Genomic DNA, 48041 nt, shown 5'->3' with positions numbered 1-48041 from the left:
TGAAGAGGAAGTTGCCGCCGCTGCACCTCAATCCGCCGTAGCGTCTTTCCGTGTAGCGAGCCGCCCATCATAGCCGACTTTCCTGCTTCGTCAACACCCAATTTCTGGAGGTTTTCGAACCCGTTCGGCTCTGGTTCCGCGTTTGCGGGTCCGTTGCGTCGGGGGAGGCGAACTATATGCTCAAGACGACTATTTGGGAAGAGGTTTGTGAAAAAATTTTCACGATCTTTGCTTTGCGTGCGGCGGTATCCCGTCGTAGCTGACTGCAGCAAGCCGCTGATCGTACATAGAGGTACTACGGGCTCTTATATCTGTCGTCGCAAAGCCGGGGTTGCCGCCATGCAGCACCCCCTTCGCCAGCTCAGCCGCCGACCAGCGCCACACGGGCGAAATTACGCTTGCCTACCTGGATGACACCTTCAAAGCCTGGTCCGAATTGGCGCGCGAGGTCTTCGACCACCTCGCCGTCGATCTTGACCGCTCGCTCCTTGAGCTTGCGCGTCGCTTCGGAATTACTCGGCGTCAGGCCAGCAGCGGTGAGTAGACTGGCGATACGTAGCCCCTCGGCAGGCACGACAACTTCTTGCAGCGGCAACAGGCTGGTGTCGCCCTGCCCTGTCACCACGGCATGCCAGCCGGCGATGGCTTGCTCGGCAGCAGCGGCATCGTGGAAGCGTGTGGTGAGTTCGCGAGCAAGGCGCAGCTTGACCTCACGCGGATGCAGTTCACCGGAAGCGACCTGCTCCTTCAGACGTGCTGCCTCGGCAACGCTGATATCAAAGGAGAGCAGATCGATCCAGCGCCAGGTCAGCTCGTCGCCGATCTTCATGGTCTTGGTGACGATGTCGATGGCCGGCTCGTTGATGCCGATGTAGTTGCCCAGCGACTTGGACATCTTGGCCACGCCGTCCAGGCCTTCCAGCAGCGGCATGGTCAGCACGACCTGCGGAGCCTGGCCGTAGTGCTCCTGCAGGCCACGGCCCATCAACAGGTTGAACTTCTGGTCGGTACCGCCCAGTTCGACGTCCGCCTTCAGGGCGACCGAGTCGTAGCCCTGGACCAACGGATACAGGAATTCGTGGATGGCGATCGGCTGCTGGCCAGTGAAGCGCTTGGCGAAGTCGTCGCGCTCGAGCATGCGCGCCACGGTCTGCTGGGCCGACAGCTTGATCATGTCCGCCGCTCTCATCTGGCCGAACCACTCGGAGTTGAAGCGCACTTCGGTACGCTCGCGGTCCAGGATCTTGAAGACCTGCTCCTCATAGGTACGCGCGTTGGCCAGCACGTCTTCGCGGCTGAGCGGCTTACGGGTGACGTTCTTGCCGCTGGGGTCGCCGATCATTCCGGTGAAGTCGCCGATCAGGAAGATCACCTGGTGCCCGAGCTGCTGGAACTGCCGCATCTTATTGAGCAGCACGGTGTGACCCAGATGCAGATCCGGCGCGGTGGGATCGAACCCGGCCTTGACCCGCAGGGGCACACCTGATTTCAGGCGTGCTTCGAGCTGATCGAGCTTGAGGATCTCCTCGGCGCCGCGACCGATGAGTGCGAGGGATTCTTCGATAGTGGCCAAACCACAGACTCCAGCGGCGTTTGCCGTCAACAACGTGAACGATGTTAAACGCGGGTTAATTCCGCGCCAAATGAAAATAAACGAACAGGCTCAATGGTTTGACGCGCTGTTACAGGCTGTCTATGGTACCGGCGATTGGGCTCGCACTTCGAGCCAGCGAGGAATTTGAACGATGCAGAACTCAGAGCAGGGCCGTGCACGCAAGCGGCGCTTTCACGAACGCCTCCACGTCCTCCACGACACTGCCCTGCATCGCAAGCTCAAGGCGCATCTCCCGGCGGCATTCAACGACCAATGGACACGCCGTCATTGGATCCATGCCAGCCTGTTCGCGACCATCGGTGCACTGGTGGCCACGATTGTGCCGGGCTTCTCCAACGCCATCGATACCCCGCTGTCCAGCCATTCCACGCTGGCCTTGCCGCTGCCGCCGTTGGTGCCGAGCCGCAAGCAGCTGGCGCCGAGCACCGATTGGGAAATTCTGCAGGTCAAATCCGGGCAGACGCTGAGCACCTTGTTCGGCGAGTTGGGAATCCCGACCGCGGTGATGTACCAGGTACTGGCGCATCCGGGCACCAAGGAGGCGCTGACCAAGCTGCGTCCGGGTGCCGAGATTGCCTTCGATATGCCGACGCCGGGCGAGTTGCGCGCATTGCGCTTCGACCGCGACGACAGCCACCGCGTGGAGCTGCGCCTGCTGGGCGACAGCGTGCGCGAAAACGTCACCGAGCGTGCAACGACCACGCGCACGGTGGTGGCAAGCGGGGAAATCAGCAGCTCGCTGTACGCCTCGGCCGGCAAGTCGGGCCTGTCGCCGGCGGCGGTGGCGATCATGACCGACGAGATCTTCAAGTACGACATCGACTTCGACAAGGATCTGCAACCGGGCGATCGCTTCAGCGTGGTGATGGATGAGACCTGGCGCGAGGGCGAGCGGATCAACACTGGCGACATCCTCGCGGCGACCTTTACCACCGGCGGCAAGACCTACACCGGCTTCCGCTTCGAGCGTGCCGGCAAGCCGGCCGAGTATTTCGACATCACCGGCCGGCCGTTGAAGAAGAGCTTCATCCGGATGCCGGTGGCTTACAGCCGCATCAGCTCGACCTTCGGCGCACGCAGGCATCCGGTGCTGGGCACGATGCGCATGCATAAAGGTGTGGATTACGCGGCAGCGTCGGGCACGCCGATCATGGCGGCCGGCGATGCGCGGGTGGTGTTTGTCGGTACCCAGCGCGGCTACGGCAATGTGGTGATCCTGGACCACGGCAGGAGTTTCAGCACGCTGTACGGGCACATGTCGCGCTTCGGCAAGGTCAAGGCGGGGCAGCGCATCAACCAGGGCACGGTGATCGGCTATGTCGGCATGACCGGTCTTGCGACCGGCCCGCATCTGCATTACGAATTCCGCGTGGCCGGGCAGCAGCGCAACCCGATGTCGGTGACCATGCCGCCGCCGGAACCGTTGCAGGGCGCTGAGCTGGCCGCATTCCGTGCACAGACGGCGCCGGCGCTGGCGCGTATCGAAGGCATGGAGAAGTTGATCTACGCCGACGCCGCCAAGCCTGCCAAGGGCAAGCCGCGCGGTTGAGTGGGTGCGGGGCAGGTTGACGGCCCCTGCCCGGCTGCACAAGCTGGGGGATCGCTACACAACTGGCTCTGGCATGTCTGCTCTGGAACACCTGGAATCCCCGCTTTACCTGGGCCTGATGTCGGGCACCAGTGCCGACGGCATCGATGCCGCGCTGGTGCGCTTCGAAGACGATAGCCACCGCCGCTGCGAACTGGTTGCCGGCACGACGGTGGCCTGGGAGCCGCAGCTGCGCGAGACGCTGGTGATGCTGGGCCAGGGCGCCGAAGTGATCGCCATCGATGCGCTTGGGCAGCTGGATGCGCAGGTGGGGCTGGCGTTTGCGGCCGCCGCCAATCAATTGATCCGCGAGAGCGGTATTGCGCGTGGGCGCATTCGGGCGATCGGCTCGCATGGGCAGACCATTCGGCATCGGCCCAAGGCCGATCCATCCTTCACCTGGCAGATTGGCGATGCCAGCCGGATTGCCGAGCACACCGGCATTACCACGGTGGCCGATTTCCGCCGTCGCGATGTGGCCGCTGGTGGTCAGGGCGCGCCGCTGATGCCGGCGTTTCATCTGGCCATGCTGGGCGCGGGCGACGAAGACCGTGCAGTGCTCAATCTGGGCGGCATCGGCAACCTGACATTGATCCCGCGCAATGGCGCGGTGCTGGGCTTCGATACCGGCCCGGCTAACGCGCTGCTGGATAGCTGGTGCCAGCAGCATCACGGCACGCCGTTCGATGCCGATGGGGTATTTGCTGCCAGTGGGCAGGTCGATGCTGCGCTGCTGCAGGCGTTGTTGGCCGACCCGTGGTTTGCGCTGGCGCCGCCCAAGAGCACCGGGCGCGAGCAGTTTCATCTGGCCTGGGCGCTGCAGGCGATGCAGTCCCTAGGCAACGTGGCGCTGTCTGCGGCCGATGTGCAGGCGACGCTGCTCGAACTCACTGCGGCCAGTGTGGCCGATGCGTTGTTGCGGCTGCAGCCCGACACCCGCCGGGTGCTGGTATGCGGTGGCGGGGTGCGCAATCCGGTGTTGATGGCGCGATTGGCGGCACGGTTGCCGGGCGTGGTGGTGGAATCCAGCGCGCGGCATGGGCTGGATCCGGATTATCTGGAGGCGATGGGGTTTGCGTGGTTGGCGGCGGAGCTGATCGCGGGGCGTGCGGCCAATCTACCGTCGGTGACCGGGGCGGCGGGGCCGCGATTGTTGGGGGCGATTTATCCGGCGTAAGCGGCCTGCATCGGCTCGATCCGGATGCCACCGGCCTCGCTTCTTGAAATGCCCTCCCTTGCATCTGGCGACTCTCACCAGCGCTCAACTAATCAGGTGTGGCGATGATGTGTGCGGTCTAGCCGGCGAGTGTGCCGTAGCCTCAGCCCTTATCAGCAATGTGCATGGCTTTTGACCGAGCCATCCGCAGTTGCACACCATCGTCGCGCCGGGTGGATTCGCACGCGAGGCAACGCTGGCTGAGCGTTGTACAGCGCTAGGGATGATTTCCCGCCGGCAGCGCCTTGAGCGCGGCGATCGCTTCGGCCAGGGCATCGACTTCCGGGTGTTGCAGGCCGCCGGTGACTTCGTATTCGCTGGCGAACAGGCCTTGTTCGAGCAGATGCATCACGGCCTGGTGCTGGGTCCAGCCGCGTGCAACGGAGATACGACGGATCCTGTCTACCAGCAATGGATCGATGTCACGCAATACCAGATCGGTCATGCATACTCCCTATTCGCAAGGTTTCCGGCGTGTTGGCGATCATCCCGCAGAGCTGCGGCCACCCGCGACCGTCAAGCAGCAGCAGTGTGCCGGCGCTGCTGCAGGATAAGCATCCCGCACAGGATCACAACGGGGATCGCAATCAGCGCTGTCCCGACGAAGAACAAGGCGTACCCCTCCAGCAGGGTTCGTCCCTGTGACAATGTCTGGACCGACCAGCCCGAGAAGCCTTTCAGAGCCTTCCCCGGCATGGCATAGAACGAACTCAGTAAAGCGTACTGGGTTGCGGTATAGCCAAAGCTGGTCAGGCTGGACATGTAGGCGATCAGCGCGGTTCCGGCAAAGCCGTTGGCGAAATTATCGATCGCCATCGCCACTGCAAATTTGGTCGTGTCCGGGCCGACATAGGCTAACCATGCAAATGCCAGATTCGAACATGGTCCCAACACTGCACCAACCATCAAGGTCGCAAGCACTCCCCAGCGCACGGAGACCAGACCGGCCGCTGCAATGCCGACGAACGTCGCAACCAGCCCCACCGAGCCGCGGATGGCGCCGACGGTATCTTCAGACAGGCCAAGGTCGACATAGAACGGATTAGCCATCGGCCCCATCACGAAATCCGCCATGCGATAGACGCTGATGGCTACCAGGATCAAGATTGCGCCGCTGCGATGCTCACGAATGAAGGCAAGAAACGGCCCGGCGATTGCGTCGAACAGCCCACGCGGGGTCCACAGCGAAGCGGCCTGCGTGTGCACGGCAATGATTTCGCGGGCCGGCTCACCTGCCATCGTCACGGCGATCACGCCCAGCATCATCAGCGCTGCCATGACCTCATAAGAGACTTGCCAGCCGACGCGTGCGGCGATGATCAGGATCAGCGCATCGGTCACTAACAAGGCCGAGCGATAGCCTAGTGCCGAGGCGGAGGTCAGCAGGCCGAGCTGCTCACTGTTGTCGGCACTTTCGATACGCCACGCGTCGATGACGATGTCCTGTGTGGCCGAGGCGAAGGCAACCACCACCGCCATCACGCCGAACACCACCAGGTGTTCCCAGGCAATGCCCATCACCAGTACCTGGCCGCCCTTGGGCTGGACCAGCGCCATGCCAACCAGACCTATCGCCACGACCGCCTGCGATAGCAGCATCCAGCCGCGGCGTCGCCCCAACCGGCCCAGCAACGGCACGTCCGTCTTGTCGACAATCGGTGCCCATAAGAACTTCATGGTGTAGGCCAGGCCAACCCAGGACAGGAAACCGATCGTGCTCAGATCGATGCCTTCCTTGCGCATCCAGAAGCCGAGCGTGTTGCCAACCAGGTACAACGGCAGGCCGGAACTGAAGCCCAGCAGCAGCATCGTCAGCACTTTGCGCTGGCGAAGGTTGGTCAGCACTTGCTGCCAGCGTCGACGTGGCTTGGTGACCCCGCTCACTCTGCGTAATCCACGATGTAAGGGGCGTGGTCGGAGAAGCGCTGTTCGCGGTAGATCGCGCAGCATTGCAGCTTGTCGCGCATCCAAGGGGTGACCAGCTGGTAGTCGATGCGCCACCCGACGTTGTTGGCGCGCGCGGCGCCGCGGTTGCTCCACCAGGTGTAGTCCTCGCCCTGTGGATGCAGCACGCGGTAGGTGTCGACCCAGCCGCGGCCGGTGGCGGCGTTGGCGTCTTCCAGCGCGTCGGCGCACAGGCCGTTGAGCCAGTCGCGCTCCGGTGGCAGGCAGCCGGAATTCTTCTGGTTGGACTTCCAGTTCTTGATGTCCAGCGCGGTGCGCACGATATTCCAATCGCCGCACAGCACGTACTGCCGGCCGCTGGCCAGCCACTCGTCCAGGATCGGCCGCAGCCATTCCATCACCTGGAACTTGTAGCCCTGGCGCAACTCGCCTGACGAACCGGACGGAATATAGAAGGACACCACGCTGAGGTTGCCGAAGCGCGCTTCGATATAGCGGCCTTCTTCGTCGAACTCGGGCCAGCCCAGCGCGGTGCGCACTTCGTCGGGCTCATGCCTGCTGTAGATCGCCACGCCGCTGTAGCCCTTCTTGGTGCTGGCATCGCGAAACCAGGCCTTGTAGCCGGTGGGCAGGAATTTCGGCCCGGCCAGCTGATGTTCCTGAGCCTTGGTCTCCTGCACGCATAGCACGTCGGCGTCCTGGGTGGCGAACCACTCGAAGAAGCCCTTGGTCGTGGCCGAGCGCAGGCCATTGGCGTTGAAACTGATGATGCGCATAGATGAAGAGCCGGGATTCGGGAATGGGGATTGGAGATTCGGGAAAGCGTACCGCATCAGCGGATGCCGCAAGGCGCGACCGGCTATGCTTTCCAATCCCGAATCCCCACTCCCCAATCTCGTCACCATGACCGACCACCGCACCCGTTTCCTGCAGCTGGCCCTGGGCGCCGATGCCCTACGCTTTGGCGAGTTCACGCTCAAGTCCGGACGGCTCAGCCCGTATTTCTTCAATGCCGGTCGCTTCGATTCGGGCGCCAAGACTGCGCAGCTGGCGCAGTGCTATGCCGATGCGATCGATGCGGCGGGGGTGGAATTCGATCTGTTGTTCGGGCCGGCCTACAAGGGCATCCCGTTGGCGACCGCGCTGGCCTGCGCCTATGCCGGGCGCGGGCGCGATCTGCCGATGGCGTTCAACCGCAAGGAAGCCAAGGCGCATGGCGAGGGCGGCAGCCTGATCGGTGCGCCGCTTGAGGGGCGCAAGGTCTTGATCGTCGACGATGTGATCACCGCCGGCACCGCGATCCGTGAGGCCTTGGGCATCATCCGCGGCGCGGGCGGCACTCCGTCTGGGATCGTGGTGGCGCTGGACCGGCAGGAGATCGCCTCCGAACAGGATCGCCGCTCGGCCGCACAGGCGGTGGCGGCCGAGGCCGGCATCCCGGTGATTGCGGTGGCCAACCTGGGCGACTTGCTTGCTTTTGCGGCAGGAAACGCCGACCTTGTGGGCTTCCGGGAACCGCTGCTGGCCTATCGTGGCCGCTACGGCACCGATACCACAGGCTGACGGCAGGCGACAGGGGGCTGCGATGATGCCGATACACACCCGTTTGGCGTTACTCGCCGCTGCGGCGGCAGCTGTCGTTGCGACAACGATCGCCGCCGCGCCCGCCAGTGCGCAGGACAAACCGGCCGCGAAAAAGCTGTATTGCTGGAACCAGAACGGCGCCCGCGTGTGCAGCGACACGCTGCCGCCGGAGGCGGTGAACCAGGCGCGCGACGAATTCAACGTCAAGAGCGGCATGCGCAGCGCCGAGGTGCAGCGCGCGATGAGCAGCGACGAGCGTGCCGCCGCCGCGGCCAGCGAGCAGCAACGCCAGGCCGATCTGGCCGCCGAGCAGATGCGCCAGCGTACCGACCAGGCGATGTTGATGTCCTACCAAAACGAGGACGACCTGCGCCGGGTGTTCAATGAGCGCATCGCCATCGTGGACAACAACATCCACACCGCGCGCTTCAATGTGACCAGCCTGCGCGAGGGGCTAGCCAGCATGCTGCGCACCGCCGGTGATCGTGAACTGGCCGGCCAGGCAGTTGCCGACAAGCTGGCCGGCGACATCCAGCAACGCCATCGCGAACTGATGGCGCAATTGCGGTTGCAGACCAGTTTCGAGCAGCAACGGGTGGCACTGGACGGCGAAATCGCCGACATCCTGCTGCGCTACCGGGCCATGAAGGAGCCGCACGCCGGCGCTTCGCCCACCGGCTGACTGGCTCAGCCGTCATTACCGCTCGCCCGCTGCACTGCGGCGGGCGGCATTTCCCGATCCGACGCCCTGCCCGCATAATGGCCGGTCTTACTCCTTGCCCACGAGGCTCTCCCGCATGGCCCGGATCATCGCCATTGCCAACCAGAAAGGCGGCGTCGGCAAGACCACGACGGCAGTCAATCTGGCGGCCGGCCTGGCGCGCGCGCCCAAGCGTGTGTTGCTGGTGGATCTGGACTCGCAGGGCAACGCCACCATGGGTAGCGGCATCGACAAGCGCGATGTGGCCGCCTCGACCTGCGACCTGCTGCTGGGCGAAAACACCGCTGCCGAGATCCGGGTGACCGCGCCGGAAGGCTTCGACCTGCTGCCGGGCAACATCGACCTGACCGCCGCCGAGATCCAGCTGATGGATCAGAGCGAGCGCGAACAGCGGCTCAAGCGCGCCCTGGCGCCGATCCGCGACGAGTACGACTTCATCCTGATCGACTGCCCGCCGGCGTTGTCGCTGCTCACGCTCAATGCGTTGACCGCGGCCGATTCGATCATCGTGCCGATGCAGTGCGAGTACTACGCGCTGGAAGGACTCACTGCCTTGCTGGAAACCATCGAGGCGCTGCGCGCCAACCTCAATCCGGCGCTGGAAATCGAAGGCGTGCTGCGCACGATGTTCGACATCCGCAACAACCTGGCCAATGCGGTGTCGGCCGAGTTGACCCAGCATTTCGGCGACAAGGTGTTCCGCACCATCGTGCCGCGCAACGTGCGCCTGGCCGAGGCGCCCAGCCATGGCCAGAGCATCCTCGGTTACGACCGCACCTCGCGCGGTGGCGTGGCGTACCTGGGGCTGGCCGGCGAGATCGTGCGCCGCCAGAACGATCGCAACAAGGCCTACCGGCCCGTGGAGACCGTTTGATGAGCAAGCCGATCCCCGCAAAGAAGCGTGGTCTGGGCCGCGGCCTGGAAGCGCTGTTGGGACCGAAGGGCGCGGCAGCCGCAGCGGCGCCGAGCGCAGCCAGCGAAGACGCCTTGCAGCCGGGCGACAGCTTGCGCCAGTTGCCGGTCACGCAGTTGCAGCCGGGCAAGTACCAGCCGCGTAAGGAGATGGACGAGGTCAAGCTGGCCGAGCTGGCTGAATCGATCAAGGCGCAGGGCGTGATCCAGCCGATCGTGGCGCGAGAGCTGGCGCCGGGGCAGTTCGAGATCGTGGCCGGCGAACGCCGCTGGCGCGCCTCGCAACTGGCCGGGCTGACCGAGGTGCCGGTGGTGGTGCGCGAGCTGGACGACCGCACTGTCATCGCGATGGCGCTGATCGAGAACATCCAGCGCGAAGACCTCAACCCGCTGGAAGAAGCGCAGGCGCTGCAGCGGCTGATAGACGAATTTTCGCTGACCCATGCCGAGGCCGCCGGTGCGGTAGGCCGCTCGCGTGCGTCGGTGTCCAACCTGCTGCGGTTGCTGGAATTGCCGGTGGCGATCCGGGTGCTGCTGGAAACCCGCCGTCTGGAAATGGGCCATGCGCGTGCGCTGCTCACCCTGGCGCCGGAACTGGCCAGCAAGCTGGCGCAGGAAGCGGCCGACCAGGGTTGGTCGGTGCGTGAGGTGGAACATCGCGCGCAGCAGTTCGCCGCCGGCAAGGTGCCCGGATCGTTGCGCAAAGGCAAACCCGCCGCCGCCGCACCGCAGGCCGACATCGCCTCGCTGGAAACCGAGCTGTCCGAGTCGCTGGGCACCAAGGTGGTGTTCAACCACGGCCGCGGCGGCAAGGGCAAGCTGGTGATTCATTACACCGACCTGGACACGCTGGATGGCGTGCTGGAACGTTTACGCGCCCAGCGCAGCTGAGTTCCCGCGCCGACGCAAGAGGATCATTCCGGCTATGCATCCCGCCAGGGTCGATCGCAATCATCTGCTGTGTCTGACCGACCTGCCGAACGTCGGGCCGGCCTGCGAAAAGGATCTGCGTCTGATCGGCATCCGTGTGCCCGCGCAGCTGCGCGGCCGCGATGCCTACGACATGTACGCGCAGCTATGCCTGCGCACCGGTGTGCTGCACGATCCGTGCGTGATCGATGTGTTCCTGTCGATCGTGTGTTTCATGGAAGGCGAGGCGCCGGGCCCGTGGTGGTCCTTCAGCGCCGAACGCAAAGCCAAACTGGCCAGCGAAGCACCGCTCAGCATGGGGTGAGTGCGATGGGTGAGCGAACATCGCCAGGAAACGCTTCGGAGTGGTCTAGCGTCGCCTTTCGCCTCCCTTTTGCCACTAAAAATTTCCAGGACAACTTCCATGACCATTCTCGTGACCGGCGCTGCCGGTTTCATCGGTGCCTACACCTGCCGCGCGCTGGCTGCGCGTGGTGAGACGGTGGTGGGCCTGGACAACTACAACAGCTACTACGACCCGCAGCTCAAGCGCGACCGGGTGGCAGCGCTGTGCCCGGACATCGACATCCGCACGCTGGATCTGACCGACCGTGATGGCCTGGCCGCGTTGTTCGATGAGATTCAGCCCACGCGCGTGGTGCATCTGGCCGCGCAGGCCGGGGTGCGTTACTCGCTGGAAAATCCATCCGCCTACGTCGACAGCAACCTGGTCGGTTTCGTCAACATGCTGGAGCTGTGCCGGCATCGGGACGTGCACCATCTGGTGTATGCCTCGAGCAGCTCGGTGTATGGCGACTCGGCCACCCCGCCGTTCTCCGAAGACCAGCGCGTGGACCAGCCACGCTCGCTGTATGCGGCGACCAAGGCCGCCAATGAGCTGATGGGCTACACCTACGCGCAGTTGTACGGCCTGCGCGCGACGGGCCTGCGCTTCTTCACCGTGTATGGGCCGTGGGGCCGGCCGGACATGGCGCCGCTGATCTTCAGCCGCGCGGTACTGGCCGGGCGGCCGATCGAGGTGTTCAACCACGGCAAGATGCAGCGCGATTTCACCTTCGTCGACGACATCGTGGCCGGCGTGCTGGGCGCGCTGGACACACCCAGCAGCGAGCCGGTGCCGCATCGGGTGTTCAACCTGGGCAACCACACCCCGGTGGAGCTGGAATACTTTATCGACGTGATCGCGCAGGCCGCCGGCCGCCCGGCCGAAAAGGTCTACCGGCCGATGCAGCCGGGCGACATGGTCCGCACCATGGCCGATACGCAGCGCGCGCAGGCCGCGTTCGGCTTTGAGCCGGCCACTCCGGTCGAACGTGGCTTGCCGCAGGTGGTGGACTGGTGCCGCCGCTATTTCGGCGTTCGCGCTTAGCATCCAACACGCTACAGGCCGCTTTCCATTCGCTCCACTGCGCGCAACGCACGCTCGCTTCATGCCTGACTCAGACAGTCAGGGCACAATGCGCGATCTTTTTCGCTCGGCCTTCATCTGGCCACCACGAATCCATGAGCCAACCTCAGCTTTCCGTTGTCGTCCCGGTGTTCAATGAGCGCGATAACGTCGCCGCGCTGGTTGGCGAAATCGTCGCTGCGTTGCGCGGGCTGGTGGCGTTCGAAATCGTCTATGTCGACGACCACTCGCGCGACGATACGCTGGCGGTGCTGCAAGGCCTGAAGACCACCACGCCGGAACTGCGCGTGCTGCATCACGTCACCCAGAGCGGCCAGAGCACGGCGGTGCGCAACGGCGTCAAGGCCGCGCGCGCGAGCTGGATCGCCACGCTCGATGGCGACGGCCAGAACGACCCGGCCGACATTCCCAAACTACTGACCGCGCGTGCCAGCGCCGAGATACAGGTGAAGCTGTTCGCCGGCTGGCGGGTCAATCGCCAGGATTCGGGGTCCAAGCGCTGGGCCAGCAAGTGGGCCAATGCGATCCGCTCGCGCATGCTGCACGACAACACCCCCGACACCGGCTGCGGCATCAAGCTGTTTGAGCGCGAGGCGTTTCTGGACCTGCCCTACTTCGACCATATGCACCGCTATCTGCCGGCGCTGATGCAACGCGCCGGCTGGCGCACGGTGAGCGTGCCGGTGCACCATCGCCATCGCACTGCGGGCGTGTCCAAGTACAACAACCTCAATCGCGCGCTGGTCGGCATCCGCGACCTGCGTGGCGTGGCCTGGTTGATCACCCGCAGCAAGCGCACCGTGGTGCAGGAACGCTGATGGAACTGCATTGGCTGGATCAACCGCTGACCTGGCTGTACTGGACCGGGCTGCATGTCACCGGTTGGAAGCTGATCGGCTATGTGGGCGCACTGATGTTCGGCGGCCGCTGGCTGGTGCAGTTCGTCGCCTCAAAACGCGCCGGCAAGCCGGTGATTCCGCGCATGTTCTGGTACATGAGCGTGGTCGGCAGCCTGATGACGCTGAGCTATTTCGTGTTCTCGGCCAAGCAGGATTCGGTGGGCGTGCTGCAGAACCTGTTTCCGGCGTTTACCGCGTTCTACAGCCTGTATCTGGATGTGAAGCATCGCGGCTGGAAGCGGGATCGGGCGGTGCATTGAGCGGGGATTGGGGAGTCGGGATTGGGGAGTCGCAAGTGCGGCATTGATGCTCCAAGTCTTCAGGCGTTTGAGGTGTTGCTGGCTGCGCAACTGAGCTGATGGAGCATGCTGCATCGGCTCTACTTTGCAGTGGATAACGCCAGGCGCGCGATCTCCGAGAGTTCGTACACCGCGCTGCGATGGTTACCGACCTGAGATGACGCGCATCACCGATGCCGCTTCGCTAACGCCATCGACATGCTGGGGTCATGTCCAGCGCCTTGCTTCATCGCCCCGTCTCCATGCCAGCGCCCACTGCGGCGCATTGGCATCTGCGTTTGCAGACGCATCAACACGTGCCGCTGTTTGCGGACTGGCGCTGCGCACGGGCGGCGGCAGCGAGCCTTGCGATGGCCGGTCATTGGCACGGTGCGCGCCTGCTGTGCTGGGTACTATTGCCGGATAGTTGGTGCGCCTTGTTGCAGGCACCGGGCAAGGCTGCGCTGCTGCAGATGGCTGTTGTCGCGCGACAGGCGGCTGGCGAGGCGGTCAATCGCGCGCGTGGCCGTGGCGGAACGGTGTGGCAGCCGCAGATGCAGGCGTCGGCACTTCCGTTGCAGGCCGATCACCGCCAGTTCGCGCGCTCGCTGGTCGCGCTGCCGTTGCGTGCGGGACTGGCCGAGCAGATCGGTGGGTATCCGTATTGGGACGCGATCTGGTTGTTGCACGACAACGCCGGGAACGACGCTGCCATTCTGGCGCCGGATGATCGCTTACGCATGGCAGGTTTAGGAGGCGCGTGATCGTGATCGCTTGGGTCTGCAGGGATCGAGCACGACGTACAAGTGATCCTCTACACCTGTCAGCGTCGAGCGCAACGGGATCGGCAACTGCTGCTCACGACCTGCTCTGCCGCCATGCCGGCAGAGCGGTCGCCGCTCACTCACCCGTGGCTCAAAACGCCAACGGATGCTCTGGCAGCAAGGCCTGCAGTTCGCTGCGGAACAACCCGCGGATCCGGTTCAATGCAGCCTCGGTGTCGGCTTCGAACCGCAGCACCAGAATCGGCGTGGTATTGGAGGCACGCACCAGGCCCCAGCCGTCGGCGAAGTCCGCCCGCAATCCGTCGATCGTGGAGAGCCGCGCCGATTCGAACGGCGATTCTTCGCTGGCCTGCGCACGTTCGACAAAGCGCGCCACCAGCGCATGCGCATCGCCGTCGACCGGCACCTTGATCTCCGGCGTGGACACGCTTTCGGGTAGCGCGTTCAGCACTTCGGACGGGGTTTCCTCGCGCTGGGCCAGGATTTCCAGCAGGCGCGCGGCGGCATAGATGCCGTCGTCGAAACCGTACCAGCGCTCCTTGAAAAAGAAGTGCCCGCTCATCTCGCCGGCCAGTTCGGCGTCGGTCTCGCGCATCTTGGACTTGATCAGCGAATGCCCGGTCTTCCACATCAACGGGCTGCCGCCATTGCGCAACACGTAGTCGGACAGCTTGCCGGTGCATTTGACGTCATAGATCACCAGCGCGCCGGGATTGCGCTGCAGCACGTCGGCGGCGAACAGCATCAGCAGGCGGTCGGGAAACACGATGGCGCCTTCCTTGGTGACCACGCCCAGACGGTCGGCATCGCCATCGAAGGCCACGCCGATATCCGCATCGAAGCGCTGCACCATGTTCACCAGATCGTCGAGATTGTGCGGCTCGCTCGGGTCGGGGTGATGATTGGGAAAGGTGCCATCGACATCGCAGTACAGCGGAATGACTTCGGCGCCGATCGCCTCCAGCAAGCGCGGTGCGATATCGCCGGCCACGCCATTGCCGGCATCCACCACCACCTTGATCGGGCGGTCCAGCTGCACGTCGTCGGCGATGCGCTGGATATAGGCATCGCTGATGTCGCGCTGTTCCAGTTCGCCAGGCGCCGCTGCGGTGTGCAGGCGGCCTTGGTTGATGCGCTGGTGCAGGTCTGTGATCGCCGCGCCCGACAGGGTCTCGCCGCCGATCACGATCTTGAAGCCGTTGTAGTCGGGCGGATTGTGGCTGCCGGTCACCGCCACGCAGCTGCCGGCGCGAAGCTCGTAGGCGCCGAAATACACCACTGGCGTCGGTGCCAGACCGATGTCGATCACGCTGCAGCCGGCACGGCGCAGGCCTTCGATCAGTCCGTTGGTAAGCTCCGGGCCCGACAGGCGCCCGTCGCGGCCGACCACCACCTCGCGCAGGCCCTGGGCCTGCATCATGCTGCCGATGGCCTGACCGATCAGCGCGGCAACGCCAGGATTTAAGTCCTTGCCGACCACGCCGCGGATGTCATAGGCGCGGAACATCTCGGTGGCGATCTGCACCGCCGGCACCAGGGCGGGCGGCGCGGATGCGGCGGCGTCCTGGTCCAGCGCGCGTGCCTGGCTGGCGACGCTGGCATCGTGCTGCAGGCTTTGACCGAAGGTAGGTTCGTCGGCAGTCGATTCGCTTGCCACGCGGCGGCGCGGCAAGGCGACGCGGCCACGGCTGGCGAGTACCAGCAGCACGGCGATGATAAGCAACAACGACGCCACGATCGCGCAGCCAACTGCGCCAAGACCCAACGGGCCGCTATCGCTCTGCCGTACGGCAGCGGCAACGCGCAGACCGCTGTCGCCCAGCGGCCTGGCCAGCGTTTCGGCGGCGTCGGCCAGCCCGGCATCGCCCTGCTCGGCGACGTTGTAGCTGCCCTGACGCAATGCCAGATAGGCGCTGCCGGGCACTAAGATCGCATCCAGCGGGCCGGTCAACCGCAACAGCGGCAGGCGCGCATACGCCACGGCCGGCTGCGTGCCCAAAGTCACCGCTGCCGCCACGCCGAGGCGGACCTGCTTGGCATCGCGCACCACATGCACCTGCGCACGTTTGCCGACCAGCGCCGACTCGAGCAGGCTCAGCCGCGCATAGCCGAAGTCCTTGGGATTTTCATAGGCGGCGGTCAGATCGCCAGACAGCACCTGCACATCTTCGGCGCCCTTGAAGCGCTCGCGGATGGCCGAAGCGGCGGCGAGCGCATCGCCATTGGCCAACGCGGCGATGACCTGCGGCTGCTTGAGCACGGCGTCGAGCTGGCTGGCCTGCTTGGCCATGGCCTGGCTGACGTCCTGCACGGCGCGGTCGCGCGCCTGCTCGAGGTCCTGCGTCATCGCATCTTCGCGCCACTGCGCGTAGCCGCTCCAGCCGAACCAGGCTGCCAGCAGCAACAACACGCCCCCCAACACCGGACCACTCGTGCGCATGCCGGACGCGGCCTGGCTGCGCTCGCTCGCTTTGCTCATATGACGCCCCCGTCAGCGCACGCCGGTGTGGCCGAATCCACCCGCTCCCCGCGCGCTGTCGACGAAAGTATCCACCACTTGCAAGCCCACGCGCACGATCGGCAGGATCACCAGCTGTGCGATGCGGTCGCCCGGCTCGATGGTGAAGGCGGCACGGCCGCGATTCCAGGTGCTGATCAGCAGCGGCCCCTGGTAATCGGCATCGATCAGGCCGGTGCCGTTGCCGAGCACGATGCCGTGGCGATGGCCCAGGCCCGAGCGCGGCAGGATCACCGCGCACAGCTGCGGGTCGGCCAGATGAATCGCGATGCCGCTGGGGATCAGCGCCGCATCGCCGGGCTCCAGCGTCATCGGCGCTTCCAGCGCAGCGCGCAGGTCCATGCCTGCGCTGGCTTCGGTGGCATAGGCCGGCAACGGCCACAGGTCGCCGAAGCGCGGGTCGAGCAACTTCACTTGCAAGGACTGGGTTGGGTGGCTCATGCCTGCAATCTCTCCGCGATCAGGGCCAGCAGTTGCTCGGCCAATTCGGTTTTGCTGCTGCTGGGGAAGGCGCGTTCGCCGCCCTGCCAATAGGCGATGGCAGCGTTGTTGTCGCTTTCGAAGCCGCCGCCTTCGATCCCCACCTGATTGGCGATGATCAGGTCCAGCCGTTTGGCGGCGAGCTTGCCACGCGCATAGTGCTCCACGTCGTGCGTTTCGGCGGCAAAACCGACCACCAGCTTCAGTGCGCCGGTCTGCGCGGCGACTTCGGCCAGGATGTCCGGGGTGCGCACCAGTTCCAGGGTCAGCGTTTCGCCGGTCTTCTTGATCTTCTGCGCGACCACCCGTTTGGGGGTGTAGTCGGCCACTGCGGCGGCACCGATGTAGATGTCGGCCGGGAACGCGCCCAGCACCGCATCGCGCATCTGCGCGGCCGAGCGCACGTCGATCCGTTGCACGCCGGCCGGAGTGGTCTGATGCACCGGGCCGCTGACCAGCACCACCTCGGCGCCCTGGTAGGCAGCCGCGGCGGCCAGGGCATAGCCCATCTTGCCACTGCTGCGGTTGCCGACGTAGCGCACCGGGTCCAGGTCCTCGAAGGTGGGGCCGGCACTGATCACGATGCGTAGACCTTCCAGTTGCGCGCTACCGGGCACGAAGGCCGGCGCAGCTGCGCTCCTGGAGGCCGCAGGCGCGGCGGTGCCGACCAGCGCAGCGATGATCGCCGCCGGCTCGGCCAGCCGGCCGGGGCCGGATTCGCCTTCGGCCAACGGGCCGTCGTCCGGGCCGACCACGCTCACGCCACGCGTGCGCAGGGTCGCCACGTTGGCCTGGGTGGCCGTATGCAGCCACATGCGGTGGTTCATCGCCGGAGCCACGGTCAGCGGCGCGGTGGTGGCCAGGCACAGCGTGGTGACCAGGTCGTCGGCCAGGCCATGCGCCAGACGCGCCAGCAGGTCGGCGGTGGCCGGGGCGACGATCACCTGATCGGCCCAACGCGCCAGTTCGATATGCCCCATCGCCTGCTCGGCGGCGCTGTCCCACAAGGTGGTGCGGGTGGGCTGCCCGGACAGCGCCTGGAAGCTGAGCGGGGTGACAAATTGTTGTGCGCCGCTGGTCATGGCGACCTGCACCTGCGCGCCGGCGTCGCGCAGGCGACGGACCAGTTCGAGCGATTTGTAAGCGGCAATGCCTCCGCCGACGCACAGCAGCAAGCGCTGTCCGTCCAGGGGGCGGGCCTGAGTGGAGCCGATCACGTCGGAGTCGTCCTACGGTTACAAGGACAACTAGATTAGCCGATGCCCCCGCCTGGCCTGATAGGCGTGAGCGATGAGCACCGGCAATCTCGCCATATGCACATTCACGACTGGCCCACCGACGAACGCCCGCGCGAGAAACTTCTGGCGCGCGGGGCGACTGCCTTATCCGATGCCGAGCTGCTGGCGATCTTTGTCGGTTCCGGTCTGCGCGGCCAGGACGCGGTGCGCACTGCGCGCGATCTGCTGCTCCGCCACGGCCCGCTGCGCGTGCTGCTGGATCGCCCGGCCCCGGCCCTGGCGCGCCTGCCCGGCCTTGGGCCCGCCTCGGCCTGCAAGCTCAACGCGGCGCTGGAACTGGCACATCGTCACCTGATGAGCGAGCTGGAGCGCGGCGAAGCGCTCAGCGACCCACCCAGCGTCGGCCGCTATTTTTCGCAGCGACTACGTGCAAAGGCGTACGAGGTGTTCGCGGTGCTGTACCTGGATACCAAACATCACGCCATCGCCTTCGAGGAATTGTTCACAGGCACGCTGGATGGCGCCGACATCCATACGCGCGAAGTGGTGCGACGGGCGCTACTGCACAATGCAGCAGCCGTGATCGTCGGGCACAACCATCCGTCCGGCAACCCGGAGCCCTCCGAGGCCGATCGCGCGGTTACCACACGTTTGCTGGAGGCACTGGATCTGGTGGAGATCCGCCTGCTCGACCACTTCGTGATCGGCGACGGCCGCCCGGTGTCGCTGGCCGAGCGCGGCTGGCTGGAATGACAACGCGGCGGTGACCTGAACCGTCTGCCGGACCCGGGGGCGCGCGGTCGGGTAAAATCGGTGGTTTCGTTCCAAGCAGATCCCACGTGAAAGCCCAACTCCGCGCACTGATCGGCCAAGGCATTGAAGCCTTGCGCGCCAACGGCACCCTGCCTGCCGACACCCTGCCGCCGGATTTTGTGGTCGAGCGGCCCAAGACGCGCGAACACGGCGAATTCGCCACCAATGCCGCGATGCTGCTGGCCAAGCCGGCGCGCAGCAACCCGCGCGCGCTGGCCCAGGCGCTGGTCGCCGCACTGCCGGCCAGCGACGATGTGGCCAAGGTGGAGATCGCCGGCCCGGGCTTCATCAACTTCCACCTGACGCCCTCCGCCTACCAGCGCGAAGTGGCGCATGTGATCAAGCAGGGCCCCGACTACGGCCGCGGGCTGGCCGGCAATGGCCGCTCGGTGGGCGTGGAGTACGTCTCGGCCAACCCGACCGGCCCGCTGCATGTCGGCCACGGCCGCGCGGCGGCGATCGGCGACAGCCTGGCGCGGGTGCTCGATGCCAACGGCTGGAACGTCAAGCGCGAGTTCTACTACAACGATGCCGGCGTGCAGATCGAAAACCTGGCCTTGTCGGTGCAGGCGCGCGCGCAAGGGCTCACCCCCGACAGCGATGGCTGGCCGGAGAACGGCTACCGCGGCGACTACATCGCCGATGTCGCCAATGCCTACCTGGCCGGCGACACCGTCGACCTGGAAGGCCATCTGGTCACCGGCGGCAAGGATCCTGCCGATTTCGACGCGATCCGCCGCTTCGCGGTGGCCTATCTGCGTAACGAGCAGAACCACGACCTGGCCGCGTTCCGCGTCGATTTCGATATCTATTTCCTGGAAAGCTCGCTGTACAAGGACGGCAAGGTCGAAGAAGCCGTGCAGAAGCTGATCGCTTCCGGCCACACCTACGAGGAGGGCGGCGCGTTGTGGCTGAAGTCCACCGACTTCGGCGACGACAAGGACCGGGTGATGCGCAAGTCCGACGGCACCTACACCTACTTCGTGCCGGACGTGGCCTATCACCTGACCAAGTGGCAGCGCGGCTACGAGCGCGCGATCACCGAGCTCGGCGCTGACCACCACGGCTCGCTGACGCGCGTGCGCGCCGGCCTGCAGGCCTTGGAATTGGGCATCCCGCAGGGCTGGCCGGAATACGTGCTGCACCAGATGGTCACGGTGATGCGCGGCGGCGAAGAGGTGAAGCTGTCCAAGCGTGCCGGCAGCTACGTCACCCTGCGCGATCTGATCGAAGAAACCAGCGCCGATGCGGTGCGCTGGTTCCTGATCGCGCGCAAGCCCGATTCGCAGCTCACCTTCGATATCGACCTGGCCCGTCAGCAGAGCAACGACAACCCGGTGTTCTATGTGCAGTACGCGCATGCCCGCGTCTGCAGCGTGCTGCGTCAGGCGCTGGAAAAAGGCTACAAGTACGAGCAGGCGCATGGGTTGGCCGAGCTGGCGCGTCTGGATGACGAGCATTCGCTCAACGTCATGGTCGAGCTGTCGCGCTATGCGGAAGTGGTCGAAATCGCCGGCCAGACGCTGGAGCCGTATCAGATTGCGCAGTATCTGCGTGAATTGGCACACGCCTTCCACACGTGGTATCACAACACCAAACTGCTGGTGGACGATGCCGCAGAGCGCAACGCCAAACTCACCCTCGCCGTCGCCACGCAACAGGTGCTCGCCAACGGCCTGGAACTGCTCGGCGTCAGCGCCCCAGAAAAGATGTAAGTCGGGCCGCATGGCCCGCAACGACGTGATTCGGAGAAGTGGTAGATGGCAGCACGACGCGGTAAGAGTCAGGCGCGACGCAACACCAGCAATGGCACCCCCGGTTGGGTGTGGTTGGTGGCAGGCGCTGCAATTGCGGCAGTGATCTTTCTGGCAGCGCCCAACCTGTTCAAGAAGGACGGCGACGGCTTCCTGCGCGTGGGCCCGCGCGCCAACCCCGATGCGCAGCCCGAGCCGGTGGCAGATGCCGACGTGGATACGCCGGCCGAACTGCCCAAGCCCAGCGCACAACCGCCCAAGCCGCAAGCCAAACCCGGCGATGCGCAGACGCAGTACGACTTCTACACCTTGCTGCCCGGCAAGGAAGTACAGATGTCCGATGCCGAACTGGCGGCCAGTGCGCGCGCCGAAGAAGCCGCGCGTGCGCGTGCGGCACTGGAAGGCAAGCCGGTCGCGCCGGCACCAGGTGCAGCAGCACGTGTTGCTGCAGCCACGCCGGCCGCCAGCGTGCCGGTACCGTTGAACGAAACCGCCTCCAGCGCGCCCAAGCCGTTGGCGGAAACTGCGCCTGCGCGTCCGGCGGCGACACCGGCACCGGCCAGCACCGCAGCGCTCACCACGCCGGCTGCCGCCGCACCTGCAACTGCAGCGCCGAAACCGGCCGCGACGACCGCAGCGGCAACGACGGCGGCTGCACCTGCAGTGACAGACAACACCCGCTACATCCTCCAGGCCGGTTCGTTCGGCGCCTCCGGCGATGCCGAATCGACCAAGGCCAAGCTGGCGATGATGGGCCTGGCCGCACGCGTGGAATCGGCCGAAATCAGCGGCAAAACCGTCTACCGCGTGCGCATGGGGCCGTATGGCAGCGCCGGCGAACTGGCCGAAGCCAAGCAGAAACTGACCGGCAGCGGATTGCCTGCCATCGCCATCAAGGCGCAGTAGCGACAGTGTCGGATCGCGCTTGCGGCCTGTTGCTACGACGTCGTTGCGCGCAAGCCGCTCGGTGCGGCCGGGCTGCACGCACGCCGTGCAGCGGCACGCGCATCCGGCACGGTCGCCACACCTGATTGCTTCGCCTGATCCCCCTTCGCAGGAGTTATCCCCATGTCCAAGACCGTTCTGATCACTGGCGCCACCTCCGGATTCGGCAGCGCCGCCGTGCGCCGTTTTGCTGCTGCCGGCTGGAAGATCATCGCCACCGGCCGGCGCGCCGAGCGCCTGGAGGCGCTGGCCGCCGAACTGCCCGCCGGCCAGGTGCACACCGCCGCGTTCGACATGCGCGATGCGCAGGCCTTGTCGGCAGCGATCGACGCATTGCCGGCTGACTTCGCCGACATCGATGTGCTGGTCAACAACGCCGGCCTGGCGCTGGGTACCGCGCCTGCACAGCAGGCGGACCTGACGCAGTGGCAGCAGATGATCGACACCAACGTCACCGCCCTGGTCACCCTCACCCACCGCCTGCTGCCGGCGCTGATCGCACGCCGCGGCGCGATCATCAACATCGCCTCGGTGGCGGCAACCTACCCGTACACCGGCGGTAACGTGTACGGCGGCACCAAGGCGTTTGTGCAGCAGTTTTCGCTGGGTCTGCGCGCAGACCTGCACGGCACCGGCGTGCGCGTGACCTCGATCGAACCGGGCATGGCCGAAACCGAATTCACCCTGGTGCGCACCGGCGGCAACCAGGCCGCCTCCGACACGCTGTACCGCGGCGCCACCCCGATGACCGCCGAGGACATCGCCGAGCAGATCTTCTATGTCGCCAGCCTGCCCGCGCATCTGAATATCAATCGGCTGGAAATCATGCCGGTCACGCAGTCGTTCGCCGGTTTCCAGGTGGCGCGCGACGCGCAGTAACGATGGCCTGCAACGCCAATGCCTCGGTCGCGCCGCGACCCGGTGATGTGTTGATTGGCGCGTGCGCAGATCGCGCAGCATCCAAGCTCGGTGCGGCGCTGGAACTGGCGCACTGCCAGAGATGACGACAACGCCGCGCATTGCGCGGCGTTTTGCGATGCCCGGTCAGCCGCGATCAGCGGCAGCCAACGGCCGCGGCCTGGCCGCAGCATCTTGTCGCGCAGCTGCAGGAACGGGCGCTCCACCGCGTAGTGCAAGACCGCACCGCCCAGCACGGCCATCAGGCCATACACCGCAAATGCCAGCACGCCACGTCCCTCCAGCGCCGGGCCGAACCAGCCCTGGGTGAGATGGAACACGGCCTTGTGGGTCAGATACAGGCTGTAGGAAATGCCCGCCAGCCATGCGGCGCCTGGCACGCGCAGGCCGCCAAGCACGCCGCGGGTGGCGGTGCCGGCGAGCACCAGCAAGGCGAGCCCCAACGACAATACCGGCCAGCCCAGCGCATTGCCGATCAGGCCGGTGCGCTCGCGAAACAGCCACAACGCCAGCGCCAGAATCGCCATGCCGGCACACAGCACCGCGTTGCCGCGCTGCTGCAGCCGTTGCCACAGCGTGGGGCGGAAGATCTTGAGCACCGCTAGCACGACACCGGCCAGCAGACCGTCCAGACGGTTCCAGGTCGGATAATAGATGTCTTCGATAAACCAGTTGCGCTGCAGGCAGGCACCGGCGCTGTCCAGGGCGGTGTTGTGCCACCAGATGCCGGCACGCAGCGCGATACCTGCAACCACCACCAGCACGCAGAGCACGACAAAGCGCGCGGCCGAGGGCCGACGCATCAACAGCGTCGCCAGCAACGGAAACACCAGATAGAAATGTTCTTCCACGCACAGCGACCAGGCGTGCGAGAAAGCGGCATCGCGGCCGTAATCGACGAACAGGTTCAGGGTGAAGCTGACGAACATCCACCACGGTGCCAACCCGGGCGACTCACGAAACTCCGGCCACGCCATGTAGATCGCCAGCACCACCAGAAACGCCGGCAGGATGCGGAACGCGCGGCGCAGATAGAACGCCTTGAAGTCCAGGCCTTGCCCGCGCGCCAGCGGCCGCAGTACCTGCGTGCCGATCAGAAAACCGCTCAACACGAAGAACAGGTCCACGCCCATCCAGCCGTAGCGGGACAACCACGCCCAGTCCGGCCCCAGGCCGCCGACCACGAAGGAATGGAACAGCATCACCCAGACGATGGCGATGCCACGCAGCAGATCGAGGGCGGGATAGCGCATGCGGACGATGCAAGGCGAGGGAGCCCGATTGTGCCGCATCACGCCGATGCAGCGATGCCGGCATCGACGTTGGCCGCAGCAACACGCCCGGCACCTCACCCGTGCCGCACTCAGAGACCTGCGGTAACGCCCAGCCGCATTGCCGCCGCCAATCCGCTATCGACGCTGTGGTTCCCCCACAGCGTCATCCATCACACGACGGCCTGTATCACGCGACGGCCTGCTGCTCGATCCGCTCGGTCGGCGCCACCGACACCGCCGGTTGCAGCAATCCCCATGCTTCCAGCTGATCTACCGCCCGGCTGATCCCGTCCTCCTCACGGATGCGCTGCCCCAGCACGCGTGCCGCTGCACGCATGCTCGGCGCGCTGGCCTGGCGGATGGCATCGGCCAAGGTTTCCGGCTGCAGTCCGGCCCGCACCAGCGCCGGGGGCGCGACGCCACGCTGGGCCAGGCAGTGCGCCCAGAACGGTTGGTCGTAACCAAACGGCACGACGACCGATGGAATCCCCGCCGCCAGCGCCGCACCGGTGGTGCCGGCGCCGCCGTGATGCACTGCGACCGACACCCGCGGGAACAGCCAATCGTGCGGCGCCTGTTCCAGCTGGAAGAAGCGCTCCGCATCGTCGGACATGTCTTCCCCGGCCGCCAGCCCGCCCCAACCGCTGGCCAGCAGCGCGCGTTGACCGGTCAGACGCACCGCCGCCTTGACGGTGGCGGTGAGCTGCGCCGCATCGCTACTGATCATGCTGCCGAAGCCGATATACAGCGGCGGCGGGCCGGCCTGCAGAAACGCTTCCAGCGCGGCCGGCGGCTGCCACTGCGGCTGCGGCAACTGCCAGAAACCGGCGACCTGGGCTCGGTCCGGCCAGTCCGGCGGACGCGGGCACAGATGCTCGCTATAGCCGTACACCACGCGCTGCGCGCTGCGATCGGGACCGCTCCACGGATACGCCGGCAACCCCAATGCCGGGCGCACGATGCCGTTGAGCGCCGGGCGCATCAGCTGCCAGCCGGCAAAGCGCACCGCGTGATGCAGCGCCACGCTCACCAGCCCGGGTAGACGCACGGTGGGCATCACCATCAACGGCACATGCCGCGAGGCGGTCAGCGGCTGCAGTTGCGTGAATACCACCGGCAGGCCGTAGGCCTGGCCCAGGCTATGTGCCAGCAAGCTCGCGCTGCCAACGCCGAGAATCAAACCGGCATCGGCACAGGCCGCGCGGCCCTGCTCGGCCCAGTCGCGCGCCCAGTCCATCAGTTGTGCGCGCAAGGTGCCCCAGATGCCGCGCCAGCCGCCGCGCATCTCGGCGACATTCGGATGGCCCTGCAACAGCTTCTGGTGGTCGCCGCTGAGCGGAAAGAAGTCCAGCCCATTGGCGCGGATCAGGGATTCGAAGTTGGCGCTGGTCAGCACCCGCACCGGATAACCGCGCTCCTGCAGGCCGCGGCCCAGCGCGATGATCGGGCGCACATCGCCATGCGTGCCCAGGGTGGCGGTCAGTACCGGGCGGTGACGTGCCGGCGTCTGCAGTGACTCAGGCATATTCGGCCACCCCGTCGCTGGCGGTGGCGATGCTGCCATCGCGTTGTGTGGCTTTCGCAGTGGCCGCGTGCAGCAACGCGCTGAGCGTGGCCGAATGCGTGGACGACAGCATCGAATGATGGTCGCTGTCCAAGGTATGCAGGTGCAGATTGCGCACGTACGGGCGCCAGGCCTGCGGCCGGTAATCCACCCACACCGTATCGTCGCCGCCGGAGGTCATGCGCACGCTTGCTTCGACGAACACCACATCCTGGTCCAGCGGCTTGGGCCGATGACGCCGCGCCAGCTGCAGGTGGTGCTGGGTCATACCGCCCATGTCGTCCAGCAGCGTGGGGCGTTGTTCGAGCAGCTGGCGCACTGCGGGCAAATCGTTCAACCCGTAGTGATCGCATAGCAGGCTGGCCAGTTCGGCCACCGTGGTCGGCATCGGCTGGCCGTGTGCCAGCGTCAGGCCCAGCGCATGCACCGATGCACGCACGTTTTCCGATTCCGGCAGCGATGCGGCCTGCTCCAGATGCGGGTAGCTGTCGAGTATTGCCAGCAACTCGACTTCTTCGCCAAGCGCATGCAACTCGGCAGTGATGGCATGGGCGATCAAGCCGCCCAGCGACCAGCCGATCAGCCGGTACGGCCCGTGCGGCTGCACGCTGCGCAGACGGGCCAGGTAATCGCGCGCGATCGCCTCGATGCTTTCCGGGCGATGCTGCGGGTCGCTCAACGCCGGCGACTGCAATGCATACACCGGCCACTGTGGATCGAGCTGACCGAGCAGGGTGAGATACGACCAGCCCAGACCGACCACCGGATGGATGCAGAACAGCGGCGTGGTGCCCGGCGTACCCGCACGCAACGGCAACAGCACGCCGAGCGGATCGTTCGGGGTCTGCGCGCTGCGTTTGATCACCTCGGCCAGGCCGGCAATCGTCGGCGCATGGAACAGCGTGCCCAGCGGCAGTTCGACGCCGAACATCTGCGGGAAACGCGCGGCCATTTCTGCCGCGCGCAGCGAGTCGCCGCCGAGCTCGAAGAAGTTGTCTTCCACACCGACCACTTCAATGCCCAGCACGTCCTGCAACATCGCTGCCAGTTGGTGTTCGAGCGCATCGCGTGGCGCCACATGCGCGCGCTGCGGCAATGCGCCCGGTGACGGCAATGCGCGGCGATCCAGCTTGCCGTTGGGTGTCAGCGGTAGTGCCTCCAGCGGCATCCACAGCGTGGGAATCATCGACGCAGGCAAGCGTTGCTGCAGATGCGCGCGCAGCAGCTCGGTCGCCGGCATGGTGCCGTGCTTGCCCACCACATAGGCCAGCAACTGCAACGCGTTGTTGTCGCCATCGCTATGGCCAACCACCACCGCCTGGGCCACCTGCGAATGCAGCAGCAAGGCGTTTTCGATTTCGGCCGGCTCCACGCGATGGCCGCGGATCTTCAATTGCGCGTCCGCACGACCAATGAACTCCAGCATGCCGTCGCGGCGCTGACGCACGCGGTCGCCGGTGCGGTACATGCTGCTGCCGTCGTCGGCAAACGGGTCGCGCACAAAGCGCTCGCTGGTCAGCTGGCGCTTGCCGCGATAGCCCTTGGCCACGCCTGCGCCGCCGATATACAGCTCGCCGATCGCACCGGTGGGCAGCGGCTGCCGCTGCGCATCCAGCACGTAGACGCGCGTATTGAGCAGCGGCCTGCCGATGGGTGGGGCTGCGGCGTCGGTCAGCTGCAACGGCATGATGGTCGACCAGATGGTGGTCTCGGTTGGCCCGTACAACTGGGTCAGGCGCCCTACCCGGCTCAGCAACTGCGTCGCCAACTCCGGCACCAGGGCCTCACCGCCCACCAGCGCGTGGATACGGTCCAGTGCCAGATCTTCATTGGCCAGCAGGATGCGCCACAACGACGGGGTGGCCTGCACCACGCTGATCTGCTCGTGTGCGATCAGGCGCGACAGGCTGCGTGGATCGTGGGTGATGCCGGCCGGTGCGATGACCACGCGTGCGCCCACCAGCAACGGCAGATACAACTCCAGCCCGGCGATGTCGAAGGTGATGGTGGTGACCGCCAGCACGCGGTCGCGCGGCCGCAATGCCAGTTCATGCTCCATCGCATGCAGGAAATTGAACAGATTGCGATGGCTGATTTCCACGCCCTTGGGCGCGCCGGTCGAGCCGGAGGTGTACAGCACGTAGGCGGTGCCGTCCGGCGTGGCCTGGGGTGCGATGGCCGCCGGCAAGACTGCCGGGCGCGGATCCAGCCAGACCATGCCACCGAGCAAATAGCGCTCGCACAACGCCGGCTCGCAGACCAGCGCGATGGCGCCGGAATCGTTGAGCATCTGCCGATTGCGCGCGGCCGGGCTTTCCGGGTCCAGCGGCAGATACGCCGCCCCGCTCCACATCACCGCCAGCAAGGCCACCAGCAATTGCTCGCTGCGCGGCAACGCGATGGCGACCACATCGCCCGGGCCCACGCCGTCGGCCACCCACTGCGCGGCGACGCGCGAGGCGAGCTCGCAGAGCGTGGCGTAATCCAGCGTGCGGTTGTCGTATTGCACCACCACCGCCGCCGGCATCAGCTCGGCACGCTGCAGCATGCCGTGCAACAGCGTGCTCGGCTCCGGCAGCGGCGCAGCGGTGTCGTTCCAGGTGTGCAGCAGCCGCTGGCGTTCGTCGTGACCCAGCACATCGATCAGGCCGAGTGCGCACTCCGGATCTGCCAGTACCGCATCGGCCAGGTGGGTCAGGCGGCGGCAATGTTCTGCCAGCTCGTCGCTGTCGTACAACGCCGGGTTGGCATCCAGATCGAAGCGCAACGCGGCGCCATCGCCACGCTCGTAGCAGAAGATGGTCAGATCGTCGGCCGGACCGTTGCAGAGGTTGTGCGGCACTGCATACGCCTCGCCGAAGCGCAGCGCATAATCGAAGGCCTCGATATTTACCGCCAGCCGCGCGAACTTCTGTTCGATGCCGAACACGCCCAGGTCGCGACGCACATCCTCGAAGCGGTATTGCTGGTGCCGCAAGGCATGCTTGACCACCGAGGACACCTGCGCGAACAAGTGATGGATCGGCTGCTGCGGATCCATCTTCAAACGCAGCGAAATCACGTTGGCCACCAGCCCGGCGGTTTGCCGGTAACGCGCATTGATGCGGCCGGTCACCGGCATTGCGATCACCAGATCCTCGGCACCGGTGCAGCGGTAGTAATACGCGGCAATCAGCGAGATCAGCATCTGCGGCAGGCTGGCGCCATAGTCCTTGCCCAGCGCACGCAAGCGCACCACCTGCTGCGGCGAAAACTGCCCGGTGCCACGCAACAAGCCGGTGGACAGCTGATTGCCCGGCCGCGCCAAGGTGGCCGGCGGCGGCAGATCGGCCAGCTGTTGCATCCAGTAGGTACGATCGCGCTGAAAGCGATCGGACTCGCGGTAGTGCTGCTCCAGTTCGTTCAACGACAGCGCACTGCCGTAATGCGCAGGTTCCGGCTCGCTATCGGTAGCGTAGGCGTTATAGAGCACCGCCATGCGCTGCATCATGATCGATGCGCAATAGCCATCCATCACCAGATGGCTCACGCACTGCACCCACATATGGTGATCTTCGCCAAGACGGAACACCGCGCAATGCCACAACGGCCCGTTTTGCAGATCTTCCGGCTTGCGGATTTGTTCGTCCACCCAATGCTCGGCGGCATTGCGTGGCGAGGGATCTTCGCTGAGATTGAAGTACGGAATGGCGGCCGTGTACTCGGGACGGATCACCTGGCCGGGCACGCCATCGTGTTCGACGATGCACAGCCGCAGCGTGTCGAACTCGCGCGTCAGCTGCATGCTGGCGCGTAGCAATAGCTGCGGATCGAGTGGGCCGAACATCTCCAACGCTTCGGACAACATCAAGGTGTTGTCGGTGTGCAACTTGCTGGCGACCCACAGGCCGCGTTGCGCTTTGGTCAGGGGAATCACGGGAGAGGCGTCAGCGTGCATTGCGTGCATCCTTCTTGTGTGGCGCGCAGTCGCCCAACGGGTCTTGCCCGCAATGCGGTCAACAAGACGCCGGATCAGCACTTGGCCTAAAAACGTTTAGGTAGAAAACACCATCGACCACCGGCAGAGGCCGGCGATACGCAGTTGGAACACTCGATAAAGACGCACAATGGAGACGTACAACGCAGTGGCACGCAGGTAACACCAAGACGTACAACTGCGTTTTTCTTGAAGCACTTGCTTCCCGGCAAGTTAATAAACACTAACAATCGGGCAACACAATGAACCGTGCAAAAATCACGAATTGCGCGTTTCCTGCAGATGTTTTTACAGAAGTGTGATTTCAATTAGTGTTCTGGATACATACGTCTGTTTGGGATTCGGCACTGCATGCAGCGCCACACACAAAACGCGACGCATGTCGCGTCGATACGGCAGGGGCGTGATTGCAGGCGAAATTGCAGGCGGATTTGCGTTCTCCGCATTGCATAAAGACCGCAATTCATAAGACCACTGCGCGCGGCAGTGTTGATATATCTGCGCTACCAGACAAATCACTGCACAACATGCGGCATCGCTTGCGACACATATAGCGCGTGCATTCGTTCGATCATGCGTCGGTCGTTTGGATGTCATACGACTGCGGCACTCTGTAGATCAACGGCGCGGGGTCGCGCGGGTCACAGTGCGCTGCGTTGTGTGGACTGCGCCGGTGCGCGTCTGCCCGGGGTCATGCGTGCGTGACTGAGCGGTGGCAAGCGGCCATCAAGGCACGCTGGCAGGGCGGTGCCCAACAGATTCATGCCAAGGCCGATCGCCGGCCGCGTCCGCTTTACGACTGCTCACTCGTCTATGCAGCTCTTTCTACACAGCTGCGGCGCCGCGGAATCAGTGCTGATCTTGCATCGGCACTGCCTGCGCGCCACGGCGTCTGCCGCAGCGCGCGTACTGCTTCAGCCCAACGGTTCGTCGGACAGATAGGTATAACCGGTCAGCCCGGCTTCCAAGGCGTCGTGCAATTCCTGCGCACACTCCGGCGACAGCTGTGCGGCGGCGATGCGCTCGGCATAGGTCGCACGCAGCGTGTCCAGCTGATAGCCCACGTAATCCAGCATCACATCGGTGGTATCGCCACGGCGCTGCTGCGCAATGCGATAGCCATCGCCGTCCACGGCCACTTCCACCGCATCGGTATCGCCGAACAGGTTATGGATATCGCCGAGGATTTCCTGGTAGGCGCCGACCAGGAAAAAGCCGATGCGATAGCTCTCGCCCGGGTTCAACGTATGCAGCGGCATCGAGCTGTCTAGGCTTTCGTTCTCGACGTAGGTCTTGACCATGCCGTCCGAATCGCAGGTCATGTCGGCGATGATGCCGCGCCGCTGCGGCGCTTCGTTCAAGCGTTCGATCGGCACGATCGGGAACACCTGGTCGATCGCCCACACGTCCGGGATCGATTCAAACACGCTAAAGTTGACGAAGTACTTGTCCACCAGCCTCTCGTTGAGCTCGTCCAGCACCGGGCGGTGGCTCTTTTCGTCGAAGCTCAGGCGTGCACGCACGCCATGGGCGATCGCGTAGAACAGATCGTCGATACGCGCGCGATGGGTCAGGTCGATCTGGCCCAATGCATACGCACTCAGGCCCTCGGCATGGAAGTGCTGCGCCTCCTGGAACAGTTCCACCGCCGGGCGCACGTCTAGCTCATCGTGGATCTCGCGCAGGTGGCGAATCGCTGCCGGTTCGTCGTCGTGCGCGTCGGGCACGCGACCTTCCGGCGCCTGCTCCACTTCGGACACGTTGGCGATCAGCACCGCGTGGTGGGCGGTCATCGCGCGGCCGCATTCGGTGACGATGCGCGGCGGGGTCAGGCCATGCTCTTCGCAGGCATTGGCCAGCGGCTGCACGATGTTGCTGGCGTAGGAATGCAGGCCGTAGTTGATCGAGCAATAGCTGCGCGAGCGCGTGCCTTCGTAATCGATACCCAGGCCTCCGCCGACATCGACATGGCTGATCTTGGCGCCCAGGCGCGAGAGCTCCACGAAATAGCGCGTGGCCTCGCGCATGCCGTTGGCGATGTCGCGCACGTTGGAAATCTGCGAGCCCATGTGGAAATGCAGCAACTGCAGGCAGTCGGCGTATTCGGTGTCGCGCAGCGTCTTCCACAGATCCAGCACCTGGCGCGGCGACAGCCCGAACTTGGCCTTGTCGCCACCGCTGTTCTGCCACTTGCCCGCGCCAAGCGAGGCCAGGCGCATGCGCACGCCCAGACCCGGTTTGACGTCCAGCGCGCGCGCCTCTTCCAGCACCAGCTTCAGCTCGGAGGGCTTTTCGATGACGATGAAGGTCTGCAGGCCGAGCTTGCGCCCGATCAGCGCCAGGCGGATGTATTCGCGGTCCTTGTAGCCGTTGCAGACGATCAGCCCGCCCGGGCGCGACAGTGCCAGCACCGCCATCAACTCGGGCTTGCTGCCCGCTTCCAGGCCAAAGCCCTCGCCGTGGTGGCTGGCCAGCGTGCCGGCCACGCCGCGATGCTGGTTGACCTTGATCGGATACACGGCCGTGTAGCCGCCGGCGTAATCCCATTCGGACTGCGCCTGCGCGAACGCGGCCTGCAGCTTGCCCAGGCGCTGGCCCAGGATGTCCGGGAAACGCACCAGCAGCGGCAGCTTGGCGCCGGCTGCGCGCGCGGCGTCCACCACCTCGGGCAACGACACCGACGGGCCGTCGACGGTGGGGGTGACCACCACGTGGCCGGCGGCGTTCACATCGAAATACCCGTCGGCCCAATGCGGGATCGAATAGGTCTTGCGGGCTTGGTCGAGGGACCAATCGCTCATTTCGCTGACTCGGCTGGGGCAAAAAGGGCGTGAAGTGTAACGCCTGGCACGCGCAGGGTCCGTTACAATCCGCGCCGACTTGATGCCCCGCTCCTGGTTGGAGTGGGGTTGGTGAGGTTCGGTATTGCCGTCAGCAGCTTGGTGCATGAGGCTGCGCCCGACCCTCATCCGGCGCTTTGCGCCACCTTCTCCTAAGTGGGAGAAGGAACAGCCCCCTTCTTTTTAGGATTTTGCATGAGCGCCAACGACAACTGGTACATCGAACACTTCCAGCCCACCGGCTCGGCGATCGGCTTCCGCATCAGCGGCAAGCTGGACGAGGTGCAGTCCCCGTTCCAGAAGATCGAGATCTACCAGACCACCGACTGGGGCAAGCTGATGCTCATCGATGGCGCGGTGATGCTCACCACCCGCGACAACTTCTTCTATCACGAGATGATCAGCCACCCGGCGCTGTTCACCCACCCCGCGCCCAAGCGCGTGGTGATCATCGGCGGCGGCGACTGCGGCACGCTGCGCGAGGTGCTCAAGCACCCGGGCGTGGAAAGCGCCACCCAGTGCGATATCGACGAGCAGGTCACGCGCATGTCGGAGAAGTATTTCCCCGAGTTGTGCGATTCCAACCACGATAAGCGTGCCGAGCTGCTGTTCGACGACGGCGTGGCCTATATGGCCAACTGCCCGGCCGGCAGCGTGGATATCGTGATCGTCGATTCCACCGACCCGGTCGGCCCGGCCGAAGGCCTATTCAACAAGGCATTCTACGACAGCTGCTTCAAGGCGCTGAAGGACGACGGCATCCTGGTGCAGCAATCCGAATCGCCGCTGGCGCTGTTGGAGCTGATCAAGGAAATGCGCACCGAAATGGGCAAGGCCGGCTTCCAGTCGTTCAAGACCCTGCCGTTCCCGCAGCCGTGCTACCCCACCGGCTGGTGGAGCGTGACCATGGCCAGCAAGCAGGCCAACGCCGATTTCGCGTTCCGCCAAAACGATGCGCAGGCCAAGGGTTTCGAGACGCTGTACTACACCGCGCATCTGCACACCGGCGTGCTAGTTGCGCCGCCGTTCGTGGCCAAGGCGCTGGGCGAGTAAGCATGTCATCCGGCTGGCGCCGCTTGCTGCGCGCCGGCCTGATTGAAAAGAACCGGCGCATCGTTCGCGTGCGCTGGTTCTGCAGATTGAGGGGGCGAAGACAGCACCGCTTACAAGCGTGCTGGCGATGCTCGCAGTGTCGCGCAGCATCGACAGGGCCATGTGTGCACTACGCTCCCCTGCTGCGGCACGCATCTACCTGAGGCTTGTGCGCGCAGTGCCGCCAGCCCAGTTCTTCGTTTGCCAGCCCTAGAGCCGCGCCAGCACTTCAGCCTTTTTGGCGTCGAACTCTTCCTGGGTGACCAACCCGGCATCCAGCAGCTGCTTGAGCTTGCTCAGCACCTGCATCGGATCATCCGCGCCGGCCACCGCAGTCGCTGGCACTGAAGGCGCCACGCCCTGCGCTGCAGGCGCATGCACCACCACACCGCCGGCCGACGCACGCAACTTGTCGAACTCCAGCTGCTGGCGTTTTTCGTGGGCCGATTCTTCCACCTGCTGGGCATAGGCGTAGACCCGCCGCGCCTGTTTCTTGGGCAGGCTGTCGATGGACAGGTAGCCGCCCTGCGTGGTGCGGCACATGATCGTCGCGCCCAGCATCTGCTCGCTCATATGCACGTCGAGCACCTCGCGCCAGGGGACATCGCGAAACGTCATCCCGAACAGCGTGGGATGCACCACGATGAATCTGCGATTGGTCAGCACCACCGCGGCCGGCGACAGGTTCACGACCATTTTCTTCTGCACCGCGATGTACTCGACCTGCTCGTCCCGTGTCAGCAGCTCGTTCACCTTGGGCAGGATCTTGCCCACGGCCACCGGGTCCTGCTCGTCGGTCAGGAATTGCGTAAAGACTTCCATACCTTCCTCGTCGTGATTGCTTGCGCCGCAGCGTTGTCTTGTATGACACCACATCCGCGCCTTCGTGGTGCCGATCAGAGCTCCGACCAAGCGTGCGCAGTACCGGATCACCGAGCGCTTCATACAGCCCAACGGCAACAAGGCGGATGTCGCCATCCGCCTTGCTGTGTGCACAACGCTGTTTTTCTATCGCCGGCTCAAAAGCGGACTTCGGCGCCGAAGCTCAGCACTTCGGCACGATTGATGGTGATGTCTTCGTAGTCGTCGTAGTACTCGTCGGCGTACAGGTAGTTCGTGTAGAGCGCGCTCAGACTGAAATGCTTGCCGATATCCACACCGAGGCCCGCACCCAGATATGCGCCGTAAACACGCTCGGTGTAGTCCTCGCCTTTTGCCTCGCCTCCCCAATAGCCCATGCGTACCAGAGCGAACACAGGGGTGTCGCCGAAGTTGAAGCGCGCCGTTCCACCGATGCTGCCGAAGTCCACTGTCGGAATGACGACAAAGCCATCCGCATCCTTCGAACCGTCGACCTTTCCGGTGGCCACTTCAATGCCGACCAGCGTGACCGGACCAGCACGCCAGCGGTAACCGACGTTGAAGCCCGCCATGTCCTGCTTGTTGCCCTCGAACACCTTGGCTTCACCGCCCTGCGCGCCCAAGAACATGCCGCTCTTGAGGCGCTGTTCTTGTTCGCGCGGCGCAGGCGCAACGTAGGCGGGCACCGGTGCGGGCGGTGCCGCCGCTGCGGGCGTCTGCGCCGTCACCGTGGTGAATCCGCCGGTCTCGCCGGCTGCGCTGTCTTGCACTGCCGTCTGTCCTGCGGCGGTACCGTCTTGCGAGGGGCCGGACGGTGGCGCTGCTGGTGCAGTGGCTCCCTGGGTGCCAGCCTGCTGTTTTTGCTGTTGCCGATAATTGTCCCAGCCACGCGACAACGACTGCGCGGCCGCGTCCGAAACGCAGCCCAGCGCCGTGCAGGCCAACAGCCATGTTGCGGTCCTTTTCATCGCATTCCCCAATGAGTCGTACTCCATCGTCCCCCGCATCCATGCGCACGCAGGCATGACCTGGCGGCGTCCGGAAGTGGCGCAGTTGCTGTCCAATTCGGGGGCTTCCCCAGCATCACAGGATCGTGCGCGTACTCGGCTTCAGGCATCGCCCGTGTGGGCGTGCCGGTACTGACGCGTGATGCAGCCCCCTGACCGCAGCCGGCACAGTGAATCGAGTCTCAGCACCTGTCAAGAAGGACTGTGATCGCTGCCTGTTGGCGTGCAGAGCGGCCAACCAGCGTTCCGGTGAGCGCTTGTGCCGACGGGCGCGGCACGCGATGCGCTAAATGCACGCTCGCTGCAAGCAGCGCGTCGCACGGAGATACCGACAACATTGATCGCAGCTGACTCTGCAAGCTGTTGATTCTTCGAGCCGTTCCACTCCCGGAACATTTCATTTTTTTAACAAATGTTTTCAATACTCGCAAGTTCTAAAATTCACCGGACCGATCCCCCTCGATCATCGTGAACCTGCCAGACGCGTGATTCCTCCGCGCCGCCAAGGTCCGGAGACTTGCCATGCACTACCAGCCGCTGGACACCTCCAGCCTGCAAATCGTCACGCCCGTGCTGCTCAAGCAGGGCACCCGGCTGCTCGAGCCCAACGTCTATCGCACGCATCTGGATGGGCAACTGGCGGTGGTCAAGGACTACAGCCGCTACCGCCGTACGCTGCTGGCGCCGATCGCGCGGCTGATGGTGCGGCACGAGTCCAAGATGCTGGCCCGCCTGCACGGCTGGCGGCATGCGCCGGCCCTGCTCGGCACGCTGGGCGGGCTGGCACTGGGCATGGAGTTCATTCCGGGCGACACCCTCAGCGCCAGCGCGGTGGTCGGCCAGGAGGTGTTCCAGCAGCTGCAGCAGGCGCTGCGCCGTCTGCACGCAGTCGGCATCACCCACAACGATCTGCACGGCACCAATGTGGTGATCAGTGCCGGCGTGCCGGTGCTGATCGATTTCACCTCGGCCTGGCGCTTCCCGCGCTGGTTGCGGCGCGGCACGCTGGCGCGTCAACTGCAGCGCAGTGACTTGGCCAATTTCCAGAAGATGCGCCAGCGCCTGGCCGGTATCGCGCCGACCGCCGACGAGGCCGCACGCAGCGCCGAGCCGCGTTGGGTACGCACCATGCGCGGCAGCTGGAAGCGGCTGTATCGGCACCTGAAGCGCGATGCGCAGCCGGTAGCGCCGAACGAAACCCGCTGACCGGCAAGTTGCCGTCACCTGCCGGCCAGGCGGCGCGCGGGGGCGCGGCACCTGGGCGGTGACGCGCAATCGCGCCATGCATCCAGCACCAGCGCAGGGCACAACGCATCTCGATCTGCGTGCCGCATGCTGATCCGGCGACGCGGGCCACGCCCACCGGGCTGCACGCCTGACCATCCCGATGACACGCCAACGGTGCGCCTATCCACCTGGCGAGCAATCGCCAGGTGGTGCGCAACGGCGCGGGGGGAACCGCAGTGGACAGGGGTACGCGTCGATGCCGCGCACCGGCGACGCCTGTCTAGTGGCTAGGCCGTCGTCCGGTCGCCGCCCAAGGTCGTCACTGCGCGTTTGCCGCTTCGGCTGCCGACTGCGCGCGGTAGGCGATCAGGCGCGGCGCGTCGGCGACGAAGCGGTCAAGCACGCCATCGGCGATCTTGACCGGGCCACCGAAGCGCGTGGCGCCGGGAATCGAGGGGATCGCTGCGGCTTCGGCGGCACTCTGCTTCGCATCGGTAAACGCAACTGCCGCCTGCGCATCACCGCGATTGGCGGCATCCAGGCCGGAAGCAGTCTGCTGCAGCGCGCGGCCCCAGCCTTGCATCGCCTCCAGCCAGGGGCGCGATTGTTCCGCAAAGCCCTTGTCGGCCACGCCTTCGCGAATGATCTGCGGCGCGGCAGCAATCTCGTCCGCCATGCGCGCCAGCTCGGCGATGGCCTGGCCGCGCGCTGCCGCATCGCCCAGCGCAATCGCCTCGCGCACATGATCGAGCACGGCCTTCAGGCGCGGCGCCTGTTCCTGCCAAGGCTGGCTACCGAAGGTCGGCGCCAGATGCTGGGTATCGAAGAAGGTCAGCAGCGCGGCGGTCACCTGCGCATCGCCCCCGGCCAAGTCGCGTGCGGCCGCATGCCAGGTGCGCTGCGCGTCGTAATCCTTGTCGTTCCACGCGAACGCGGTCAGCCCCATCACCGCGACGCGGCTGGGCACTTCCTGATTCATCGGGTTGGAGACGATGCCGGACAACTCCGCCGACAGGCCGGCCTCGCGCCGCGCATATGGCGCCATCAGCAAGCGCCCGGCCGAGGTTTCGAAATCGTTGACCGGGTAGTTGTCCCACAGCAGCGTCTTGCGACCGAATGCCTTGGTCGCCGCGCGTGCATCGGGAATGGAAATGGCCGGCGGCACCACGTCGGTGCCGGTCCACTGCACCACGATCTTCGGGTCCAGGTGCTTGCGCAGCGCTTCCTTGTACGGGCTTTCCTTGGCGTCGAAATACTCGGTCGGCACCATGATCAGCTCCGACGACGCATCGTGGCGGGCGACCAGATCGGCCTGCACCAGATTGAGCAGATGCGACTGCGCGATGCCGGCCGCCTGCGCGCCGGACGCGCCAAACGTGGTCTTGTCGCGCTCGCAATTCCACTTGGTGTATTCGATATCGTCCAGCGCCACATAAAAGCTGCGCACGCCCAGCGCGCGGAAGGCATCGAACTTGCGCAGCAGCGCCTTGGCGTCGGCTGGATCGGAGAAGCACACCGTCGGCCCCGGCGAGATCGCATAGACGAAGTCGACATGGTTGCGCTTGGCGGTGGCCGCCAGCTTGCCCAGCGCCTTCAGCGTCGCAGCCGGGTACGCGTCGCGCCAGCGATCACGCGCGTACGGGTCGTCCTTGGGGCTGTAGATGAAAGTGTTGGCCTTGCCGCGGGCGAGAAACTCGATGTGCTTGCTGCGGTCGGCCATCGACCATGGCGCGCCGTAGAAGCCTTCGATGGTGCCGCGGATCGGCATCGCCGGATGATCCTGGATCGCCAGGGTCGGAATGGCCGGACGCGCGACCAGTTGGCGCAGCGTCTGCGCGGCATGGAACAAGCCATCGTTATCGTGACCGGCCAGCGTGATCAGGCTGCCGGTGCCCAGGGCCACGCTGGCGAGCGTATAGCCCTCCTTGTGGGTGTCCTGCAGCGCCTTGCTGCGGGTCAGCGCATCGCGCACCACTGCCGTCTCGCCGGTGCCGAGCACGATGTGCGGGCGGTCGAGCGTGGCAGGCAAACGCGATGCGGTGGAGATCTTGGTCACGCCAGCGGTGCCGAGGATGCGGCGCACCAGCGCGACCGACGCCGGGTCCGCACCCGGCGCCACCACCAGCACGACCGACCGACCGAGCGTGACGGTGCCGCCCTCCAGCGCGATGGACGTCGGGGTCGGAAAGATCGCCGGCTGTGTGACCGGCTGCGCCAGCGCGGGGGCCGTCAGGCTTAGCGCCACCAGGACCGGAAGCAGGCGCAAGCCCGACTTGCCATCACGTCGCTTCATTCCGAACTCCGGTATTGAAATGGTATTACCCCTAGAGTAGGCAAGTCGTCGGGCCTGGACAAGTCAGGAGTGTTGCGATGTGCCACTGCTCATCAATGCCTGGACATCGACTGGCGAGCGCGAGGTTCATGCCGTGCTGTACGTCGGTACCGGGCCCGACCTGCGGTATTGAAATGGTATGAGCGGCCGTGTGGGCGCGTCGTCAAGTGAAGTACTCGGTAAACCACGGTCAAGCCGCTCAATCGGATGTGAGCCGACTTCAAACTCCACGCAGGCATCGGAGGACCGCATTGCAGCCACGCGGCACGCGGCACATGCGTACTGCCCGCAGCATTGCCAATCAGCAATGGCGGCGGCTGGCGTCTCGCTGACGCCTTACAACGCGTCGCTATCCAGCTCGCCAGTGCGGATGCGCACCACGGTGCCGAGGTCGTAGACGAACACCTTGCCGTCGCCGATCTTGCCGGTGCCGGCAGCAGCAACGATGGCTTCGACCACGCGCTCGGCCTGGTCGTCGGTCACCGCCACTTCGATCTTCACCTTGGGCAGGAAATCGACCACATACTCGGCGCCGCGATACAACTCGGTGTGGCCCTTCTGCCGGCCGAAGCCCTTGACCTCGGTCACCGTGATGCCCGCCACCCCGCAGCCGGCGAGCGCTTCGCGCACATCGTCGAGCTTGAACGGTTTGACGATGGCCATGATCATTTTCATCGGTGCAGATCCCAGGGCATGACGGTCGCGCAGCATACCGTGGACGGCCGCAACACTCATCTCATGTGCATCGCCCTCACCGCGACCGACAGCCGAATGGGACTATCCTTACCGCCTGCCGACTGCCTTGCCGATGTCCCGCGTGTTCCGGCCTGCACTAGGCTTCCTACGGACCTGCGGAGAACCCCATGATCGATTTCAATCAGCTCGACGACCTCGCCCGCCGCCTCAGCGACCTGGTGCCGCCGGGCCTGCGCCAATCGCGCGAAGAACTGCAGAGCACCTTCAAGGGCGCACTGCAGGCCGGCCTGGGCAAGCTGGACCTGGTCACCCGCGAAGAGTTCGACGTGCAGCGTGCGGTGTTGCTGCGCACCCGCGAAAAACTCGATGCCCTGGAACAGGCCATCGCCGCACTGGAAGCACGCGCGCCCGGCGCGCCGCCCGCAGCGCCACCCACCACTCCCTGACCTAAGGCCCTCCACCATGAGTCTGGCGCTGGTGCACAGCCGTGCCCGCGTGGGGGTGCATGCGCCTGAGGTTCGGGTGGAAGTGCATCTCTCCGGCGGTCTTCCCTCCACCCAGATCGTGGGCCTGCCCGAGGCGGCAGTGCGCGAATCACGCGAACGCGTGCGTGCCGCGCTGCTGTGCGCACAGTTCGAATTCCCGGCACGGCGCATCACCATCAACCTGGCCCCGGCCGACTTGCCAAAGGAAGGCGGCCGTTTCGACCTGCCGATCGCACTCGGCATCCTGGCCGCCAGTGGGCAGATCGACCGGCAGGCCTTGGCCGAGTACGAATTTCTCGGCGAACTCGCCCTGACCGGCGAATTGCGCGGTGTCGATGGCGTGCTGCCCGCCGCGCTGGCAGCCGCGCAGGCCGGCCGCCGCCTGATCGTGCCGCTGGCCAACGGTGCCGAGGCCGCCATCGCCGGCCACGTCGAAGCCTTCACCGCGCGCACGCTGATGGAAGTCTGTGCCACGCTCAATGGCACCCAAAAGGCGCCCGCCGCCGAAATGGCAGTGCAGGCGCTCGGCGCGCGCGCTCTGCCCGACATGGCCGACGTGCGCGGCCAACCGCATGCCCGCCGCGCGCTGGAAATTGCCGCAGCCGGCGGTCACCATTTATTGCTGGTCGGTAGCCCTGGCTGCGGCAAGACCTTGCTCGCCTCGCGCCTGCCCGGCCTGCTGCCGGAAGCCAGCGAGGCCGAGGCGCTGGAAACCGCCGCCATTACCTCCATCAGCGGTCGCGGACTGGATCTTGTGCGCTGGCGGCAACGCCCCTATCGGGCTCCGCACCACACCGCCAGCGCGGTCGCCTTGGTTGGCGGCGGCACACATCCACGCCCCGGCGAGATCTCGCTGGCCCACAACGGCGTGTTGTTTCTGGACGAGTTGCCCGAGTGGCAACGCCAAACGCTGGAAGTGCTGCGCGAGCCGCTGGAATCGGGCCTGGTCACCATCTCGCGCGCCGCGCGCAGCGTGGATTTCCCGGCAAGATTCCAACTGGTCGCTGCGATGAATCCCTGTCCGTGCGGGTGGGCCGGCGATAGCAGCGGGCGTTGCCGTTGCAGCAGCGACACCATCGGCCGTTATCGCAGCCGGATCTCCGGGCCGCTGCTGGACCGGATCGATCTGCATGTCGAGGTCCCGCGCCTGCCGCCGCAGGCCCTGCGCAGCGGCAACGTCGGCGAGGACAGTGCCAGCGTGCGCACCCGCGTGGTCGCGGCGCGCGCGCGGCAACTGGCACGTGCCGGCGTGCCCAACGCGCAACTGGACCAGGCACAAACCGATCATCACTGCCGCCTGCAAAATGATGATCAGCTGTTGCTGGAACGCGCCATCGAACACCTGCAGCTATCCGCGCGCTCGTTGCATCGCATCCTGCGCGTGGCACGCACCATCGCCGATCTCGACGACAACGCGGTCATTGCCACGCGCCATCTCACCGAAGCGATCGGCTACCGCAAACTGGATCGCGCGGTGGGCACGGCAAGCGCAGCCTAATAGCGGCGCTCCAGCGGCATCAGCATCCCAACACGTATTTCATGACGATGCACGTACAACATCTGCCATTCCACTACGCAGAGGCCGCCATGAGCCGACTTCCCGAACTCCTCACCGTCCCGTCCCTGGATCTGAATCGTTATCTGGGCACCTGGTACGAGATCGCGCGGCTGCCGATCCGCTTCGAGGATGCCGATTGCACCGATGTGTCGGCACACTATTCGCTGCAGGACGATGGCACGGTGCGTGTGCAGAACCGCTGCCTGACCGCCGAAGGCGAGCTGGAAGAAGCAGTCGGTGAGGCGCGCGCCATCGACGACAGCAACGCGCGCCTGGAAGTCACGTTCCTGCCCGAAGGCCTGCGCTGGATTCCCTTCACCAAAGGCGATTACTGGGTGATGCGCATCGATGCGGACTACACCGCCGCGCTGGTCGGTGGCCCCGACCGCAAGTATCTGTGGCTGTTGGCACGGCTGCCGCAGCTGGACGAGAACATCACCCAGGCATATCTGGCGCATGCGCGCGAGCAGGGCTTCGATCTGGCCCCGCTGATCCACACTCCGCATACCGGGCGGCTGACCGAGCAGCCGCTTTCCTGATCAGGGTTTAGGCTTTTTAACAAAGCCACCTATAACGTCCAGAGAGCACTGCACCCTCGACTAGCCAGGTTTTTGTCAGGTGTAGAGCGGTCGACCTGCAACTTAACTGCCGGGCCCTTGCCCGCCCACCATCGCGGGACACGCCGCAAGTACGTCCGTGTAGGCTCTTACGCGGCATCCATGCCGCGTAAGGTCCCGCAACGGTGGGCGGGCAAGGACCAGTCGAAATGGTCGGTGTGCATGGTTACAAGCAAGGCATGTCGCGCGTTGTTTGGATAACTGCGCGTTTGATCAGCTTCGCAACGCAACGCGATCAACAGGCAGGCTTTCAACAAAGCAACCGCCAACTTTCTGGTGCGGTGTCCTCGCCGATTGCGGGACCGTGTGGCGGCATGGATGCCGCCACCGAGCCCCCAGGGATGGGTTTACGGCGTGTCCCGTGAGCGGCGAGGGCACCGCGCCCTCGCCTACCCCGCACTCGACTAACTACCTCGGATCTAAAGCACGCCCTCAACCGTTGAGTGTGCTCAGATCCTTGGCCGCAGCCTGCGCACCTTCCAGGCTGTCGAAGGCCACGCCGGTGTCGCCGACCACGTACTTGGTGAGTTCGCCGTCGCGCGTGGTTTCCTGCATCTTGAAGATCGGCACGGCATCGGTGCCGCCGACACGTTCTTTCTGGGTTGTCATGAGTGATTCCTCCTCGGAAAGCGTCTTGCGTGGGACCGGATTGTCCCGCTGCTCCCAGACGGGAGGGCAGACCTTTCGACCCTAGCGTGCCATCGCGTGCAGGCGTGTGAACCTATTGACAAGCCCGCTTGCCACTCTGCGGTGCATGCGCATCGGCAGAAAATCACATCCGCTTCGCTCCGAGGACGCGCGCAATGCACGCGCGTGTCGTACATTCGCGACGTGCAGCCTCATCAGTCCATGTCTCCTGTCGTCACCATGCGCGCATCGGGCCTCCGTGTGCGCGGCGCATTCATTGTGCCAATGGCTCGGCAATGCACATCTGCCGCGCACTGTCCAGGGCGCACTGCGTGAGTTGGCCGCCATGCAGATGCGGGGGATGAGATGAAGCGACAACGCATCATCAGTGTGACCGTGTTGCTGGTGGTGCTGTGCGCAACCCTTCCGATCAGCCTGTCCTATTACCTGGCGTGGCGGCTGGCGCTGGATCGTGAGCAGAGCAGGCTCAGCCAGCTGGCGGCGCTGTCGATCCGGCGCACCGAAGCCGCCTTCGACGAAGCGCACGGCGCGCTGGTGAACATGGCTGGCTCGCAGCTGCCGCGCTGTTCTCCTGAGCATCTAGCGCAGATGCGCGCATTGGTGCTGACCAGTCATTACATCGTGGAGCTGGGGCATTTTCAGCAGCGCCGTTTGCGCTGTACCTCGTGGGGGCCGTTGCCAGAGGCCATTCCACAGTCCACCCCGGATTTCGTGGTCAAGCGCGGCATTGCGGTGACCACCCGCCTGCGTCCGCTGGCCAATCCGCAGCACCCGCTGATGGCGCTGCAGCTGGACGACTACAACGTGCTGATCAATCCAGCCACGTTGACCGACATCAACATCCCACCCGGCCTGCAGCTGGCGATCGGCACCCCGAACGGGCAGATCCTGAGCAGTACCGATACGGCGGCCGAGCACTTGTTGATCGAGCCCTCGACCGACGCATTCAGCGCCGACGCAACACAGCCCAAGGTTTTGTCCGGCCGCGACCGCCGTGGCGACTGGGCTGCGGTGGTCACCGAACCGGCCGCTTACCTGCGTGGCCCGCTGGCAGCGGCACGCCTGCAGACGGTGCCGGTCGGCATCGCATTGGCGCTGCTGCTGGTCAGCCTGGTGATCTGGGTTTCACGGCGGCGGCTGTCTCCCTTGGCACGGCTGGAAAGCGCGGTGCAGCGCGGCGAATTCATCGTGCACTACCAGCCGATCATCGCGCTCGATAGCGGCGCCTGCGTCGGTGCCGAGGCGCTGGTGCGCTGGCAGCAATCCGATGGCGTGCTGATCCCGCCCGACGCCTTCATCCCGCTGGCCGAAGAGAGCGGTCTGATCCTGCCGATCACCGACATGGTGGTGGCCGAAGTCATCCGCGAACTCGGCCCGACCCTGGCGGCGATTCCGTCGCTGCATGTGGCCATCAACGTCTCGGCCGGCGACATCAAGAGCGGCCGCGTGCAGACCGTGCTGGCGCAAGCACTGCGCGGCACCGGCGTGGACAGCGGACAGCTGTGGGTGGAGGCCACCGAGCGCAGCCTGATGGATATCGATGCGGCACGCGCCACCATCACCCATCTGCGCGGCGCCGGCCACACGGTGTCGATCGATGACTTCGGCACTGGCTACTCGAGCCTGCAGTACCTGCAAGGGCTGCCGCTGGATGCATTGAAGATCGACAAGTCGTTCGTGGACACCATTGGCACCCACTCGGCTACCAGTGCGGTGACCTCGCACATCATCGACATGGCCAAGACGCTGAAGTTGCGCACCATTGCCGAAGGCGTGGAGCGCCAGGAGCAACTGGATTATCTACGCGCACATGGCGTGGATCTGGCGCAGGGCTGGCTGTTCTCGCGCGCGCTGCCGGCCACTGGTTTCATCGCGTATCACGCCCTGATGCGCGGCGCCGCACACTGACCGGGGGCGGTGCGCCGCCACACCCTGATCTGAGCCGGCACTGCGCGCCGCCGACCCACCAGGCACAGCGCTGGCCGGTATGCGCAAACGGCAGGCTCGACTCGCAGCGCAGGCCTTCACCGCTGTCGCAAGGCACCGACCGCGCCAGCGCGATGATGCACAACGTCGTATGGCGACCACTTCGCTGACCCAACAAAAAGGGCCGCCAATGGCGACCCTTTTTGAACATGTTGATCAGGCGCTCTGCAAGGCGCTTTCGCGTTGGCGGCGCACCGGCTTGGGCCGGCTCGGGAAGGCGTGGCGCACGATCCGCCACATCACCTGGCCGAACTGACGCGGCAGCGAGCCGGTGTTGTAGTGCTGGCCGTAGCGCGCACAGACCTGCTTCACTTCCACCGCAATCTGCGCGTAGCGATTGGCCGGCAGGTCCGGGTAAAAGTGATGCTCGATCTGGTGGCTCAGGTTGCCCGACAGCACGTTCATCAGCTTGCCGCCGGTGAGGTTCGAGGAACCACGCAGCTGACGCAGATACCAATGGCCGCGCGACTCGTTGCGGATCGACTCCTTCGGGAACACTTCCGCATCGGCGGTGAAGTGGCCACAGAAGATGATCACGAAGGTCCAGATGCTGCGCAGCACGTTGGCGGCGAGATTGCCCAGCAGCACGGTCAGGAAGAACGGGCCGGCCAGCAGCGGGAACACAATGTAATCCTTGAGCATCTGGCGGCCCATCTTGCGGCCCACCGGAAGAAACGAAGCGCGCAGCTCTGCGGCTTTCATCTTGCCGGCAAACCAGCGGCCCAGACGCAGGTCCTGGATCGCCACGCCCCATTCGAACAACAGCGCGAAGAACACCGCCACGAACGGCTGCAGCAGGTAGAACGGGCGCCAGCGCTGCTCGGGGAAGATGCGCAGCAGGCCGTAGCCGATGTCGTCGTCCATGCCGCGCACATTGGTGTAGGTGTGGTGCTTGAAGTTGTGCGTCTTGCGCCAGTTGTCGCCGGTGGCAACGATGTCCCATTCGTAGGTGTTGCCGTTGAGCTGCGGGTCGCCCATCCAGTCGTACTGGCCGTGCATGACGTTATGGCCCAGCTCCATGTTCTCCAGGATCTTGGACAGGGTCAGCAGCACCACGCCGGCAATCCACGCCGGAATCAGCACGCTATGCACGAACGCACCTAAAAACAGCAGCGCACGACCGGCCACGCCGGTCCAGCGCACGGCGGCCACGATGCGGCGGATGTAACGCGCATCGGCAGCGCCGACCTGGCTCTGCACGCGGGCGCGGATGGCATCGAGTTCGTCGCCGAAAGACTGCAGTTCGGCAGCGGACAGGGCACGGTTGTGGACTCGGCTCATGAAGATTCCTTACAGATCCAGGATCAGGTCAGTGCTCGGGGCACTGATGCACAGGCGAACCTGTGCGGTGGGTTCGTTACTACGCTCACCGGTCAACAGGTGGCGCGTGGTGCCGGACTGGCGTGCGCAGGCGCAGCTATTGCAGATGCCCATGCGGCAGCCGTGTTTCGGCCGCAGGCCTTGCGCTTCCAGCCCTTCCAGCAGCGACTGGCCGCGCGGCAGGGTGAGCGTACGGCCGCTGCGTGACAGCTGCACCTGCACCTGACCGGCCTCGCCGTCTTCCAGCGTCGGCACGCTGAAGGCTTCTGCCTGGAACGCGGCTACGCGCCCCTGCAAACGCTCGCGCGCTGCCTGCACAAAACCGCCGGGGCCGCAGACCATGACATGACGGTTGGAAAGATCGGCGATCTGCTCCAACGGATAGGTATCCACGCGCGCAGCCGGCACTTCGTCTTCGCGGGTGGTCAGCAAACGCACGCGCAGGCGCGGATGCGCCGCCGCCAACGCTTCGAATTCTTCGACAAAGCAGGCCTCGTCACGTTGGCGCACCCAGTACAGCAGGTCCACATCCATCGGCATGCCCGCCTGCGCGGCGGCCTGCAGCAGCGCGCGCATCGGGGTGATGCCCGAGCCGGCGGCCAGCAGCAACAAGGGGGTGGGTATGGTCGGCAGCAGCATGTCCCCGAAAGCCGGATCAAGCGAGACCACCGTGCCGATGGCCGCATTGGTTGCCAGGTAGCGACTCACCAGACCGCCCTCGATCGCCTTGACGGTGATCGCCAGGCGGCCATCGGCAAGCACGGTCGGGCTGTAGCTGCGCAGCAGGCGACGGCCGTCGATCTCCACGCCCAGGCTCACGTGCTGGCCGGCCTGCAGGCCCTGCCAGTGGCCGTTGGGCTGCAGCACCAGGGTCACCGCATCACGGCTGGCTGCGGTGCGCGCAACCAGGCGGGCCATCGGCCGCTCCAGGGTCCACAAGGGATTGAGCCGGGTTGCCCAGAAGTCGAACAACTGCGGCGACACCAGCCGGCGCGCCAGGCGCGTCGGCAACGGGGACTTGGACTTGGGGTCAGATGCCAGGTTCATGGATCGCACTATACGCATGCATGCACAGACGTGTATACAGTTGTATATCGACCGAAGGGGCTATGATTCATCCCCACGACCGGCCGCAGCCTCATGACCTCCATCGCCCTGCCTTCCCACGACGCGCCGCCGTCACGCAAGCCGGCGATTTCACGCGAGGATCTGATCGCCGCAGCGCTGTCGCTGATCGGCCCGCACCGCAGCCTGTCCACGCTGAGTCTGCGCGAGGTGGCACGCGAAGCCGGCATCGCGCCCAACAGCTTCTATCGCCAGTTCCGCGACATGGACGAGCTCGCCGTGGCCTTGATCGATCTGGCCGGGCGCTCGCTGCGCACCATCATCGGCCAGGCCCGCCAACGCGCCACCTCCACCGACCGCAGCGTCATCCGCGTCTCGGTCGAGGCGTTCATGGAACAGCTGCGCGCAGACGACAAATTGCTGCATGTGCTGCTGCGCGAAGGTGCAGTGGGCTCGGATGCGTTCAAGCAGGCAGTGGAGCGCGAGCTCAGCTATTTCGAAGACGAGCTGCGCGTGGACCTGATCCGTCTGGCCGCAGCCGACAACGCCAAGCTGCACGCACCGGCACTGGTGTCCAAGGCGATCACCCGGCTGGTATTTGCGATGGGCGCAGTAGCGATGGATTCGCCGCCGGAAAAAGATCCCGAACTGGTCGAACAGATATCGCAGATGCTGCGCATGATCCTGACCGGCGCACGCACGCTGGGTACGCACGGCGGTTGAGTGTGCGTGTGCTTTCGCATCTAAGAACGACGCTGCGACTCGAAATCTGGGTTGTCTTGGAGTGGTTGGATGGCGCGGATAGATCAATTGTGGAGCGGTTGATCTTTCAGCTTTTCTGCAGGGCCCTTGCCGGCCTACCATCGCGGGACACGCCGCAAGTACGTCCGTGTAGCAACTGTGTTGATCAGGGCCTCAACCCGCGACCTTTGAGCGGTTTCCTTCAGGCGCGTTCATCGGTAGGTGCCGGCCGCTGGCCGGCACGC

39 protein-coding genes and 1 pseudogene are annotated in these 48041 nt (G+C 65.3%); 22 read left to right on the top strand and 18 right to left on the bottom strand.

What is annotated here, in order from left to right; all coding sequences use genetic code 11:
* Window positions 1-361 precede the first annotated feature (361 nt).
* A complete protein-coding gene (gene tyrS / locus ABS769_RS15260; RefSeq protein ID WP_317062183.1) occupies window positions 362-1573 on the bottom strand; it encodes a tyrosine--tRNA ligase in 1212 nt (403 codons plus the stop codon).
* Between the two features lie 172 nt (window positions 1574-1745).
* Here tyrS and ABS769_RS15255 point away from each other — a divergent pair, with 172 nt between their 5' ends.
* Together ABS769_RS15255 and ABS769_RS15250 are read left to right on the top strand one after the other, a co-directional pair.
* On the top strand, window positions 1746-3164 hold the full coding sequence (locus tag ABS769_RS15255; RefSeq protein ID WP_317062184.1) for a M23 family metallopeptidase: 1419 nt from the start codon (window positions 1746-1748) through the stop codon (window positions 3162-3164).
* 73 nt (window positions 3165-3237) lie between these two features.
* Window positions 3238-4380, top strand: coding sequence for an anhydro-N-acetylmuramic acid kinase (locus ABS769_RS15250; protein WP_350498197.1), 1143 nt, complete (start codon window positions 3238-3240; stop codon window positions 4378-4380).
* Window positions 4381-4636: 256 nt separating this feature from the next.
* On the opposite strand, the gene ABS769_RS15245 is transcribed toward ABS769_RS15250, so the two are convergent.
* The 3 genes from ABS769_RS15245 to ABS769_RS15235 form a co-directional block, all read right to left on the bottom strand.
* A complete protein-coding gene (locus ABS769_RS15245) occupies window positions 4637-4864 on the bottom strand; it encodes a hypothetical protein (RefSeq protein ID WP_023905456.1) in 228 nt (75 codons plus the stop codon).
* A gap of 71 nt (window positions 4865-4935) precedes the next feature.
* Window positions 4936-6303, bottom strand: coding sequence for an AmpG family muropeptide MFS transporter (locus tag ABS769_RS15240; protein WP_317062186.1), 1368 nt, complete (start codon window positions 6301-6303; stop codon window positions 4936-4938).
* On the bottom strand, window positions 6300-7100 hold the full coding sequence (locus tag ABS769_RS15235) for an exodeoxyribonuclease III (protein ID WP_317062187.1): 801 nt from the start codon (window positions 7098-7100) through the stop codon (window positions 6300-6302). The genes ABS769_RS15240 and ABS769_RS15235 overlap by 4 nt, the downstream gene beginning before the upstream one ends.
* 127 nt (window positions 7101-7227) lie before the next feature.
* On the opposite strand from ABS769_RS15235, the gene pyrE reads away from it, so the two are divergent.
* From pyrE to ABS769_RS15190, 9 genes are all read left to right on the top strand, one after another.
* Complete coding sequence (gene pyrE, locus ABS769_RS15230) at window positions 7228-7887, top strand: orotate phosphoribosyltransferase (protein ID WP_074056510.1); 660 nt, start codon at window positions 7228-7230, stop codon at window positions 7885-7887.
* A 22-nt stretch (window positions 7888-7909) separates the two neighbouring features.
* Window positions 7910-8590 carry a hypothetical protein gene (locus ABS769_RS15225; protein ID WP_317062188.1) on the top strand — a complete coding sequence of 227 codons (681 nt, stop codon included), beginning with the start codon at window positions 7910-7912 and terminating at the stop codon, window positions 8588-8590.
* A 115-nt stretch (window positions 8591-8705) separates the two neighbouring features.
* The gene (locus ABS769_RS15220) at window positions 8706-9503 is read left to right on the top strand and encodes a ParA family protein (RefSeq protein WP_023905461.1); all 798 of its coding nucleotides are present in this window, start codon (window positions 8706-8708) and stop codon (window positions 9501-9503) included.
* Window positions 9503-10432, top strand: coding sequence for a ParB/RepB/Spo0J family partition protein (locus tag ABS769_RS15215; protein WP_023905462.1), 930 nt, complete (start codon window positions 9503-9505; stop codon window positions 10430-10432). The genes ABS769_RS15220 and ABS769_RS15215 overlap by 1 nt, the downstream gene beginning before the upstream one ends.
* 34 nt (window positions 10433-10466) lie before the next feature.
* The gene (locus ABS769_RS15210; RefSeq protein WP_317062189.1) at window positions 10467-10775 is read left to right on the top strand and encodes a helix-hairpin-helix domain-containing protein; all 309 of its coding nucleotides are present in this window, start codon (window positions 10467-10469) and stop codon (window positions 10773-10775) included.
* A gap of 99 nt (window positions 10776-10874) precedes the next feature.
* Complete coding sequence (locus ABS769_RS15205; RefSeq protein ID WP_317062190.1) at window positions 10875-11840, top strand: SDR family NAD(P)-dependent oxidoreductase; 966 nt, start codon at window positions 10875-10877, stop codon at window positions 11838-11840.
* A gap of 134 nt (window positions 11841-11974) precedes the next feature.
* Window positions 11975-12697, top strand: a complete 723-nt coding sequence (locus ABS769_RS15200; protein WP_317062191.1) for a glycosyltransferase family 2 protein — start codon at window positions 11975-11977, stop codon at window positions 12695-12697.
* Window positions 12697-13038 (top strand): lipid-A-disaccharide synthase N-terminal domain-containing protein, encoded by a 342-nt coding sequence (locus tag ABS769_RS15195; RefSeq protein WP_039816706.1) that lies wholly within the window; start codon window positions 12697-12699, stop codon window positions 13036-13038. Before ABS769_RS15200 ends, ABS769_RS15195 begins: the two co-directional genes overlap by 1 nt.
* 248 nt (window positions 13039-13286) lie before the next feature.
* Window positions 13287-13820 carry a hypothetical protein gene (locus tag ABS769_RS15190; RefSeq protein ID WP_317062192.1) on the top strand — a complete coding sequence of 178 codons (534 nt, stop codon included), beginning with the start codon at window positions 13287-13289 and terminating at the stop codon, window positions 13818-13820.
* Between the two features lie 151 nt (window positions 13821-13971).
* Here the strand turns inward: ABS769_RS15190 and ABS769_RS15185 are convergent, their stop codons facing one another.
* The 3 genes from ABS769_RS15185 to coaBC are packed head-to-tail and all read right to left on the bottom strand — an operon-like array spanning window position 13972 to window position 18056.
* Window positions 13972-16320, bottom strand: a complete 2349-nt coding sequence (locus tag ABS769_RS15185; protein ID WP_317062193.1) for a phosphomannomutase/phosphoglucomutase — start codon at window positions 16318-16320, stop codon at window positions 13972-13974.
* Between the two features lie 12 nt (window positions 16321-16332).
* Window positions 16333-16800, bottom strand: a complete 468-nt coding sequence (gene dut / locus ABS769_RS15180; RefSeq protein WP_006448981.1) for a dUTP diphosphatase — start codon at window positions 16798-16800, stop codon at window positions 16333-16335.
* Complete coding sequence (gene coaBC / locus ABS769_RS15175) at window positions 16797-18056, bottom strand: bifunctional phosphopantothenoylcysteine decarboxylase/phosphopantothenate--cysteine ligase CoaBC (protein ID WP_317062194.1); 1260 nt, start codon at window positions 18054-18056, stop codon at window positions 16797-16799. The genes dut and coaBC overlap by 4 nt, the downstream gene beginning before the upstream one ends.
* A gap of 96 nt (window positions 18057-18152) precedes the next feature.
* On the opposite strand from coaBC, the gene radC reads away from it, so the two are divergent.
* The 4 genes from radC (at window position 18153) to ABS769_RS15155 (ending at window position 22468) form a co-directional block, all read left to right on the top strand.
* Window positions 18153-18830, top strand: coding sequence for a RadC family protein (radC, locus tag ABS769_RS15170; RefSeq protein ID WP_043889513.1), 678 nt, complete (start codon window positions 18153-18155; stop codon window positions 18828-18830).
* A gap of 86 nt (window positions 18831-18916) precedes the next feature.
* On the top strand, window positions 18917-20605 hold the full coding sequence (gene argS, locus ABS769_RS15165) for an arginine--tRNA ligase (RefSeq protein WP_317062195.1): 1689 nt from the start codon (window positions 18917-18919) through the stop codon (window positions 20603-20605).
* Between the two features lie 45 nt (window positions 20606-20650).
* On the top strand, window positions 20651-21550 hold the full coding sequence (locus ABS769_RS15160; RefSeq protein ID WP_317062196.1) for an SPOR domain-containing protein: 900 nt from the start codon (window positions 20651-20653) through the stop codon (window positions 21548-21550).
* Between the two features lie 162 nt (window positions 21551-21712).
* Entirely contained in the window at window positions 21713-22468 is a 756-nt protein-coding gene (locus tag ABS769_RS15155) for an SDR family NAD(P)-dependent oxidoreductase (RefSeq protein ID WP_104550220.1), read from the top strand.
* Window positions 22469-22671: 203 nt separating this feature from the next.
* On the opposite strand, the pseudogene ABS769_RS15150 reads toward ABS769_RS15155, so the two are convergent.
* The 4 genes and pseudogenes from ABS769_RS15150 to speA all read right to left on the bottom strand — a co-directional run.
* A pseudogene (locus ABS769_RS15150) lies at window positions 22672-23760 on the bottom strand (acyltransferase family protein); the annotation flags it as partial.
* A 208-nt stretch (window positions 23761-23968) separates the two neighbouring features.
* Window positions 23969-25306: a glycosyltransferase gene (locus ABS769_RS15145; protein WP_317062197.1), complete on the bottom strand. Its 1338-nt coding sequence runs from the start codon at window positions 25304-25306 to the stop codon at window positions 23969-23971.
* Window positions 25299-29282: an amino acid adenylation domain-containing protein gene (locus ABS769_RS15140; RefSeq protein ID WP_317062198.1), complete on the bottom strand. Its 3984-nt coding sequence runs from the start codon at window positions 29280-29282 to the stop codon at window positions 25299-25301. Before ABS769_RS15140 ends, ABS769_RS15145 begins: the two co-directional genes overlap by 8 nt.
* 953 nt (window positions 29283-30235) lie before the next feature.
* Complete coding sequence (gene speA, locus ABS769_RS15135; RefSeq protein ID WP_317062199.1) at window positions 30236-32122, bottom strand: arginine decarboxylase; 1887 nt, start codon at window positions 32120-32122, stop codon at window positions 30236-30238.
* A 234-nt stretch (window positions 32123-32356) separates the two neighbouring features.
* Here speA and speE point away from each other — a divergent pair, with 234 nt between their 5' ends.
* The gene (speE, locus tag ABS769_RS15130) at window positions 32357-33214 is read left to right on the top strand and encodes a polyamine aminopropyltransferase (protein ID WP_317062200.1); all 858 of its coding nucleotides are present in this window, start codon (window positions 32357-32359) and stop codon (window positions 33212-33214) included.
* Window positions 33215-33463: 249 nt separating this feature from the next.
* Here speE and ABS769_RS15125 read toward each other — a convergent pair whose 3' ends face one another.
* Both ABS769_RS15125 and ABS769_RS15120 read right to left on the bottom strand, forming a co-directional pair.
* A complete protein-coding gene (locus tag ABS769_RS15125) occupies window positions 33464-34075 on the bottom strand; it encodes a PH domain-containing protein (protein ID WP_317062201.1) in 612 nt (203 codons plus the stop codon).
* Between the two features lie 197 nt (window positions 34076-34272).
* Window positions 34273-35082 carry an outer membrane beta-barrel protein gene (locus tag ABS769_RS15120; protein WP_317062202.1) on the bottom strand — a complete coding sequence of 270 codons (810 nt, stop codon included), beginning with the start codon at window positions 35080-35082 and terminating at the stop codon, window positions 34273-34275.
* Window positions 35083-35643: 561 nt separating this feature from the next.
* On the opposite strand from ABS769_RS15120, the gene ABS769_RS15115 reads away from it, so the two are divergent.
* Complete coding sequence (locus ABS769_RS15115) at window positions 35644-36327, top strand: RIO1 family regulatory kinase/ATPase domain-containing protein (protein ID WP_317062203.1); 684 nt, start codon at window positions 35644-35646, stop codon at window positions 36325-36327.
* A gap of 340 nt (window positions 36328-36667) precedes the next feature.
* On the opposite strand, the gene ABS769_RS15110 is transcribed toward ABS769_RS15115, so the two are convergent.
* Together ABS769_RS15110 and ABS769_RS15105 are read right to left on the bottom strand one after the other, a co-directional pair.
* The gene (locus tag ABS769_RS15110; RefSeq protein WP_317062205.1) at window positions 36668-38641 is read right to left on the bottom strand and encodes a beta-N-acetylhexosaminidase family protein; all 1974 of its coding nucleotides are present in this window, start codon (window positions 38639-38641) and stop codon (window positions 36668-36670) included.
* A gap of 375 nt (window positions 38642-39016) precedes the next feature.
* Window positions 39017-39391, bottom strand: a complete 375-nt coding sequence (locus ABS769_RS15105; protein ID WP_303396510.1) for a P-II family nitrogen regulator — start codon at window positions 39389-39391, stop codon at window positions 39017-39019.
* Window positions 39392-39543: 152 nt separating this feature from the next.
* On the opposite strand from ABS769_RS15105, the gene ubiK reads away from it, so the two are divergent.
* From ubiK to ABS769_RS15090, 3 genes are all read left to right on the top strand, one after another.
* Window positions 39544-39822 carry a ubiquinone biosynthesis accessory factor UbiK gene (gene ubiK / locus ABS769_RS15100; RefSeq protein ID WP_317062207.1) on the top strand — a complete coding sequence of 93 codons (279 nt, stop codon included), beginning with the start codon at window positions 39544-39546 and terminating at the stop codon, window positions 39820-39822.
* A gap of 16 nt (window positions 39823-39838) precedes the next feature.
* Entirely contained in the window at window positions 39839-41359 is a 1521-nt protein-coding gene (locus tag ABS769_RS15095; protein ID WP_317062208.1) for a YifB family Mg chelatase-like AAA ATPase, read from the top strand.
* A gap of 89 nt (window positions 41360-41448) precedes the next feature.
* Complete coding sequence (locus ABS769_RS15090; RefSeq protein ID WP_104550241.1) at window positions 41449-41958, top strand: lipocalin family protein; 510 nt, start codon at window positions 41449-41451, stop codon at window positions 41956-41958.
* A 510-nt stretch (window positions 41959-42468) separates the two neighbouring features.
* Here the strand turns inward: ABS769_RS15090 and ABS769_RS15085 are convergent.
* Window positions 42469-42645, bottom strand: coding sequence for a hypothetical protein (locus ABS769_RS15085; protein ID WP_006449000.1), 177 nt, complete (start codon window positions 42643-42645; stop codon window positions 42469-42471).
* Window positions 42646-43029: 384 nt separating this feature from the next.
* Here ABS769_RS15085 and ABS769_RS15080 point away from each other — a divergent pair, with 384 nt between their 5' ends.
* Window positions 43030-44592 (top strand): EAL domain-containing protein, encoded by a 1563-nt coding sequence (locus tag ABS769_RS15080; RefSeq protein ID WP_317062209.1) that lies wholly within the window; start codon window positions 43030-43032, stop codon window positions 44590-44592.
* A gap of 234 nt (window positions 44593-44826) precedes the next feature.
* Here ABS769_RS15080 and ABS769_RS15075 read toward each other — a convergent pair whose 3' ends face one another.
* Both ABS769_RS15075 and ABS769_RS15070 read right to left on the bottom strand, forming a co-directional pair.
* Complete coding sequence (locus tag ABS769_RS15075) at window positions 44827-45951, bottom strand: fatty acid desaturase family protein (protein WP_317062210.1); 1125 nt, start codon at window positions 45949-45951, stop codon at window positions 44827-44829.
* 9 nt (window positions 45952-45960) lie between these two features.
* Entirely contained in the window at window positions 45961-47037 is a 1077-nt protein-coding gene (locus tag ABS769_RS15070) for a ferredoxin reductase (protein ID WP_317062211.1), read from the bottom strand.
* 93 nt (window positions 47038-47130) lie between these two features.
* On the opposite strand from ABS769_RS15070, the gene fabR reads away from it, so the two are divergent.
* Complete coding sequence (gene fabR, locus ABS769_RS15065; protein ID WP_006449004.1) at window positions 47131-47778, top strand: HTH-type transcriptional repressor FabR; 648 nt, start codon at window positions 47131-47133, stop codon at window positions 47776-47778.
* Window positions 47779-48041 lie beyond the last annotated feature (263 nt).

This window comes from Xanthomonas hortorum, assembly GCF_040279205.1.
GTDB lineage: Bacteria > Pseudomonadota > Gammaproteobacteria > Xanthomonadales > Xanthomonadaceae > Xanthomonas > Xanthomonas hortorum_F.
The sequence above is the reverse complement of the archived record's forward strand: the minus strand, read 5'-3'. Positions and strand labels throughout refer to the sequence as shown.

Bases quoted from the DNA above. Each gene is read 5' to 3' on its own strand.
- ABS769_RS15250 (WP_350498197.1), top strand. From the start codon at position 3,238: ATGTCTGCTCTGGAACACCTGGAATCCCCGCTTTACCTGGGCCTGATG.
- ABS769_RS15225 (WP_317062188.1), top strand. From the start codon at position 7,910: ATGATGCCGATACACACCCGTTTGGCGTTACTCGCCGCTGCGGCGGCA.
- ABS769_RS15145 (WP_317062197.1), bottom strand. From the start codon at position 25,306: ATGCCTGAGTCACTGCAGACGCCGGCACGTCACCGCCCGGTACTGACC.
- ubiK (WP_317062207.1), top strand. From the start codon at position 39,544: ATGATCGATTTCAATCAGCTCGACGACCTCGCCCGCCGCCTCAGCGAC.
- ABS769_RS15125 (WP_317062201.1), bottom strand. From the start codon at position 34,075: ATGGAAGTCTTTACGCAATTCCTGACCGACGAGCAGGACCCGGTGGCC.
- ABS769_RS15120 (WP_317062202.1), bottom strand. From the start codon at position 35,082: ATGAAAAGGACCGCAACATGGCTGTTGGCCTGCACGGCGCTGGGCTGC.
- ABS769_RS15215 (WP_023905462.1), top strand. From the start codon at position 9,503: ATGAGCAAGCCGATCCCCGCAAAGAAGCGTGGTCTGGGCCGCGGCCTG.
- ABS769_RS15115 (WP_317062203.1), top strand. From the start codon at position 35,644: ATGCACTACCAGCCGCTGGACACCTCCAGCCTGCAAATCGTCACGCCC.
- speE (WP_317062200.1), top strand. From the start codon at position 32,357: ATGAGCGCCAACGACAACTGGTACATCGAACACTTCCAGCCCACCGGC.
- dut (WP_006448981.1), bottom strand. From the start codon at position 16,800: ATGAGCCACCCAACCCAGTCCTTGCAAGTGAAGTTGCTCGACCCGCGC.
- ABS769_RS15095 (WP_317062208.1), top strand. From the start codon at position 39,839: ATGAGTCTGGCGCTGGTGCACAGCCGTGCCCGCGTGGGGGTGCATGCG.
- speA (WP_317062199.1), bottom strand. From the start codon at position 32,122: ATGAGCGATTGGTCCCTCGACCAAGCCCGCAAGACCTATTCGATCCCG.
- ABS769_RS15195 (WP_039816706.1), top strand. From the start codon at position 12,697: ATGGAACTGCATTGGCTGGATCAACCGCTGACCTGGCTGTACTGGACC.
- pyrE (WP_074056510.1), top strand. From the start codon at position 7,228: ATGACCGACCACCGCACCCGTTTCCTGCAGCTGGCCCTGGGCGCCGAT.
- ABS769_RS15235 (WP_317062187.1), bottom strand. From the start codon at position 7,100: ATGCGCATCATCAGTTTCAACGCCAATGGCCTGCGCTCGGCCACGACC.
- ABS769_RS15245 (WP_023905456.1), bottom strand. From the start codon at position 4,864: ATGACCGATCTGGTATTGCGTGACATCGATCCATTGCTGGTAGACAGG.
- ABS769_RS15160 (WP_317062196.1), top strand. From the start codon at position 20,651: ATGGCAGCACGACGCGGTAAGAGTCAGGCGCGACGCAACACCAGCAAT.
- fabR (WP_006449004.1), top strand. From the start codon at position 47,131: ATGACCTCCATCGCCCTGCCTTCCCACGACGCGCCGCCGTCACGCAAG.
- ABS769_RS15110 (WP_317062205.1), bottom strand. From the start codon at position 38,641: ATGAAGCGACGTGATGGCAAGTCGGGCTTGCGCCTGCTTCCGGTCCTG.
- ABS769_RS15210 (WP_317062189.1), top strand. From the start codon at position 10,467: ATGCATCCCGCCAGGGTCGATCGCAATCATCTGCTGTGTCTGACCGAC.
- ABS769_RS15140 (WP_317062198.1), bottom strand. From the start codon at position 29,282: ATGCACGCTGACGCCTCTCCCGTGATTCCCCTGACCAAAGCGCAACGC.
- ABS769_RS15255 (WP_317062184.1), top strand. From the start codon at position 1,746: ATGCAGAACTCAGAGCAGGGCCGTGCACGCAAGCGGCGCTTTCACGAA.
- ABS769_RS15190 (WP_317062192.1), top strand. From the start codon at position 13,287: ATGTCCAGCGCCTTGCTTCATCGCCCCGTCTCCATGCCAGCGCCCACT.
- ABS769_RS15185 (WP_317062193.1), bottom strand. From the start codon at position 16,320: ATGAGCAAAGCGAGCGAGCGCAGCCAGGCCGCGTCCGGCATGCGCACG.
- ABS769_RS15080 (WP_317062209.1), top strand. From the start codon at position 43,030: ATGAAGCGACAACGCATCATCAGTGTGACCGTGTTGCTGGTGGTGCTG.
- ABS769_RS15085 (WP_006449000.1), bottom strand. From the start codon at position 42,645: ATGACAACCCAGAAAGAACGTGTCGGCGGCACCGATGCCGTGCCGATC.
- ABS769_RS15075 (WP_317062210.1), bottom strand. From the start codon at position 45,951: ATGAGCCGAGTCCACAACCGTGCCCTGTCCGCTGCCGAACTGCAGTCT.
- ABS769_RS15105 (WP_303396510.1), bottom strand. From the start codon at position 39,391: ATGCTGCGCGACCGTCATGCCCTGGGATCTGCACCGATGAAAATGATC.
- ABS769_RS15200 (WP_317062191.1), top strand. From the start codon at position 11,975: ATGAGCCAACCTCAGCTTTCCGTTGTCGTCCCGGTGTTCAATGAGCGC.
- ABS769_RS15155 (WP_104550220.1), top strand. From the start codon at position 21,713: ATGTCCAAGACCGTTCTGATCACTGGCGCCACCTCCGGATTCGGCAGC.
- radC (WP_043889513.1), top strand. From the start codon at position 18,153: ATGCACATTCACGACTGGCCCACCGACGAACGCCCGCGCGAGAAACTT.
- ABS769_RS15220 (WP_023905461.1), top strand. From the start codon at position 8,706: ATGGCCCGGATCATCGCCATTGCCAACCAGAAAGGCGGCGTCGGCAAG.
- ABS769_RS15205 (WP_317062190.1), top strand. From the start codon at position 10,875: ATGACCATTCTCGTGACCGGCGCTGCCGGTTTCATCGGTGCCTACACC.
- ABS769_RS15090 (WP_104550241.1), top strand. From the start codon at position 41,449: ATGAGCCGACTTCCCGAACTCCTCACCGTCCCGTCCCTGGATCTGAAT.
- ABS769_RS15070 (WP_317062211.1), bottom strand. From the start codon at position 47,037: ATGAACCTGGCATCTGACCCCAAGTCCAAGTCCCCGTTGCCGACGCGC.